Genomic DNA, 55741 nt, shown 5'->3' with positions numbered 1-55741 from the left:
CCAGCAGGCCGCGAAAGACGGCTACAGCAACGGCCAGGAGGGCAACATTCCGAAAGGCGAGAGCTACGAGGTCACGCTGGAGACGACGGGCACGTACGAGTACTACTGCATCCCCCACGAGATGAACGGGATGGTCGGCACAATCAAGGTGGTCTGATATGAGCAAAAACGAAACCCCACGGGACCCGAACGAGGTGCTCGACGAGTACGAAGAAACGCTCGACTCGGTGCTGGCAGAAGTCGAGTCCCCGGACGAAGCGACTGAGGACGACGACATCTCGCTTGGACTGCCCGGCCTCTCGCTGGGCCGCCGGGACTTCATGAAAGCCGGCGTGGCCGCCGGGGCGATGGGCTCCGTCGCCGGCTGTTCGGCGCTGACCGGCGGCGGCGACGGCGGTGCCGCCAACCAGACGACGGAATCCGGATCCAGTGTGAGCCACACGGTCGAACCGGGCGAACACGACGAGTATTACGGCTTCTGGTCCGGCGGCCACTCCGGCGAGCTGCGGGTCATCGGCATCCCGTCGATGCGCGAACTCACCCGCATTCCGGTGTTCAACACCGACTGTGCGACGGGCTATGGCTTCACCGACGATACAAAGGAACTGCTCGAAGAGGGCGGCGGCTACAGCTGGGGTGACAACCACCACCCGAACCTCTCGGAGACGGACGGTGACTACGACGGCGAGTACCTGTACGTCAACGACAAGGCCAACGGCCGCATCGCCCGCGTGAACCTCACGTACTTCGAAACGGACGCCATCACGGACGTGCCGAACATGCAGGCCATCCACGGCTGCTGTGTCCTCTCGCCGGACACGAAGTACGTGCTGGGCAACGGCGAGTTCCGCGCGCCGCTGCCCAACGACGGCACCGACGTGAAGAACCCGGACAACTACACGTCGCTGTTCGTCGCCGTCGACCCCGAATCGATGGAGACCCAGTGGCAGGTCAAGGTCGACGGCAACCTCGACATCGTCGACACCGGCAAGGAGGGCCGGTGGGCCATCTCCTCGGCGTACAACAGCGAGGAGGCCACCGACATCCAGGGGATGACCAGAGACGACCGGGACAACGTCAAGGCATTCGACATCCCGGCCATCGAGCAGGCCGTCGAGAACGGCAACTACGAGGAGGTCAACGGCATCCCGGTCGTGGACGGGACCCAGAGCAGTTCGCTCAATCAGGGCGACCGCCCGATAGTGAAGTACATTCCGACGCCGAAAAGCCCCCACTGCGTCGAGGTCGGTCCCAACGGCGACTACGCCTTCGTCGCCGGGAAGCTCTCACCGACGGTGACGATGATCGACCTGGATGCGCTGGCCGATTCCTCGGACCCGGAAGAGGTCGTTGCCGGGCGACCGCGCGTCGGCCTCGGCCCGCTGCACACGACCTTCGACGGCAACGGCCACGCCTACACGTCGCTGTTCATCGACTCCCAGGCCGTCAAGTGGGACATCGAGGCGGCTGTCGAGGCCGACGAGGGGTCCGAGGACCCCATCATCGAGAAGCAGGACGTGCACTACAACCCAGGACACATTCAGGCCCTGGAGGCGATGACGACCGATCCCGACGGGCAGTGGCTCGTCAGCCTCAACAAGCTCTCGAAAGACCGGTTCCTCCCGGTCGGGCCGATCATGCCCGACAACGACCAGCTCATCCACATCGGGCAGGGCGAGGCGTCGATGGAACTGGTCGCGGACCACCCGGCCTACCCCGAGCCACACGACTGCGTGTTCGCCCACAAGGACAAGATCGACGCCAAGAAGGTGTACGACAAGAGCGACTACGAGGAAACCTACATCACCGAGGAGGACTCCGGCGTCGAGCGCACGGGCGACAACAGCGTCCACGTCAAGATGACGACCAAGCGCTCGGAGTACGGCCTGCCGGACTTCACGGTCCAGGCGGGCGACGAGGTCAGGCTGTCGACGACCAACATCGAGGGCGTCCAGGACATCATCCACGGTGTCGCCATCCCCGAACACGACATCAACTACGCCGTGGCCCCACAGGACACCCGCGAGGTCACGTTCACGGCTGACGACCCCGGTGTGTACTGGATCTACTGTACGTACTTCTGTAGCGCCCTGCACCTGGAGATGCGCAGCCGGATGATCGTCGGACCGGCGGAGGGCTAGCGCTACAACCCATTTCGGAGGTGTCCAGCCATGCAACGACCCACCCTCGACGACTTCCGCGAAATACGACGGGGCCTTCCCGTGGTAGCGGCGCTGCTGTTCGTCGCCGCGCTCGCGTTCCCGATGTGGCAAATTAGCGTCGACGCGGTCCAGTACCCGAGCACGACGCTGCACGTCAACCTGTACGCCTACCCCCACCTGACCGGGGACTTCACCGAGATGGCGCGGTTGAACCACTACGTCGGGTTCTACTTCCCAGACCCGGTGCTGGTCGAGCCAAACTACCCAGTACAGGAGCGGGCTATCGACGTGCCCGAGTGGTCGCTGGGGCCGGTCGCGTTCATCGCCGTCTCGCTGCTGTCGGTGTTCGTCGCCATCGCGCCGACCACCGAGAAGCTCACGCGGGGCCTGCAATACCAGTTCGCCGGCACGGTGCTGGTGTTTACGGTGATGCTGGCCGACATCCAGTTCCGGCTCTGGCAGGCCGGCCACACGCTCGACCCCGGCGCACCGGTGATGGGCGTTGCGGGCTTCACGCCGCCGCTGTGGGGCCAGTACCAGGTCGCCAACATCACCAGTGTCTCCCGGTTCGGCCTCGGCGCGTACATGGCCGCCACCGCCGTCGGGCTGCTCGCGGTCGCGTACTACTACCGCGACCAGGCGGCGACTTTCGGTGAGCTTCCGGGCCGACTGCGCGGCCTGCCCAACGCCGTTCGGGAGCGCCTCGGCCGCGACGGCGACAGCGACGAGGACGACGCGCCGCACCGCCCGACGACTACCGCGGCAGACTCTGACCACTCATGAGCCCACTGTCCCATGATTCTGAGCGCGCGTTTGCCGTCGCCACCGCGGTCCTGCTCGTGCTGTCGGTCGTCGCTGTCGGGATGGCCAGCGCTGGCCCGGCCGATAGCGCCGGCAGCGACGACCTCGCCTTTGACCCCGACGTACCCGACACCGATTCGTTCAGCGCCCCGTCGGCCGACGGCACCGCGACGGTCGACGGCGAGACGTACGACAGCGCACAGGCGGCGGTCACCGCCGCCGACCCCGGCGACACCGTCACGCTCGACGGTCGGTTCGACGAAACTGTCGTCATCACGACGCCCAACGTCACGCTTGCCGGGAGCGGTCCCGGGTCGACGCTGCTGCACGGCGACGGCGAGGGTGACGTGCTCGCCATCGAAGCGCAGGGCGTCTCCGTGACGGACCTCTGGATCCGCAACAGCGGCTACGACACCGCCACGAACGACGCCGCGATAGTCATCAACGCCAGCGAGGTCACCGTCCGCGACAGCCGCGTGACCGACATGACCTTCGGCATCTGGCTCAACGGCGTCGACGACGCCGCGGTCCGCAACAACACCATCGTCGGCCGCGAGGAGATCACGCAGTTGACCCAGCGCGGCAACGGCATCCAGATCTGGAAGACCGAAGACAGTGTCATCCGGAACAACGACATCACCACCGTCCGGGACGGGCTGTACTTCAACTGGGCGAAAGACGTGAACGCCAGCGAGAACACGATGTGGGACCTCCGCTATGGCGTCCACTACATGTACTCCGACGACTCACACCTGCGGAACAACACCGCCTTCGACAACGATGTCGGGTACGCGCTGATGGTGTCGAAACACCTCGTCATCGCAGACAACGTCGCGGTCAACAACAGCGGCCAGTCCGGCCACGGCATCCTCGTCAAGAGCATCGACGACACGGACATCCGGGGCAACCACCTCGTCGACAACGAGAACGGGCTGTTCGTCTACAACTCCGTCAGCAACCGCATCGTCGGCAACCTCGTCGTCGGCAACGACGTGGGCGTCCACATCGCCGCCGGCAGCACCGACGGGACCGTGACGAAGAACAGTTTCATCCGCAACAACAGGCCGGTGCTGGCAGTGATGAGCGATCAGGTCCACTGGAACGAGAGCGTCGGGAACTACTGGTCCCTGGCGACCCCGACGGACGTTGACGACGACGGCGTCGGCGACACCCGCTACCAGCCTGCCGGGACCGTCCAGCAGGTGACCGCCGAAAAGCCCGCCGCGCGCGTGTTCGCCAGCAGCCCGGCCTTCGACGCCGTTCGGCTCGCCGAGTCGTCCGTTCCAGTCGTCCAGTCGCCCGGCGTCGTCGATGCTCGCCCGCTGACCGAACCACCCCACGAGAACTGGAGGAGCTACTATGAACGTGATTGATGTCGACGACGTATCGAAAGCCTACGGCGACGTGCAGGCCCTCGACGGACTGAGTCTGTCCGTCGAACGGGGGACCACCCTCGGCGTGTTCGGCACGAACGGGGCCGGCAAGACGACGCTGTTCAAACTGCTCACCGGGCTGAACACGCCCGATGCGGGCACCGTCTCCGTCGCCGACGCGGACCCGACCGATGGGACCACCGTCCGCGAGCGAGTGCGCTATCTCCCCGAGCACGCCGGCTTTCCGCCGAACCTGACCGGCCGCGAGATACTCCGCTTCCACGCCCGGATGCGTTCAGTGCCCCGCGAGGAGCGGAGCCATCACGTCAAGCGCATCCTGCACACCGTCGGACTGGCCGACGCCGCGGACCGTCGCGTCGGGGGCTACTCCAACGGGATGAACCGACGGCTCGGCCTCGGCACGGCGCTTGTCGGCGAGCCGGCCGTGCTGATACTCGACGAGCCGACCGCTGGGCTCGACCCCGACGGTATCCGGGCGTTCCACGAGGTCGTGGAGTCCCTGGCGGCCGAGACAGACGTGACTATCGTCTTCTCCTCGCACGCGCTGGGAGAGATTCAGCGGCTCTGCTCGGAGGCGGTCATCATCGCTGACGGACAGGTCGCGACTGCGGGACCGGTCGAGGAGCTTCGCCGCGCCGCCACAGACGAGGTGACGGTGTCGCTGTCGCTCGGTTCCGAGACGGCAGCAAGCGATGCGGCAGCCGACCTGCGGGACCGCGAGGGAGTGGCCAGCGTCAGCCGCTCCGGCGCGGACCTGCGGGCACAGACCGCACCGACCGAGGCCTACAACCTCGTTACCGCTGTCGGTGAGGGGTACGACATCGACCGCTTCGAGGTCCGCGAACCGGGCCTCGAAGCCGCGTTCAACGAGGCGGTCGGTGGGGACAGTCGAGCCACCGACGATATGCCGGCTCCAGCAACTGACGATTCTGGCGGTGAGCCGGCATGAGCAAAGACACATCCTCGACGGACCCGACTCCCGATGGCGGCGTCGCCGTCGACACCCCGGCCGCCCGGCTCAACGACGGTGGAACCGAGCAGCGGACGGCCACAGACGGGGCCGACAAATCTGCGCTCGGACGGCTTGCCGATAGCGGTCTGCTCACTATCGCTCGCCGGGAGTACCGGCTGGCGATCCGAAGCCGGTGGGCGCTCGGCGTGGCGCTGCTGTTTGGCTTCTTTACCGCCGCTGTCGTCCAGTTCGGCGCGAGTTCGGTCGGCCCCGGCCGCTTCGACGCGGTGATCGCGACTATCGCGGAACTGGGCGTCTACCTCGTGCCGCTGACAGCGCTGGCGGTCGGCTACGACGCCATCGTCGGGGCCGACGAACGCGGCTCGCTCGAACTCGTGCTCGCGCTCCCGGTCACGAAAGGCCGGGTCGTCGTCGGTACTGCCATCGGCCGGGCGGCGGTGCTGTCCGGCGCAATGTTGCTCGGCTTCGTCCCCGGCGGGCTGTTGACCGTCCGATATCTCGGCATTGCCAGCATCGCCCCGTACGCGGCCGTCGCCCTCGCCGCGGTGCTGACCGCCTGTGCGATGCTGGGCGTCGCGGTGCTGGTCTCGACAGTCGCGCGGACGAAGACCCACGCGCTCGGCGTCTCACTCGCCATCTGGCTGTGGGTCGCGCTGTTGCACGACCTGGTTGCACTGGGGGCCGTCGCTGGGTTCGACCTCGGCTCCGACGCTATCGCCGCGGCGATACTGCTCAATCCCGTGGACTGCTTCCGAGTGCTCGCGCTCTCGCAGGTGGACGTGGTCGCGGGCGGCTTCGGGAGTGTGCTGGCACAGGCCGGGCTGACGACGCCGATGGTCGCTGCGGCGCTGGTGGCCTGGGTCGTCGCGCCCGTCGGCGTCGCTGCGAAACTCATCCAGCGGCGACGGCTATAAGAAAGTCCGTTTTAGACCGACTGCAGCGCCGTTTCTTCGGGGTCCTCGAACAGACTGGCGACCTGTTTCGTCGTCTCGGTGCGTTCGTGGGCGTTTTCGAGCAGCACGGTCTCGCTGGGGAACAGCCGCTCGCCGAGTTCGAGGCCGTGGTCTCGCGCGGTCGACCCCGTAACGGTGAGATAGACGCCCAGTCCCGTCGCCGCGATGTCTTCCTCCTCCTCGTCGCCGTTTGTGGGATACGTAAAGGAGATGCCATCGAGCGCGCTCGTCCCCAGCACTGCCTCGACGAGTCGCTCGTAGCGCGGTGAGATACAGAGTTCGCCCTCGTAGTTGGTCACGAAGGCCCGGTCCAGCGGCCCGTCCTGGGAATCCGCGACCGCCGGCGTCGCAAGCAGCGTGTGATACACCGTATCGCCCAGCCCGGTTACGACGCGAACATCCGTGTCCAGCGGGTCGATGCGGTCGTTGATCTCGTCGATGGCGGTCAGCGGTTCGTCCCGGAGCTGGACCACCTCTTCGAGGACGAGGTCGGCGCTGTCGAACCCGAGCGCGAACTCGTGGGTCCGGAGCGCGCGGAACGGCTCCTCGCGGCCGACGAGTTGGACATCGCCGTACTCAGTTGGGACGGTGACGCTGTCGAAGACGATCCGGCGGGGCATCCCGTCGCGGTCGTCCCGCAGCAGCGTGTACTCCGGCTTGGACGGCTCTTCGAGCGAGGAGTAGTCGCTGATGCGATGGTACACGTCGGCCACCGCGTCCTGCTTATCCTTGGTGACGGCCTTCTCGTAGCGAAGCGTCGAGATGATCTCGTCGGCCAGGTCGGTGGTTCCCGTGCGCCCGGCGAGTCGCTCCAGCACCGCTTCGAGAGGCCGGCCCTTACGCGGAACGGCCACTCTCGTCGTCGTCATTATGCAGGGACAAACGGGGGACCGGTAAAACGAGTTCGGTTAGTCGCCGCCGCCGATGACCGACGACAGCTGTTCGCGCCACTCTTTCAGCTCTTCGATCTCGGATTCGGTCTCCTCGATCCGGTCGGCGAGTTCCCCCTCGCCGATTTCCTCCCGGACGGCCTCGATCTCGTCTTGCAGGTCATCGAGTTGGCCCTCCACGCTCTCGACTTCTTCGGAGAGGTCATCGACCTGTTCGGAGGCGTCGGTGGCCGTACTCGTCGCCGACTGGACCTCGTCCTCGAACCCGTCGAGCGTCTGTTCGAAGGACGCCAGGCGCTCGCTGAACTCTTCGATCATGTCCTCGCCGGTCCCGTTCTCTTCGAGGAACTCTTCGAGGGCATCGGTGTAGGCGCGGAGGTCCGCGATATCGCCCTGGATTCGTTGAATCCGGGCGTCGTTGACACCCCCGGCGTCGCCAGTGTCGCCGTCGTCTTCAGAAACGGCATCGAGTGCGCGCTTGAGCAGTTTCACGTCCTCCGGGGAGACGTTTTGCTCGCGGATTTCCTGGGCCATCGTCGCGACGACAGCACCGGACTGTACCTCCGAGTCCGCCGGTGCGGCGTTGCTCTCTTCCGGGGCTTCGACGCTCGACTCGGAATTGTTCGGGTCCGAAAGGTCAAGCGTCTCGATGTCCTCGTCGTCCTCTTCTTCGAGGCCAGGAACGCTGTCGGCGTCACCGGCGATAACGTCCCGAACGGCGTCGTCGTCGCCCCCGACGAGGTCCTCCTCGTCCTCGTCGAGTGGTGGATCGACACTCGCGATCTCGGGTTCGGTCAGGAACTTCTCGACATCGTCGGTGCCCGTCGCACGGATACCGTACACGGTCGTGTAGTCGGCTTCGGGCTCCAGTTCCTTCTCGAAGGCGATCCGGTCCTCGTTGATGTCCCAGTACTCGCTGCCGTACTCCGGGTGAAAGCCGAGGTCCTCGACAGCTACGTCCTCCGGGACGGTGTCGACCAGCCGGATCGTCACCGGAACGGAGCGACGCGACGTGAGATTGAACGCAATCGCGGGCACAGGGAACTCGTCCGCCTCGAACCGCTTGGTCACTGTCACACCGTCCGAAGTGACAGTGATTTCGTCATAGGTTTGCGAATTGCTCATGGTCTGTATGGTCTCAGCAATGGTATTAAAGGTACGTACCTGACCAACATTTACGCCTTTTTTCTATCCATCAGTAGTTAATATAAGATGGAAATATTCGTCTCATTTACACTATCAGGGCGTGAAGCCGGACAGTCGGCAGTTTCTCGCGCTCGGCACCGACGCGTCGGTTTCAGTCGAGATCGATCCGGTCGCCGATTTCAACGATTGAAAACGCCGACGGATACGTGAAGCTGTTGGCGTGGTTGTGGAGTACAGTCGGTTCTGTCGTCATCCCCTTCCACATGTCCCAATGGGACGGAACGAGCGTGTCCAGTTGGAGTTCGTTCGCGGCTTCGATAATCATGTTCTCATCGTTGTACCACCTCGTTCGCGTGGGTTCGCCGGTCTCCTTGTCGTCGATCATTCCAACCGTTCCAAAGGCGAGGACCCCGATATCGATGTCGTAGCGCTCGCCGACGGCTTCGAACTCGCCGGGGCGGGCATCGCCGCCGTGGAAGAACGTGCCGGACTCGTGTTCGAACACGTACGACACCGGATGCTCGGCGTCGGGGTCGTTGGCCGGTTCGACGTGTACCGTCAGGTCGCCGATTTCGAGCGTGTCTTCCTCCGTGACTTCGTGGAGCTGGTCGTCGGTGACGCTGTAGTTCTCCAGCCACGCCTCCTCGCGGATGACCTCGTGGCCGCTGTCGGTCGTGTAGTAGTCCGCGCCCGTGCCGGCGAGGATCGGGGCCTGAGACGGCCCGTGGACGTGGTCGACGTGTTCGTGGGTCCCCAGAACCGCGTCGCACTCGGTGATGTCCTCGGGGTTGAACGGCACCGGGATCATCCGCACGGTGCGTGGCGGGTCACCGATACCGAGATACGGGTCGATGAAGACGGTCGTACCGCCGCTTGATTTCACGATGAAGCCGTTACAGCCCAGATACCAGATCGCCAGTCCGTCAGGGGACGCCGACTCCACCGCGCGCGGGAGCCAGGCCGCCCAGTCGGATTCGACTGTCATGTCTGAACATGCCCCTCCCGGTCGCTAAGGTGTTTCGAAGACGACGGCCTGCGGTCGCTCCGTGGGTCCCGGTCGCCCCAGCGGGTCGGCCCACAGTCGGCCGGGCTCTCCGGGTATCTCCCGCTGGCTGAGAACGATGCCCCTGATTTATCCCTCAGCTCGTTGAAACGTCGCCTGTATGTACGACCGAATCCTCCTCGCTTCCGATGGGACAGCGGCTTCGACGAACGCCGAATCCCACGCGATTGCCCTCGCAGCGGCACACGACGCCACCCTCCATGTCCTGTACGTCGTCGACGAAGACGTGTATACCGCCTACAGCGGCGACGAGTACGTCGACGAATCGGAGGGGCCGGAACACGGCCTCGAAGAGGCGGGCCAAGAGACGCTGGCCCGGATACAGGCCGACGCAGAGGCGTCCGGCGTCAACGTGACGACGACCCTGAAACACGGACGGCCGGCCGAAGCCATCATCGAAACCGCCACGGAGGCGGACGTTGATGTACTCGTCCTCGGCACGAAACGGCGGCCGGCGGAGTACCGGAGCCTCCTCGGTAGCGTCACGGACAAGGTGCTCCGACTGACCGAACGGCCGACGGTCGTCGTGAAGACCGAAGTCGAGGAGTGAAACCGGCGGAGCGAGCGTCGTGGGGCGATGGATGTCAGCGGGGCCGTATCGCCGACGCCTGACGGCTGGTGGGCGCATCGCCCTACGCAGCGCTGCTCGATACGGCGACCGCAAAAACCGCTACTGTGACAAGCCCGTCAGTCCTCGCAGCAACCGCCGGCTTTCTGGCCGAAGTCGACGGCCAGTTCATCGGAGACGATCTCGTTGAGTTCCTGCAGGCGCAGTTCGAGTTCGTTCTGGGCCTCCAGATACTCGCTCATGACCGGAATGTCGTGGAGCTCCTCCTGCTTTTGCTGGACCTTCCGGAGGTCCTCCTGTGAGGCGTTGCCGGTCTGACGGGCGAGCATGAACTCCTCGCGGATCTGCTCGAACTCCTGGATGGCTTCCTGGGCCTCGTCGTGGTTCTCGACGGCGTCCTTGGTCTCCTTGAATCGCTGGTACACCGGCAGCTCGGCGATTGCCTCACCGAACTCTGTAGCGAGCGCCTCGACGTGGTCACCGTCGATATCAGCGGCGGTATCGGTCTCGATGCTCATCACTATGCGGTATGGACTCGGGCGGTATAGGCCTGCCGAAACAGGGTGTTCTCTGGGCAAGTCAGGACAGTGAGACCGGCAGACGACAGGCCCGGAGCTTCAAGGCATCTCGTTGAGTTGACAGCCCATGCAACTGCTGGAGGGGATCGCCGGCATCCTCGCTATCTTTCTCTACATCCTCATACTGGCGGCGCTGTCGTTTGGAATCTTGTTCGGGATCGCGGCAGTAATCGGCGTCGTCGGGTCGGTGCTCTCGATCCCGCTCCTGTATGTCCTGCCGGACGTGGGCCGATTCCTCCTGCTCGCGTCCGGTGGTGCGCCCGACGACCGGACGCCGCCGAGGTGTCCGCGTCTATCGACGAACTGGCAGACGCCAACGAGACACAGCACCAGATGGCCCGTGACTTAGAGGAGAACGTCGAGCGGGTCGAGCGACGGCTCGCGGAAATTATGGCGTAATCGCCGCTCAGCGAAACACGGGGGTTATGCCGCTCGAACGGATACAGGGTTGCAATGAGTCAAGAGCGGACTGACGGCGACCTCCGGAACACCGGACTGTCGCTCAAACACGACCGCGAGTGGGATTACGAACTCGACCGAATCATCGAAGCCGTCGAAGAACGGGACGCCGAAAAGGTGGGCCTGCAGTTCCCCGAGGGGCTGAAGCGCCGCGGCCCGGCCGTGGCCGACGACCTCCGCGAGAACCTCCCCGACGACGTGACGGTGTTGCTCTCGGGCCAGCCCTGTTACGGCGCGTGCGACCTCGATACGTACATGATGCGCCGGACGGACGTGTTCGTCCACTTCGGCCACTCGCCGATGAAAGAATCGGACAAGATCATCTACGTGCCGCTGTTCTCGAACGTCGACGTGTTCCCCATCATGGAGCAGGCCCGTGAGGAACAGCTCGCGGACCCCGAGGAAGACCCCGACGTTGGGCTGGTGACGACGGCCCAGCACATGAACAAGTTCGAGGAGATGCGCGAGTGGCTGGAAGACCGGGGCTACAACGTCCACACACGCCGTGGCGACGAGCGACTCACCCACGAGGGACAGGTGCTGGGCTGCAACTACGCCAGCGCAGACGTGGACGCCGACCAGATGCTGTACGTCGGCGGCGGGAAGTTCCACCCGCTGGGCCTGGCGATGGAACACCCCGAGAAGCACGTCGTCATCGCTGACCCGGTCAACAACGTCGTCACCGTCGCTGACACGGAGAAGTTCATGAAGCAGCGCTACGGTGCGGTCCATCGCGCGATGGACGCGGAGTCCTGGGGCGTCATCTTCTGTACCAAGATCGGCCAGGGCCGCTGGGACAAGGCCGAGGAGATTGTCGAAAACAACGAGAACGCCTACCTCATCACGATGGACGAGGTGACGCCGGACCGGCTGACGAACTTCGGGATGGACGCCTACGTCAACACGGGCTGTCCCCGCATCACCACCGATGACGGCCCGCAGTTTAAGAAGCCGATGCTCACGCCCGGCGAGTACGAGATCGCCATCGGCGAGAAGCCACTGGAATCGCTGGAGTTCGACACCTTCCACGGCACCTGGTAGCGCCAGTTCTCACCGCTGAGAACAGCGGGCGTACTGTCTTGTAGTGTGGGCGTCGATACGTCCTATGGCTTCTACAGAGGACGCCGGTCTCTATCACGACGTTTTTCAGGCGAATCCGGACCCGATCATGGTCCACGACGCCGACACCGGGACAGTCGTCCGGGCCAACCAGGCAGCGGGTGAGTTGCTGGGATGCAGCCCCGACGACATCGTCGGGATGCACGTCGGTGAGTTCAGTCCGTCGGAATACTCCACCGCGGACGCAAACGACCTGATAACAGAGGCAGCAACGGCGGGGTCGGCTCGAATCGAATGGGCGATTCAAGGCTCGGACGGACAGGACCGACTGGTCGATGTCACGCTCGAACGAGCGCTTATCGACGACACGACCCGCGTCGTGGCGTTCATCCACGACGTAACCGAGGTTCGCAGACAAAAACGCAAGCATACCGAACAGAGCGAACAGCTACGGACGCTGATGGGGAATCTCCCCGTCGTCGTGTTCACGCTCGATCCGGACGGCGTCTTCACGTACTCGGCCGGGAAGGGCCTCGAAGGGCTCGGTCTGGAACCCGGCGAACTCGAAGGATCGTCGGTGTTCGAGGCCTACAGCGAGTATCCGGACATCATCGACGCCGTGGAACTGGCCCTCGATGGCGAAGAGGTCCGCGTCACACAGGAGATCGACGACCTCGTCTTCGAGACGTGGTATCGACCGGTGGTCGACGACGACGGACAGCTCGCCCAGATCGTCAGTGTCGCTCGGGACATTACCGACCTCAAGCGCCGCGAGGAGCGCGTCGAGGCGCTCAGCGACGCGACGAACGAACTGCTGTACAGCCGTACCGAAGCGGCGGCCGCGGAGACAGTGACGCAAATCGCACAGCAGATCATCGACCGGCCACTCGCGGCGATGTGGTCCTACGACAGCGACGACGACACGCTGTATCCAATCGGTGCAACCGCCGCGGCGGCCGACCTGGCCGGGGTGGACACGCCGGCGGAACTCCCGCCGATGGGTCCCGAGAGCGAGGAGCACCGTCTCTTCCACGGTGGCGAGTCAGCAGTCATCGCGGACTCCCAGGCGCTATCGGATCCGTCAGCGCCGGAGATGCCGATGCGGACCCTTCTGTGTCTCCCCCTCGACGACCAGGGGATGCTATGTATCGGGTCAGAAGCGGTCTCGTCGTTCGACGGCGACGAGCGGTTCCTGCTGGAGATTCTCGCCAGTACGGCGGCCGCCGCACTGGAGCGGATCGAGCGCGAAACCAGGCTCAAATCGAAGCAGGCGGAGCTAGAGCGGTCGAACGAAGCCCTCCAGCAGTTCGCCTACATCGCCTCTCACGACCTGCAGGAACCGCTCCGGATGGTCTCAAGCTACGTGGATCTGCTAGATAGCGAGTACGGCGACGAGTTAGACGAGGAGGCCGCCGAGTACATGACCTTCGCCGTCGACGGGGCTCACCGGATGCAGGAGATGGTCGACGCCCTGCTGCGGTACTCCCGCGTCGAAACGAACGCGAGCGACTTCGAGGAGACGGATCCGGAGGCGGTGCTGGACCGGACGCTGGACGCCTTGCAGATGCGAATCGAAGAGGTCGACGCCACAGTTACGTCGGGGTCGCTCCCACACGTCGACGCCGACCCGAATCAGGTCGGCCAGGTGTTCCAGAACCTGCTCGAAAACGCCATCGAGTACGCGACGGAGGCCGGCATCGAACCCCACGTCGAGATCAGTGCGGCGGAAGACGACGGCGTGGTCACGTTCACCGTCTCGGACAACGGACCGGGGATTCCGGCGGCGGATCGCGAGGAGGTGTTCGACATCTTCCATCGAGCCGGCGCCCACAACACGGAAGGAACCGGTATCGGGCTGGCCGTCTGTCAGCGGATCGTCCTGCGTCACAACGGGCGCATCTGGGTCGAGCCGTCCGATGACGGGGCGACGTTCAAGTTCACGCTGCCTGCGGTAGCGGAGGTGAGCGGCGATGACTGACTCCAGCGAGGGGCGGCCGGTCGAAATCCTGCTGGCAGAGGACAACCCCGGCGACGTGAAACTGACCGAGAAGGCCTTAGAACGCGGGAAAGTCCTGAACAACCTCCACGTCGTCAACGACGGCGTCGAGGCGCTTGCGTTCCTCCGCCAGACCGGCGAGTACGCCGACGCACCGCGGCCCGACCTGTTGTTGCTTGACCTCAACATGCCCCGCAAGGGGGGCCAGGAGGTCCTCGAAGAGATGAAAGGCGACGAGTCGCTCCGGCGAATCCCGGTCGTCGTGCTGACCAGTTCCGAGGCCGAGGAGGACATCGTCGAATCGTACGACCTCCACGCGAACGCGTACCTGACGAAACCGGTCGATTTCGACGGCTTCGTCGACATCGTCAGTAGCGTCGAGGACTTCTTCCTCACCGTCGTCAAGCGCCCGCCGAAGTAACGATGACTGAGACAGTACATCTCGACGTACTCCTCGTCGAGGACAATCCCGGTGACGCCCGCCTCGTCGAGCACCATCTGAACTCGCCGGCCGTGGCCCATTTCGTCGACGACGTGACGCTCTCTCACGTCGATTCGCTGGCACCGGTCGCCGAGCATTCGGGTACCGCCTACGACGTGATCCTGCTTGATCTCGGACTGCCCGAGTCGACGGGGCTTGCGACGCTGGACCGGGCGACCGAGATAGTCGAGGCCGTGCCGATAATCGTCCTCACGGGGATGCAGGACCGGGAGATGGCTATCGAGGCTATCAACCGGGGCGCACAGGACTACCTGCCCAAAGAGGACTTAGACGGCGACCGACTCGTGAGAGCGCTCCGGTACGCAGTCGTCAGGAGCCGCCAGCAGCGTGCTATACAGCGCCAGACCGACCAGATGGACTTCTTCAACAGCATTCTCCAACACGACATCCTCAACGGGATGAACGTCATCCGGGCGCGTGGCGAACTGCTCGAAGACACGCTCGAAAGCGAGGAGCGCGAGTACGCGTCGACTGTCGTCCAGTGGAGCGACGACCTCATCGAACTCACCGAGAAGGTCCGGTCGGTACTGGAGACAGTCACCGAGGAGGGCGGGCGGGACCACGAGCACCGGGAGCTACAGGCTGTCCTCGCTGACGCGGCGGACCGTGCCCGGTCAGTCAGCGACGACTGTACCATCACCATCGAGTCACAGGCGCTCACTGTCGTTGCCGACGAATTGCTCGATGACGTGTTCGGGAACCTCTTTCTCAATGCGGTCGAACACGGCGGCGAAGACGTGACTATCGACGTGACGACGACGGTCGAAGAGGGCACAGTGACCGTCCGTCTAGCTGACGACGGGGACGGGATTCCAGGCAGCGACGCTCGCCGCATCTTCGAGCGTGGCGAGAAGGGCTCGGAGTCCGGCGGCACGGGCTTTGGCCTCTATTTCGTTGATACGATGGTCCGGAGCTACGGGGGCGATATCTGGGTCGAGGAGAGCGAATACGGCGGGGCCGCGTTTTATCTTGAACTTCCCAAGGCGACGCTGTAGGCGTGACTTGCTGTCACACAAGCGTCGAGCAACCGCATTTCAGCTGCTGAGAACCGGAGCCGAATGTTCAATTCCCAGGAGTTTGAGAGACGTACTATGGGTGATCCGCTGGATGGCGACGAGAGTAGCGATTCGACGGAGCAGGATCGCTATCTCGCGGCTATGCAGGACCTCACTGCGGCGATGGCCGCCGGCGGCACGTCGTTTCGGGAACGCGTCGAGCCAGTCCTGGCCGTCGGTCGGGAGCATCTGGGGTTTCCGAACGGACACATCGCAGTTGTCACCGGCGACGAACACGAAATCGTCGCCAGTAGCGGCCTGTCTTCGACGATTACGCCGGGGACCAAGACACCCCTTTCGGAGACGTACTGCAGAAACGCACTCGAGGAGTCCGGTATTCACATCGTCACCAACGCGAGCGAGTCAATGGCCACTGACCCAGCCTACGAGCGGTTCGGTCTGGAGGCGTACGTTGGCGCGCCGCTGCAGGCGGACGGAACGGAGTACGGCACGCTGTGTTTCGTCAACGACAGCGAGGCGATTGCGGAGTTCTCGGGCTGGCAGCAGACGCTGTTCGAACATCTCACGCAGTGGGTCGAAGCGGAGATCGAGCGCGAGCAGGCACTGGATACACGTGAGCGGAGCCAGCGGCTGTTGGAAGCGACGTTCAACTCACCGGAGACGTTTATCGGTATCCTCGACGCTGACGGGACGCTCACCAGAGCAAACGAAACGGCGCTTGAGTTCATCGATGCTGACGAGGCCGTCTTCGAGGAACCGATCTGGGAGACGCCCTGGTGGAACCACGATGAGGCGGTAGCGCGCCGTTGCCAGGATGCCGTCGAGCGGGCGAGAGAGGGTGAGACGGTTCGGTTCGAGGCCGAACACATCGGGGCAGACGGGCAGCGTATCTCAACCGCCGTCATGGCCAGACCGGTAGCGGCCGACGGCACTGTGCAGAAGATACTCGTCGAGGGGACAGACATCACGGATCTCAAGCGCCACGAAGAACAGATGGAGTTTTTCAACAGCATCCTCAGACACGACATTCTCAACGGGATGACCGTCATCGAGGCGCGTGCGGAAACGCTTGCAGACGACCTCGACGGGACACAGGCAACCTACGCCGAGACGATTCTGGACTGGAGTCGGGATATCGTCGACCTCACACAGAAGGTTCGGAGCGTCCTGAGCACGATGTCGGATGACGGGTTGACCGAGGCAGAGACGATACCACTGAGACCGGTCATCGAAGGGGCGGTGAACAAGGCCGCCTCGATGGACGAGGACTGCACAGTTGAAACAGACATCGACGACGGCCTCACGGTCGTGGCCGATGACCTCCTCGACGATGTTGTCGGAAACATCTTGACGAACGCCGTCGAACACGGTGGGCCCGGTAGCACAATCGAGGTGACGGCGAAACGTGTCGGCTCGGTGGCCCGCCTGCATATCGCGGATGACGGACCCGGGATATCGCCCGAAGAGCGCGACGCTATCTTCGAGAAGGGGGAGCGGGGAACCCAGTCGACGGGGACCGGGTTCGGCCTCTACTTCGTGTCGGTGATGGTCGAGAGCTACGGCGGCGATATCTGGGTCGAGGACAGCGATCTCGGCGGCAGCGAGTTCGTCGTCGAACTCCCTACCGATAACTACTGAGCATTTCCAAACGTTTTTGAATGAACTGGGCGTATCCCAGGTGATGCCGACAAAGAGCGCGCTCGCCCAGCAACTCGCCGTCGTCGCCGGGTTCGACAATCCGCGGGCCAGTCTCGAACAGTACCGGACGCCGCCGGACCTGGCGGCGCATCTGGTCCACACTGCGGACCTGCAGGGCGACATCCAGCGCCGCACTGTCGTCGATCTCGGCTGTGGCACCGGGATGCTGGCGCTGGGCGCGGCGCTGCGGTCGCCGGCCCGGGTCGTCGGGCTCGATATCGACCCCGCACCGCTGTCCACGGCGCGCGGGAACGAGCGGAAGGTCGGGTCGACGACACCAGTGTCGTGGGTCCGTGCCGACGCCACGGCTGCCCCGCTGTGTCCCCCCGTCGACGAGACCACGGTCGTGATGAACCCGCCCTTCGGCGCGCAATCGGACAACGAACACGCCGACCGTCGGTTTCTCGAAACGGCGGCGGCCATCGCGGGCGTTTCCTACTCGATTCACAACGAGGGGAGCCAGTCGTTCGTCGAGTCCTTCGCCGCCGACAACGGCGGCGAGGTGACCCACGCCTTCGAGACGGAGTTTGACCTCCCGCGCCAGTTCGACTTCCACGAGTCGGACCGACAGGCGATCACCGCCGAAGTGTACCGCATCGACTGGATTTAATTTCTCGCCGCTTGCTGGCGGAGTTCCGCAACCTTGACGCGAGTGCCGTCGGTTCGAGCGTACAGCCGCGAGCGGTTCCGCTCGAAAGTCAGGCCGCCGATCCGCGTCCGCGTCATGTTCGCCGGGAGCGGCGCTTGGCCGACCGTTTCGTTCCCTTGTGTGACGACCACATCGAACCCGTGTTGCCGGGCCGCCACCGTCACGTTCCGTCCGTCGAGTATCACGTCCGCCGTTGACGGGTCGGAGGTGTAGGCTGTCCGGGGCTGTCCGCCCGCCCGCCTGAGCTGGACCCGGTAGACGCTATCGTTGCCGAGGACCGCCCAGTCCGTTCGGTTCGCGTGCACCGACTCGCGCCAGGTCGGTCCGCCGACGGTGACCCGTTCCTCGCCGTTTATCGCGAGCCGGCCCGGCTGGACGGCGGCGATCCAGACCTCCCGCTTCGCGCTGGCGACGATGACGCCGCTGGCGTTGACGCTCGCGCCCCCTCGCTGTGTCGGGAGCCAGATGTTCTCGAAATAGGCGTTTGGCACGTCCTCGTCGTAGGTCACCACGTAATCCCGGACCTCGATTCCCTCGTCTGGGAGCTGGTCTTCCTGAAGGTCGACGAGGTTCGTCGGCACGGCAGCAAGGCTCAATGCCCCGAGGACGACGAGCAGGAGCATCACTGCGACCGAGGCCGGTCGACGGTCGAATCCCGGGCGAAACCCGCGGTCGGATTCGAGCGTCGCCGCGGCGACGACGAGTGCGAGGACGAACACGAGCGCCGTCCCGACCCAGCGGAACAGTCGGAACCGGCCGCCGCCGAGCGGAATGTACACCGCCCAGAGACCCTGGGCGACGGCAAACACGAGCGTCGCAAAGAACACCCGGAGCGTGTCGGGCCGCTCGTCTCGGTACCACAGCAGTGCCAAAGCCACGACCACGCCGGCCAGGATCCCGATGGCGTGGCCCTGGATGGCGATGTTGGACCACCACGGCGTCACGAAGCGGGTCTGGCCCGAGGCCGTCGACACCGGGTATCGCAGCGCCGAGTACAGGAGGTCCAGCACGCGGTTCCCGAGAAACGCGCCGAGAAACAGCGTCGGCCGCGTCACGAGCGCGAACCCGGCCATGGCGAACACGACGCCGGAGAATCCCACGACCGGCCCGATGGCGAACACCGCGGAGAACACGCCGACGACGAACATGACGACGGGAACGACGAGAATCCGGGCAAACGGGTTCGTTCGTAGCGACGTGAAGGTCTGTACGCCACGCTTTCGAGGGTAGTGTCCCCAGACGTACTCCGCGACCGTCCCGTACACCAGTGTCCCCATGAGGTTCCCCGTGATGTGGCCCTGGCTGCCGTGGGTGAACGCCCCGGTGAGCATCCCGAACGGGTAGAAGTACGACCACGTCCGGAACGGGGTGACCAGCGGATTTCTCGGGTGCCACCACGCCCCCTGCAGGAACAGATACACCGCCAGCACGCCGGCCATCGTCAGCAGCGTCCCCCAGGGGACACCCAGAATGAGTCGGGCTCGTATCCCGTCCCCGAGTCGCGCCTCCGAGAAACGGCGGACACCAGCGAGGACAGCAAGCACGACGGCGAGGACGACCAGTTCCTGCCACGGGAGCCATCCGGGCACGGCCGGCGTCGGCAGCGACTGCATCATTCACGCACAGTTCAGGTACGGGACGGCTTAGGGATGACGGCAGGTGTCACTCTCGAACAGTGACAGACGGGAACGGGTCGGTGTCAGGCAACCCGGTATCGGTAGATTCGCCGTCTCAGAACAGCGACATGCCGACGCTGTAGGGCCACGACGTGCCGGCCACCGCCAGCAGCGACAGCGCGCCGCCCGCCAGCGCGACGTTCTTGAGGAACTGCGTCATCTCGTCCTGGACCTGGTCGTCCGGGACCGCCCAGAAGTTGTGCATCAGGACGGCGGAACCGACGAGGAACGTCGCCAGCGCCCCGGCCGCGATGACGGGGTACGCGCCGAGGATGAGCAGAACGCCGCTCACGAGGAGCAGGCCGCCGCTCCCGTAGACCGACGCTGCGGGTGCGGGAAGCCCCTTCGCCTCCGCGTAGGGGGTCATCTGTCCGGCGTTCTGGAAGTGGTTCAGGCCCATGAAGGCGAGGACGCCGCCGAACAGGAGCCGACCCAGCAGGAACAGTTCGCCCGCACCGGCGGACTCGAACGCCATTAGGCGCTCACCGCCGGAATCCGAGTGGTTTCGCACCGATACTGTCGGACTGCGAGTTGTGGTTTCATTACGTTACTTGGTTCGTATCCGAACCTATTTGTACGTTCCCGGACAAAGAGGATACCAGGTAGCACCGATGTCATCTGAAGTATTCACTGCCGCGGACGAGGCAGAAGAAAGCGGGCCGTGTGCCGTCATCGAGTCGTTGGAACAGATCGGATCGCGCTGGCGACTAGTTGTCCTGCATGAGCTCCAGAACGGCGAACAGCGATTCAACGAACTCAAACGCGCCACTGACGCCAGTTCCCGCACCCTCTCGCGGGTCCTCGACGACCTCCAGGAGATGGGCTTCGTCGACCGCCGGCTCGAAGAGGACGCCCCCGTCGCGACCTACTACCAGCTCACGCCAAAGGGCGAATCGCTCTGCCCGGTGTTCGACGAGATCGAGGCGTGGGCCGAGGAGTGGCTGGCTGGCTGCGAGAACTGACCCGACAACACAGACTTTTCTATCCCCCGGCCCCATCGCTCTACCAATGGGAGTACGGCCACCAGCCGATAACAGCGACGAGCCAGATGTCATCGAGTTCGGTATCGCGGCTCTCGATGCCCGCCTGTCGGACGTGGACATCGAGTACCCCGCGACCGCGAGGGAGGTCCGGGACGCGGCCGGACACATCACGGTTCCCTTCGACGCGTCGGGCCACTCGATGACCGTCGCCGAGGCGCTCGACGAGACCAACGCCACGGAGTTCGACAACGAGCAGGAGCTGCTCAACGACCTTCATCCGATTTTCGAGCGGAAACGCGAAGCCACCAGAAACAGTATTCTCTCCCAGCTACGCGCGCTGGTCCCGTTCTGAGCTACTCGTCGGGCTGGTGTGTGGACACCGCCGGTTCCCCCTCCGCGTCGCCGTCTTCGACGTGGTCTGTTGCACCCGTCTCGGCGTGGTCCGTGTCGTCCTCGTGACCGTCCGTATCACCGACCTGCTGGTCGTCGAATACGTCTGCCGGACGGGTCCGGTTCTCCCGAGTGAGCTGGACGGCGATATCCTCTAATCGGCGCGTCTGTTCGCGGTTCACAGCCACGAGCATATCCGACAGAACGCCGAACATGAGCAGCTGAATCCCCAGTAGAATGGCGAACGAGCCGACGACGGCGATCACTTCGTGTGAAATGCCGTTGACGACCCAGTCGTAGGCGACGAACGCGCCCAGTCCGAACCCGACGACAGTGCTCCCGAGGCCAACGCTGCCGAAGTAAAACAGCGGATTGTTCGTCTTTGCCATCTGGTACAGCGTCAGGATGATCGTCGCGCCGTCCCGGAACGGCCGAAGGTTCGTATCGGACTCGTCGGGTCGAGGCTGGTACGTGATCGGCACTACCGCCGTCGATATGTTGTGCTTGACACACTCGACGGCCATCTCCGTCTCGATGCCGAAGCCCGACGCCGTCAGCGAACTCCGCTGGAACGACTGCCGGGTGAAGGCGCGATAGCCCGAGAGAATGTCAGTGAGGTCCCGTCCGTGAATCGTTTCGAAGGCCCTGTTGATGACTCGGTTGCCGATCTGGTTCAGTTTCGTCATCGCACCGGGCTGCATGTCCGCAAAACGGTTCCCGATGATGTGGGCCGCTTGCCCCGACAGCAGTGGTTCGAGGAGTCTGTCCGCCTCGTCGGGTCGGTAAGTCGCATCGCCGTCGGCCATCAGCACGTACGGCTGCTCGATGTGACGCGTTACCGCTTCTCTGACAGCCTGCCCTTTCCCCGAGCCGGACTGTTTGACGACCTGCGCGCCGGCCGATTCGGCGAGGTCCGGTGTCCCGTCGGTCGATCCGCCATCGATGACCAGAACGTTGTCGAACCCCTGCTCGCGGAACCCGGACACGACCGATTCGATAGTCTCGGCCTCGTTGTATGTCGGCAACAGTATACAAACGTCGTCTCGGTCGGCCATTGCCCCAACGTCAGCCACGCGGAGGCAAATAAATGCGGGTCTGCCCTCCTACGGATTGTTGTAGATTATTTCCGGAAAGTGCCGACATCGGGGTCGGCACATCCCGGTAAATCGCTCCAACAATCCGTATCAGTCGTCGCGCTGCTCGCTCATGTGCTCCCAGACCTCCGCACAGCCACAGCCGTCTTCGATGTCCGCCAGGTGCTCCTCGTCCTCGGTCCGGGACGGGCTAGTTTGGTTACTCACTTTGCGAGTAACTACTGGTAGCCAGCCACTAATAGATTCCGGCGGCGGGCGACGCGTTTTACATCCCCTGCCACACATGAGCGTGTATGAGCGAGCCTGCGGACGTGTTCGACCTGGTTGGGCTAACCGAGTACGAGGCGACAGCGCTGGAACAGTTGCTCTCGCTCGGACGAACGACGGCCCCCAATCTCGCGGAAGCCAGCGGCATCCCGAAGGCCCGAGTCTACGGCGTACTGGAATCGCTGTCCGACCGCGGCTTCATCAAGGTGATTCCCGGCCGCCCCAAGGAGTACCAGCCCAAAGCCCCCGATGAAATCCTCGACCGGGCCGTCGAGAACCACCGGCAATCGTACGAATCCTTCGCTGCCGAGATCGACTCCGCCCGCGAGGCCTTCCTCGCCGAATACGAGCCGCGGTTCGAACGCGCCAGCGAGGACATCTCGCCGACAGCCGAACTGTTCCACGTCGTCGATGTTGGCGAACCCAGCGAACGCGAGACCAGGCGGCTGTACGACGATGCCGAGGACACGCTCCGGGTCATCACCAACAGCTTCGCTTATCTCGATAACGTCGGGCGCGCTCTCGAAGCGGCCCTCGAACGTGGCGTCAATGTCAGCATCCTGTTCCTCCATCCTGACAACCTCCCAGCCGAGAAGGCCGCTGTCCAGGCCGAGATCGTCGACCGGCTGGCGGCGGAGTATCCCGCCGTCGATCTGCGGTTCAGCACGGAGAAGCTCCCCTGGCGCGGCACCCTCGTCGACCCGAGCATGGACTACGACAGCGGCGAGGCGATTCTGCTGGTCGAGGAACCGGACGTGCCAAACCACATGCGACAGGCCGCGATTACGGACAACGGGTCGTTCGTCGCCGGGATGAAGCGATACTTCGATCTAATCTGGGAGTACGAGAGTGTCCAGCGTCCGAACTGAGACTACGCCACGATGTCGTCGTATAGTGCGCCGTACTGCTTTGCAACGGCCGTGATAGTGTACTTTTCTTCGACCAGATCGCGACCCGCCCGGGCCAGCGACTCGCGGCGTGATTCGTCCGTTAACAGCCGCTCCAGACAGTCCGTGAGACCGCCGACGTTGTCGACCGCATGATACAGCGCCGCACCGTCGTACAGTTCTCTGAACGTGTCGATATCCGAGAGCACCGTCGCGGTTTCCGCGGCCAGGGCCTCAGCGACGGCCGAACAAAACCCTTCCCAGCGGGACGGCATTGCGAAGGCGTCGACGGCCTTCGCCATAGCGTAGACAGCCCGGCGTTCGACCAGACCAGCGAAGGAGACCTGTGATCGGATACCGAGTGTCTCGGCAAGCGATTCCAGGCGTGCCCGTTCGGGGCCGTCGCCACAGATGACGAGTTCGACCGGTCGGTCGGCCTGCTCGTTCAGCTCGGCGACGGCCCGAATCAGCGTGTCCTGTGCCTTCTGTTCGTAAAGCATGGCCGCGTTACCGACGAGGAAGGCGTCGTCCGCTGGGGTGACGCCGTCCGGGAGCGCAGGCGCGGTCTCGTCGATGCGGTCTATGTGGACGCCGTTCGGGATTCGCCGAACCTTTCGTTCGGGCAGTATTGCCCGCTCCCAAGAGGTAAACGACTGATAGACGCTCTCGGAGATACAGACGACACGTCTGGCAAGTGGATTGGTGACACCGTTTGCTATCCGCCCCTTCCGGGTGAACCCGTCCCGGGTATTGCCCTCACGGGAGACGGCCGGGACGCCGACCCGTCGCGCAATGACCTTTGCGAAGGCCGCTGAGTGGTTGTGGTGGGCCTGGACGAGGTCGTACTCTGAGAGGATTCGGGCAGCGCGGTGATACGTGGCCGAGTCGATACCAAGCGCCGTATCCGGCGCGTCGAGGGACCGAACGTCCAGTAGCTCTTCGCCGGCGAACTGCCCCGAGTCGAACCACGTCAAGATATCGACAGTGTGGTCGGTGTGCCGTGTCACCGCCGTCGCGATCTCCGCCGGGATGCTCCCTTCGCCGACCGCGTTCACCACGAAACAGATATCCAACGAACCCACGGTGGTGGGCCTTCGCTGAGGCCAGGCAAAACGGTTGCGACCTCAGGCGTACCCCAGGTCTTCGAGACGCTCCATCATCGAGTCTGAGACAGCAATGTCGTCGTCGCCCGCCGAATAATCGAGGTCATCGATCAATTCGTCCATCCGGTCACGGGGGGCTTCGAGGGTGCTCGTCCCTGATTCGACGAACTCATCGTCGAAGTCCTCGTACCCGTAGTAGTCCTCGGCTGTGGCGATGCCGTACAGCTCCCGGTCGTACGTCGAGAATTCGTCGGTTTGACCGGCCGCCTCCAGTTTCCGTTCGCGCCACATGTTCAGGCCGAGATACTCCGCCAACTGCGGTGCATGCGCTACTGGCGACCGAAGGTCCCGCCCGCGGCCCTCGTACTCGGTGTCCCCGACACCGGCCATCTCCAGTATCGTCCGGTGAACGTCGATGAGGCTGACAACCTCTTCGCGCGTCTCCCCGCTGTCCATCCCCCATATCGACAGCGGGACGTGAGTCAGCTCCGGATAGAGGCCCAGTCCGTGGCCCCAGATCCCCTTCTCGCCGAGGTTTTCCCCGTGGTCGGAGAGCGTGATCACGTAGTCGAATTCATCGCTGAGTTCCGCGAATATCGCCTCGTATTTGTCGGAGAGATACCGCACCGAGTCGTCGTAGGCCTGCCGGATGGTCTCGGCGTAGGCCTCGTCGACCGGTTCTTCTTGGACGGACTCGGCGAACCCTGGCATCTCCTCGAACTCCACTGTCCGGTACTCCTCTGGCGGTCTGTACGGCCCGTGGGCCTCCATCAGGTTCATAAAGAGGAAGGCGTCGTCCGCGAAATCGGTGCCACGGACGTGTGAGAGTGCCTCCTGTGCCCCGGAGTCGGACACGGTATGGGTCCGATATTTGATCTCCAGTCCGTGTTTGAGACTCGGGACCGTGTCGCAGTCGCCGGAGAGACACGCCCACAGAGCCTTGAGATAGCGCTGTGGTCCTTCGTCGCGGTGTTCCCGGATGAACGCGTTCCACTCGAAGATGTCGTCGGTCGCGTTGGCGTGTTTGGAGTTCCAGGAGCCGTTGTAGCTGTCGAATCCCCGGTCCCAGCCGAACTGTCTGGAAATCTGAACGTTCGCGCTGAAGGCGTGGGTTTCCAGTCCCTCGTCCTGTAGTCGGCGGGGAAGCGGGGGATTGGGCGGGGTGAACTGGTGGGAATTCGCGTTCGTGCCTGTCTCGCTCGGATAGAGCCCAGTGAACAGCGAGGCGTGTGACGGGACAGTGTAGTGACTCGGCGCGTATGCGTGCTCGAACGTGGTCCCCGGGAGCCACTCGAAGTGTTCATCGAAGGCGTCCTTACGGAGGGTATCCAGCACGACCAGGGCAATACTAGTCACACGTAACGGGAATCACGTCGCCAGTATAAATCTCACTACGTCAAGCTACATGTAGCCGAGGTCTTCGAGCTGGGATGTCACCGCGTCGTTGTCCTCGATAGAGAGCGATTCGCCGCCCGGGCCGCTGTGGTCGTGGTTGCGCAGTTCCGTCTCGATTGCGCCTCGCACGTCGAGGACGCTATCGATCTCCTCGACAAGACGCGACGACGTGCCCGCCACCATCGCCTCGTGGGTGTGGACGCCGTCCTGGAGGCCATGGTCGCTCACGAGGAGGAGTTCGTCGTCCTCGCGGAGGTCGCCCACAACCTCACCGACGAACTCGTCGAGTTCGCCGTAGGCCTGCATCTGGAGTGTCGGGTGGTCGTAGGAGACGTGGCCGATAAGATCGAGCCCACTCGTGTACGCGAAAACGAGCTCTTTTTGCCCACCTCGGAGCGCTCTTCGTGCCCGAGCGAGGCGGATCATCGACATCTCCAGACACTGCTCGTAGAACGCCGCCGGGTCGGCCGAAGTGTGGCCACCCGGGGCGCTCCCGTCACGTTCGAATAGGTCTCCGAGGTTCCGCCGGAGGCTGTGCTCTCGGTCCTCGTTTTCGGGGTCGACGACGTAGTTCGGGATACCGATGGTCGCCGCCTCGCGGCCGTCAAACACCGTCGATAGCCCGTTTTCCTGGTAGTAGGTCGCCGGAACGCGGAACGCGTCTTCGCCGGTGTTGTTGAGCAGCCACGCGCCGATTCTGGTCTGGAGTCCGTCGGGCAGCAGGTAGTTCGCGGCCGCACTCCCGTACCGTAGCAGGGGGTTCTCCCAGGCCACGCCGTCATCGAGTTTGAGCCCGTGCTCTTCGGGCGTGAGCCCGGTGATAATCGTCGGCCACAGTTCGTGGGTACTTGGCTCCCCCTCGACGCTGTTTATCGTCTCGATGGACCGATGGCTGTCAAGGGTGAGGTTTGGGTGGTCCGTGGAGTCCACCAACTCCGGGTCCAGCGCGTCGATACCGAGGACGACCAGCACCATGATTGTCTCAATTCTGCGACGTGTCCATTTAATACTTATCTACTTCGGCTACTCGGCGTAGCCCAGTGCCTCCAGGCGGTCCTGAACAGTCCCGTCATCGACCGTCTCCGGTTGGGACGAATCGAATTCGACCCACGGGACAGCCGTCAGCGGTCGGATGCCCACCTTGCAGGGGTGTTCGTACATCGTGGCGTCAGTGAGGCGGCCAAACACCTCGCCATGGTCGGCGGTGACGACGACAGTGTGACCGTCGGCGACCCACGACTCGATGGCCGGAAGGAGCGTTCGCCAGATGCTCCGCACCGAGGCCCGATAGGCACTGTAGGCCCGTTCAACGTCGATCTTCCCGCGGGCCATCGCCACCTGCATTCCAGCTATCTCCTCGCCATCGTCCGTCCACGGACCGAGGTCCGGGTAGGCGAGTTCCCATTCGTCGTCGATTCGCGCGACGTAGGGCCAGTGGGGCTGCTGGAGGTGTGCGATAACGGGTGACGAGTCCTCGTTGATATGCTCGGTGACTCTATCGAGGACCGGACCGGGCAGCACGGTCTGGCGGCGCTCGTCCCAGTGGCTCTGCCAGAAGTGTTCTATCGAGTCGGCCTCGAACTCGAACTTTTGATACTGCGGATTTGCGGTCAGGACCGTTTTCCCGGCGAACAGGCCCCGGTCTGCGGCAGCCGTGAGCCAGTCCGGGGTACAACTGGCCGGCGTGGTCACTTCCTGAACAGGCCAGTCGACAGCGTCCCGACAGGTGTCGAGCCGACAGGCGTCGAGAACGAGCAGCACGTCCCAGTCGCCCGCCGCGATTCGCTGATGCTGGTCAGCGCCGGCCATCGAAGTGGCCCGCTGGAGCAGCCACTTCCGAAGCCGGTATGAGAGCTGCTCGCTGGCGCTGGTGTCAGCCGTCGGGCTCTCGGGCATGCGTCCGGATATCCCACCATCTGTCATAAATCATCCGTCTCCATCCGGAACCGGAATATAAATTACCGGAGGACAAATCATCAGAAACTACACTGTATGTCGACGCCGAATATCGTCTGGATTACTCTCGACAGCCTCCGGTCAGATCACACGACCATCGGGGGCTACGAGCGCGACACGACCCCGGAGATGGCCGACCTAGCCGCCTCGGGCCACGGGTTCGATACGTGCATCGCCCACGGTAAATCTACGCTGCCCTCCAGCGGTGCGATCTTGACGGGCTACGCGCCGACCCACACGAACATCGGCATCGAGGGGAACGCGGTTCCGGACGGTATGACGACGGTCGCAGAGCGGTTCCGCAGCGCCGGCTACCGGACGGCCTGCCTGTCCCGCAACTCGTATGTTAGCTCTGCAACCAACCTCGACCGCGGCTTCGACCGGTTTCAGTGGCTCGCCTCATCAACGATTCACCGGGCCGGCGCAAAGACCCTCGCCTCGTACCTCTGGAACATCCGGAGCCACTCGGCCGGGCTGACGACGGACACGTCGAAACACGCGTCGCCACTGCTGATGAACGGTGTCGCGAAGCGATGGCTGGGTGACTTCGAATCCGAGTCTGACCCGTTCTTTTTCTATCTGCATTACAACGAACCCCATCGGCCCTACTACCCGCCGGGGAAATACCTCGATGCCTTCACCGACGACCTAGCGATGTCCGGGCACGAGGCCGCCGAACGTGCGCTCGAGATCCACTACAACCTCGATGAAATCGTCGCAAACGGCTGCGACCTGACCGATGAAGAGTGGGCCGCGCTGCGTGCGATGTATGACGCGGAGATCGCATACACGGACGAGATGGTGGGGCGGCTCGTCTCACATGTGCGCTCGCTCGATCTCGGCGATACTGTCGTCGTGGTGACGGGGGACCACGGCGAACTGTTCGGTGAATGGGGCTTACTCTCGCATAGCTACGTCCTGAACGACGCCGTTACACGCGTCCCGCTCGTCATCAACGGACTCGACGAGCCGCTGACCGTTGAGGATGACGACATCATCCAGCACAGCGACGTGATGCGGACGCTGCTCGAAGTCGCCGGCGTGGACGGCTCGGATACCATCGGAGTCGACCTCCGCGAGGAGGGCCGTGAATTCGCCGTCTCCCAACGAGGTCCGAACACGTACGAGGAACTGCTCACACACAACCCTGACTTCGACTACTCGGCGTTGCACACCGGGACGCTGAACGCGCTCCGAACAGAGGAGTGGCGCTACCAGGAGAGCCCAGATGGAGCGGAACTGTTCGACCTGGCCGACGAAGAAACCGACGTGCGCGAGGCGCATCCTGCGGTTGCCGAGTCGCTACAGTCCGACCTGACCGACTGGGTTGAAGCGAACGGCCAGCCGGTGTCCGAGGGCCAGCACGAAGAGTTCTCCGACACGGTCCAGCGCCAGCTCCGAGATCTCGGCTACATGGAATGAGGCTCGGCAAGACTGCGCTCTCGCATTTCGTCTCGCAGGTGATCGTTTCGCTGGCCGGGTTCGCAGCGACGTGGCTCATCGCCGTCGTACTCGGCGCGAGCGGGCTGGGTCGGTACTCAGTTATCGTCTCGCTTGGCTTCTTCTGGCTCGTTGTTCCCGGAAACGCCGTCGCGAATGCGATGAAAAAGCGCATCAGCGAAGGCGACAGTCCGGCGGAATTCATCGGCGGCGGCATCCTGCTCAACGTGGCTATGGCTGGCGTGCTCGGCGTCCTGGTTCTAGCGGCCGGTGAGCTTCTTGGCGGGATCGTCTCCCGCAACCGCGAACTGATGCAGGTCCTCATCGGATATGACGTGGAGATCGTGGTCATGCTGATCGCGACGGTCGCATACCGCACGGCACAGGGGAGCCTGCAGGGGCAGAAACGAGTCGCCACGACAGGCTGGCTCAAGGCCGGCGAGCGCGTGACGCGAACCGCCCTGCAGGTCGGTGCGCTGCTGGCGGCGATGGGTGTGGCTGGTATCGCGCTGGGCCACGCCTTGTCGCTGGCTGTCGCCGCCGTGGCCGCCTTCCTGCTTAGCGAGCGGCGGCCGGCGCTGCCCACTGTCGACCAGCTCCGGAGTCTCGTCGACTACGCCAAGTACGCGTGGATGGGGGCGCTCCGAGGCCGGGTCTTCGGCTGGCTCGACACCATCTTTCTCTCGTTTTTTGTCGGTGCAGCTCTCATCGGCATCTATGAGGCGGCGTGGGGTATCGCATCGATGCTTGCCATCGCGAGTTCTTCGATCAGCCAGACGCTTTTTCCCGAGGTCAGCGACCTGAGTACGACAGACGGCTACGACCGTATCGTCCACTACCTCGACGAGGCGTTGGCGTTCAGCGGTATCCTCGTCATCCCGGGGTTCGTCGGCGCGGCCGTCATCGGCGAGCGGGTCCTCCGGTTCTATCGTCCGGAGTTCGAACAAGGCGCAACGGTGTTGCTCATCCTCATCGCGGCGTATCTCGCAGATGTGTTCGCTTCCCAGTTCACAAATGTCATCAATGGGGTTGACAGGCCCGATGCAGCCTTCCGTGTTAACATGGTTTTCATCGTCTCTAACGCGATCCTGAACGCAGTTCTCATCTGGCAACTCGGCTGGACGGGTGCGGCCATCGCCACCGCGCTGTCGTCGGTGATTCGGGCGCTGGTCGGTTACTGGGTGCTTGGGAACATCGTCGGCTCCATCCGGATTCCCTACCGGACGCTCGGCACCCAGGTCGCCGCCGCCGCGCTGATGGCCGCCGCAGTCTCCCCCGTCGCCATGCTGATGCCTCCGGGTCGGCCCGGGACGCTGTTCCTCGCCGGCTTCGGTGGGGTCGTCTACGCTGTCGTCCTCGTCGTCATCTCGGCGCGGGTCCGCGCGAAAGCCCTGCTGCTCATGCCGGAAACGATACTATAGCAATCCTTAATTGTGCCACTGGCGGACGCAGTATCATGACCAATATCCTCCTCGTTACTATCGATTCGCTCCGAGCGGACCACGTGGGGTACCACGGGTACGAGCGAGATACGACGCCGAATATTGACGCGTATGCCGAAGAGAGCAGCACGTTCATGAACGCCTTTTCTCATGTCGGTGGCACCCGGTTTTCGTTTCCCAGTATCCTCTCCGGCGTGACGCCGATGATGTACGGCGGCCACGAACGCATCTCTGCGGACCAGACGCTTATTTCGGAAGTACTCGACGACGCCGGCTACCGCACCGGCGGGTTTCACTCGAATCTCTACGTCTCCGGGCAGTTCGGCTACGACCGGGGCTGGGACGAGTTCTACGACTCGGCACCGGATGAATCGACCACCTCGAAGTTCCGCAAGTGGGCCAAGACGAACCTCGACGGCCGACTCCTAAATCTCCTGAAGCGGGGCTACGATTTCATCGAGTCGTCGCAGGGTATCAACGTCGGGTCCTATCACGTCCCGGCCGACGAAATCACGGACCGAGCGATCCAGTTCATCGAGGACAGCGACGATGAAACGCCGACGTTCGTCTGGGCGCACTACATGGATGTCCACCATCCGTTCCTCCCGCCCGAGGAGTACCAGCGCGAGTTCCGGGACGAGCCGGTGTCCGACAGCGACTCGATCCAGCTTCGCAGAAAGTTCATCGAGGAGCCCGAGGCGGTGACGGAGGAGGAGCACCAGACGTTCATCGACCTCTACGACGCGGAGATACAGTTCAACGACGCGGAGGTAGGCCGCCTTATGGACGCCGTCGAGGCGAACTGGGGCGACGACTACGTGATGGCCCTGACGGCAGACCACGGCGACCACTTCCTCGAGCATGGCTACTTCGGCGGGGCCAGGTTGCTCGACGTAAAGAACCATGTCCCGCTCTTGATCAACGGCTGGGACGACACGGGCAGCTACGATGAGCTGGTCGGATTGACTGATCTTCCCTGTACGCTCGTTGATACTGCCGGCATCGACGTTCCAGACAACTGGTTCGGACAGAGCCTCCGGCGGCTTGTCTTCGATGGGGAGTGGGACCGCACCGAGATTCTTGGCGGCTACCGTGATAGCGATGGCTACGAGCATATCCGCGTTCGGGAGCCCGAGTGGAAGCTCATCGCCCACGAGGATGACGAAGCCGACGAGTTGTATGCCCTGACAGACGACCCTGAAGAGCAAGTGAACGTCATCGAGGATCACCCATCCGAAGAGCGGCGGCTCCGCAAACGGCTCGATGACCACCGGCAGCTCGTCCGGGCCACACAGGCAGACGATGTCCAGCGCCCGGACATGGACGAAGAGGTCAAGGAACGACTCCGGCGACTGGGTTACGACGAGTAGCCGGCAGCGGATTCGAGAATCCCACGGTACCGCTCACAGGCCGCCTCGAAGCTGTATTCTGCTTCGATCAGATCACGGCCGGCGGCGCTGATGCTGTTTCGGTCCTCGCTGGCAAGGCTGTCGAGTATCGTTTCCCGGAGAGCTTCTGGGTCCCGCGAATCGATGAGATAGCCGGTGTCGCCCTCGCGAACAACGTCGGGAACACCCGAAACCGGGGAAGCGAGGACCGGCGTCCCACAGGCCAGCGACTCCAGGATTGTCGTTGGGAGCCCCTCCGTCGGCTGTGACGGCAGCACGAGCAGGGAGAGGTCATTCAGTTGGGCGGGAACGTCGTCGTGCTCTACCCAGCCAGTGAGTTCCACCGTGCCGTCGTCGATTTCCGACGCGAGTTCGGCTTCCAGCCACTCTCGGAGGTCGCCGTCACCGATGAACCTGAACGTAACGTCGTCGGGCAGTCCGGCGGCGACGGAAGCGAGCTCTCGAATTCCTTTCTCTTCGTCGAGTCGCCCGAGGAACCCGACGACGCGGTCGCGGTCCGCATAGGGCCGTTGCACGCGAAACTCGTCTGTCCGGACGTAGCGTGCACCCGTCGGGTATACCGTCGGGGCTTCCGGATGCAGATCTAGTTGGCGAGCCATCTCCGGCGTGTAGGTGACGACGCCGTGGGCCGCGGCGAAACCGGCCCGTTCGAGTGCGCGTACCGTGCCGGCGAGTCCGGCCGCCACTTTGTCGGGCAACTGCTGTTCCCAGTTCAGGCGGAGCGTCAGCGGTACGTCGCCGCGTGGTTCGACGAGGACCGTCTTCCCGAGTAGCCGAGCTACGACAATCGGCAGCAGGTACGACGTTGCGCCGAAAAAGAGCACCACCTCCTCGTCCCGGTCGGCGATGACGCGACACATCCGGAGCTGGTTCAGGAGAAACCGGAAGGCGGCGACTAGCACCGAGTTACCCGCCCCCTTCTGCGTGAGTTCGACCAGTTCGTGGCGCTCGCGGATCTCGGAGTCGGCGGGCAGGTCCGCAGTCACAAGTGCGACAGACGTGATCGCAGAGAGGATATCGAGCAGGCTTCGCGTGGCGTTCTCGCCGGCGGCAGCAAGCGGATGTGTAACCACGCAGACGCTCGGGAGGTCCGTTTCCTGTGTCCCCGCCTCGCCCGCTTTGTTCCGGTGTGTTGTCCCCGTCATCTGTTACCCCCAGACAGTCATCCCGTACAGGTAGCCAAAGCCGACGAAAGCGGTGAGGGCAAACAGGAACACGAGCTGCAACACGCCGGCTACCGAAGGCGAGCGGATGAGATTCCAAATCCGGGCAGGGGCAAACCGAAACAGGAGATCACCCAGGAAGTCGGACTCCTCGCCGGTCGACTCCGGTACGAACACTTCCATCCCGCGTTTCGAATACCCTTGCCAGAACGCCCGGTCTAACAGCCAGCCTGGGTCGGTTCGGTAGTCGAATATCTTGTGAGCGACGAGCGCGTCCGGAGTGTAGTACACCCCCTCGTCGTACTCGGTGCGCAGGCGCGCACAGAGTTCTGTCTCACCGCCCTGAAGGTTCTTCTCGCCCTGACGCCCGCCGATATCGTCGTCAAAGCCGCCCAATTCGAGAAATACATCTCGTTCAAAGGAGATGTTCGAGCCGAAGGTGTTGCGCACCACCCCGGCTTCGTCGGGGTCGCCGTTCGGGCCGAACCCGCGGTGGGTCACGCCGATGAGCCAGTAGAACTCCGCGGGCAGAAAGCTGGGTTTGCCGGCGACCCACGCCGGCGTCATTCGGCCGCCCACCGCGAGCGCGTCGTGGCGTTCGTAGGCAGCAACTAACGCCTCGACCCACTCCTCGTCGGCGATAGCGTCGTCGTCGAAGAACGCGACCACGTCGCCGGTGGCGACTTCGGCCCCGTTGTTCCGGCTCTCCAGCAAGCCGACGTTCTCGTCGTTACAGTAGGTGAGAACGTCGTCCCGGTCGCCGAAGTCCGACTCGTACTGTTCGTACACCGTCCGGTCGCCGTCGGAAACCAAGACGAGTTCCACGTCGTCGTAGGTCTGGGCTAAGACGCTCTCGGCCGCCGCTCGGCAGTCGTCGTAGCGCTCCATCGTGTGCGTACAGAGCACGACCGAGACTCGCATAGTCGGTGGTGTGCCAGCGGTGCTGTTAGGCGTTTCCATCCTGGGTTCGTACGGAGGTCAAAAGGCTTATGCGCGCCTTGGCAGTTTTTCCGTGCAATGAGTCAATCACGGGGCTATCTTGACGACAACCCCGAACTCGAGTCCGCCCTGGAGTGGGTCGAGCGCTGGTACCACGTTCCGGTCCTCCTGGTACTGCTCGGGTTCATGCTGTGGAATCGCGTCAAGAGTTGGCAGAACTTCATCGTTGACGGCGAGGTGCTTTTCAGCGGAAACGACGCCTGGTATCACTACCGTTCGACGAAGTACGTCGTCGAGAACTGGCCTGCGACAATGCCGTTTGACCCCTGGACGTATTTCCCGTACGGGACTACTAACGGACAGTTCGGAACGCTGTTCGACCAGATCGTCGCGACAGTCGCCCTGATTGTCGGTCTCGGTTCCCCCAGCGACCAGACGATCGCCATGACGCTGCTGTTTGCACCGGCTGTGTTCGGTACCCTCGTGGCAATTCCGACGTACTTCCTCGGGCGGCGACTCGGCGGCCGTATCGGCGGTGTGACCGCGGTCACCGTGCTCGCGTTCTCGACGGGGTCGCTCCTCCAGCGGAGTCTCGTCGGGTTCTCGGACCACCACGTCGCTGAAGCGCTCTTTCAGGTCCTCGGGGTCCTCGGGGTCATGGTCGCTGTCAGCGTTGCCGCGCGGGACAAGCCGATCTACGAGCAGTTCGTAGAGCGGGACATCGACGCGTTGCGGGATACTATCTGCTGGTCCGTGCTGGCGGGCGTGGCGATTACGCTGTATCTCTGGACCTGGGCTCCCGGTGTGCTCCTCCTCGGCATCCTCGGCGTCTTCTTCCTGGTCCGATTGTGTCTGGAGTACATCCACGACAGCAGCCCTGAACACACGGCCATCGCTGGTGCGATTACGATGACGACGACCGCCGTGTTGAGTGCATCCAGAATCAACGTCCTAGAGATCACAGCAACAGAGCAATCGCTGCTACAGCCGGGCTTGGCGCTGGCTGTTGGTCTCGGCTGTGTGTTCATGGCGTGGCTGGCCCGAGTTATGGAGCAGCGCGAGTACAGTCCGTACACGTATCCTGCGACCGTGTTCGGGATCCTCGCTCTCGGGGCCGTTCTGATGGCGGTGTTGACCCCGGACCTGTGGGGATATTTCACGCAAAACATAATGAGAGTGATCGGGTTCTCGATCAGCGAATCGGCTGATACCGTCGGCGAAGCCTCACCGCTTCGGGACACTGGTGTCCTGTTCAACCGACACGGATTTGCCGCCGTCGTCGCTGGGATCGCCGGCCTCATCCTGCTCGGAAAGCAGTTCCTCTCCGACGACGCTCCCGCGGAAGAGCTACTTGTGGTCGTCTGGGCCCTGTTCATTCTGTCCGCGACGTTCACTCAGCGGCGGTTCGCGTACTACCTCGTCGCGCCGATCGCAGTGCTGTCGGGGATGCTCGTCAGTCGCTTCATCGTCTGGTTCGATTTCAGCGCTGACGACGGCATCGAGTACTATCAGGTCCTGACGATTCTCGCGGTGATTATCGTCATCGTCGTCCCGCTGTTTGCCCTCGGCACGGCACCGGTCGAAGCAGGCTCTACCGGTCCCGGACCGGGGATTCAGAACTGGGACGAGAGCCTCCAGTGGATGGAGGCGAACACGCCCGCAGAAGGGGCGTACGGCTCCGGCGGTTCGGCGACACTCGACTACTACGGCACCTATCAGCAACAGGAGGACTTCGACTACCAGGAGGGTCAGTACGGCGTCCTGTCATGGTGGGACTACGGACACTGGATCACGACTAGGGCCGAACGGGTCCCGAACGCGAACCCGTTCCAGCAGGGAACGGACACGGCCGCGCCGTTCCTGATCGCACAGAACGAAACGGAGGCAAACAATATCCTCGACAGTACGGACGAGGATGACGCGAAGACCCGGTACGTCGCTGTCGACTGGCTAATGGCCGAAACGAACGGGAACATCGGCGGGAAGTTCTTCGCGCCACCGGCCTTCGTCGACGGAGTCCAGACCAGTGATTTCTACACTCGGATGTACGTCCCCCAGGGCAATGGCCTCCGGTCGATAACGTTCCAACGGCAGGCCTACTACGAAACGATGGTCACGCGGCTGTACCGGTTCCACGGGAGCGCAGCCGAACCCCAGCCGATCGTCGTCGACTGGGAGGTAAAGGAGACGAGTCAAGGCGCACAGTACCGCGGCGCGCCGACAAACGAAGAGGAACCGGAAGGGCAACAGCAGGGCCGGGTCTACCGCCAGTTCCAGAGCATGGACCAGGCTCGCCAGTACGTCCAGAGCGATACGACATCCCAGATCGGCGGGTACGGCGACAACCCCAGCGAACGGGTGCCCGCAATGGAGCACTACCGCTTAGTCGGCTCCAGTGACACCGAAGCGTTCCCGGACAGTCCGCGGTATCAGCACTCCGCCTGGACGAAAATCTTCGAGCGCGTGCCCGGTGCGACGGTCGAAGGCTCCGGGCCGGCGAACGCGACAGTGCGGGCCGCCGTGCAAATGCGCAACCCGGCTACGAACAAGACGTTCGTCTACCGCCAGCAGGCTCAGACCGACCAGAACGGGAACTTCGAGATGACGGTTCCCTACTCAACCACCGGGTACGAGGAATGGGGCACGGACGAAGGGTACACGAACGTGAGTGTGCGTGCCGAGAGCCAGTACCAGTTCTCGGCGGTCGGGACCAACAACGGAACACGGACGAGTTTCATCGGGACGACCGATGTCACCGAGGGACAGGTCATCGGCGAGGACGACTCCGCCGCAACCGTCGAGCTGGAGCCGATAACGATCCAGCAGGGCGGCAACGTGACCAGCGGCGAATCGCGGGCTCCGGTGACCGCGGACGCGGCTCAGGCTGGAACGTAGCGAATAGCGACCACTCGTCGCTGTCCGACCGGCTATCCGACGCAACTGATTTTCCGCGTTTCCTGTGTGAGACCCGATCTACCGGGGACCTATCTGCTCAGAAGAAACAACAGCAGAAGACCGAGCGATCACTCGGCTAGCGGATTGAACGTCCCGTTGATGTCCCACTCGTGGAGACAGTGGGGGTCGCCCGACTGCTTGGTGTCGTCCTCGGTGACGATACGCCAACTGTGTCGCTCTGGGTCCCACTCGTCGACCCGCCCACATCGCTCACACTCCCGCTTGCGTGGGGTGACGATTTCAGCCATACCTGGTGCAAGCGCGTGGGTCGTTATCAGGCTGCCGGTCCCTGACCGTTTTGCCCGTCGGCCCCGAACCGATGGTCGATGGGCTTTCACACGTTCGACGTTGACCGGGCGGCGCAACTGGAGGACGCGAGCCGGTACGAGTACCTCTCGGTCGACGAATTGCTGGCGCTGTTCGACCCCGATACATCGACGGTCGTGGCAGACCTCGGGAGCGGCACGGGGTTCTACACCGACCACGTCGCGGCCGCTGCTGGGCGCGTGTACGCCCTCGACGTGCAGCCGGGGATGCACGAGCGCTATCGTGAAAAGGGGCTACCGAGCAACGTCGTGCCGGTCACGGCCGACATCGGGAGCCTACCGTTTTCGGACTCGCTCGATGCCGTCGTATCGACGATGACGTTCCACGAATTCGCATCGCCAGCCGCGATGGAAGCCGTGGCGGACGCACTTGTCCCGGGTGGACGGGTCGCTATTGCCGATTGGACGCAGGCGGGCGCTGGCAACGAGGGGGCGCCCCGTTCGGAGCGGTACGCGGCCGACGACGCCGTCGAGTTCTGTACCGACGCCGGCATCGAGGTGCGTCGAGCGGAGGACAGACGGGAGACGTTCGTGCTAGAGGGCGTGCTGTCGGAGTGAGATTTCAGAAGTCCGGGAGGTCGTCCGCGCCGACCTCCTCGGCCTCCCAGTCGATGTACTCGTCGGCCAGCACCTCACAGACGACCTGGCCGAACTCGGTCAGGCCGGCGTTGATACCCGAGACGGTACCCCAGGAATCGATGTCCGGATGGATCTCCCGCTCGCGCCAGTCCTCGGGCAGGCCCGGGGCGTGGTAGCCGACGCGGCCCGCGAAGGAGTCCCAGAAGAAGTCGAACTCCGCGATGAGGTCCAGGTCGGTGACGATTTTCCACTGGTCGGCATCGAGTGACGCGTTCGCGGCCCACTGCTCGAAGGCGTCCGCCCACGCGCCGTCATCGAGGGCCTCGGCGAGTTCCTCGCGCCGGTATTCGTCGCCCTGCACCTCCGCGTCGTCGTACTCGTCGGCAGCGACGCCGGTGGAAAGTTCGGGTCGCGTCGGCGTCTCGACATCGAGTGTCATAGTCGTTGTAGGTGGGGGAGCGGAATAAAGGTCATACTGTTGGCTGTGATTGCCTGAAGAGATTCGCCACTCCGAGTTGCAGTGTTCTCCCTGATGGAGCCGCCAGTGTCAGCGCTTCGCTTCCCCGTCGAGGGCGCGCTGGCGCAGTCGTTCGCCGCGGTCGGTTTCTACGGTCACGTCCGGAACGGAAACCGGATTCCGGTCCTCGTCGACGGCGACGTACACCGAATACGACTCCGTCGTCGATTCGGACTCGCCGGTTTTCGGGTTCTCTCTGGCGGCCCGGAGACGGACCTTGACGCTCGTGTCGCCGGTGTCGTAGACGAACGCCTCGATGAGTGCCGTGTCACCGACAGGTATCGGCCGCTTGAAGTTCACTTGATCCATTCGGGCGGTGACACACGTTTCGCCGGCAAAGCGCATCGCCGACATCGCCCCCAGTTCGTCCATCCACTTCAGGACGTTTCCCCCGTGTGTTGCCCCCAGATGGTTCGAGTGGTTGGGCTGGACCATCCAGCGGTTCTCGATATAGGTTTCCAGTACCGTCGGCATGGCCCGAGGTTAGCCAGGGCCTGGGTTGAGTCTATCGAACGGACCGCAAAAACCGGTTATGCGGAAACGTACTGCGCTTCCCACTCCTTCCGGGCGTCGAGTTCGCGCTGGCCGCGCTTGGTCAGCGTGTAAAAGTTCGTCCGGCGGTCGCGTTCGCCCTTCTCGATAAGCGCCTTCTCGACGAGCGTGTCAAGGTTCGGATACAATCGGCCGTGGTTGACCTCGCTCTCGTAGTAGTCTTCGAGTTCTTCCTTGATCGCTAACCCGTGGGGCTCGTCCAGCCCTGCGATGACGTACAGCAGGTCCCGCTGGAATCCGGTCAGGTCATACATCGTATATCCGAGACAGTTTGACCCCATACATATCAGTCTTTTGAATCGGGGGGATAATCAGGGTTCACCGAATCCCGGCACCGTCCTGTAGTTACCACAAAATCTGTGCCTGTATTAACAGGACAGTCGGTAATAGCTTCGGTGTTTGACGAAGACATACAATGCTGCGAACATGATTTTCCCCGCCGTTTCCCGGTAGCAAACTGGACCCGACAAGGGTAAAGGAAACGAATGTGTAACGCGGGTGATGACCGAACACGCGGAGTCGGCGGCAGACGAGTTCCCGGAGCCGTCAGGGTCCGGGCGCGTCGATGTCGTCGGAACCGCTCACGTCTCCGAGCACAGCGTGCAGGAAGTGGAATCAGCGATCGAAGAGGCCGAGCCCGACATCGTCGCCGTCGAACTCGACGAGGGCCGGTATCGCCAGATCAAGGGCGAGACGCCCGACGACCTCGACGCGAGCGACCTCCTTCGCGGGAACACCGTCTTCCAGTTCCTCGCCTACTGGATGCTGTCGTACATCCAGACCCGCCTCGGCGAGCGGTTCGATATCGAGCCGGGCGCGGATATGAAGGCGGGGATCGAAACCGCTGAACGGCTGGGCCTCGGGGTCGCGCTCGTCGACCGGGACATCCAGACGACCGTCCAGCGGTTCTGGGCGCGATTGACGGCCGTCGAGAAACTGAAGCTTATCGGCAGTCTCGCAGCCGAGATGGGACCGCCGTTGACGGTCGGAGTGACCGTCGGTGCCGTCCTGGGCGGGATGTTCGCCGTCGTCGCCGGGGCCTTCGGTGGCCCGTTTATCGTTCCGGGCGGCTCCCTTTCGGGCATCCTGCCCGGCGGTCTCGCCGGGGCGGTCGAGGGCTTGCTCGATACACTGTTGCTCATCTGTGTTGTGGCGGCTGGCATCGGAATTCCAATCGCCGCACTGTTGACCCGGTTCCGCAGCGAGGCCGATGTCGAGGAGTTCGACATGGAACAACTGACCGACACCGACGTGGTCAGCGCGATGATGGAGGAGTTCCGCCAGTTCTCCCCCGGCGGCGCGGAGGCGTTGATCGACGAACGCGACGCGTTTATCGCGCACCGTCTCGTTGCGCTCCGCGAGGCCGGCTATCACGTGCTGGCCGTCGTCGGGGCCGGCCACCGCGAGGGCATCGAAGGCTATCTCGACAACCCGGAGACGCTCCCACCGATGGAGTCGCTCACTGGGACCGAGAGCGGCCGTCGCGTGTCGCTGTACAAACTCATCGGCTACGGCTTCGGCGTCGTCTTCCTCGTCTTCTTCGGGCTGCTCATTCTCGGCGGTGCGAGCCAGGCCGTCCTGCTGCGGCTGTTCGTCGCGCTGGTCGTCGTCAACGCCGTGCTGGCCGGCGGGCTGGCAAAGGTGGCCGGCGCACACTGGTCGAGTGCCATCGCAGCCGGGGCCTTCGGCTGGCTGACGAGCCTGTTTCCGCTGCTCGCGGCTGGCTGGTTCGCCGGCTACGTCGAACTCCGGTATATCTCTGTGAACATCAGCGATATCGGAACGCTCAACGAGATCCTCAACGACCAGGAGTCGCCGATACTGGACCTCGTCAACCGCATGCGGCAGGTTCCGCTGTTCCGGCTGATCCTCGTCGTCGCCCTGACGAACGTCGGGAGCGCAATCGCCTCCTACGTCGTCTTCCCGCTGTTGCTGCCGTACATCTCCTCGGACATCGGCGGGATGGAGGGGGTCTCGCGGCTCCTCTGGCAGGGCGTCCGGGAAGGGACGCAGATACTTGTGGGGGTGCTCTGATGGCTGGACGATCACAGCGGACCGCCACCGGGGGCCAGACAGTCGGCGGTCTCACCTTCAGCCAGCGCGAACTCCGGGACCTCCTCATCGCCTGGCTCGCGCTCGGACTGGCGTTTACCTTCTTCCTCGAACGGGAGTTCCGACGCATCGTCTTCCTCCAGTTCGGCGGGCTGTCCACGGCCGAAATCATCAGTACGTTCGCGGTCAGCCTGCTGACCGTCGGCATCGGCTTCCTGCTGCATGAACTGGCCCACAAGGTCGTCGCCGTCCGCTTCGGCCAGATCGCCGCGTTCAAGGCCGACTACAAGATGCTCGGGTTCGCCGTTCTGGGCGGCCTCGTCGGCTTCCTGTTCGCCGCACCGGGCGCGGTCGTCCACCGCGGCCGCCTCACGGCCAAACAACACGGCCTCATCGCCGTCGCGGGGCCGGTGACGAACCTCGCGCTCGCCGTCGTCTTTCTCGTCCCATTCGTCTCGGCGCTACTGTCGGGCACGGGCGGGTTCCTCTGGGAAGTCGCGCAGATGGGCCTGCAGATCAATCTCCTGCTGGCCGGCTTCAACATGCTGCCCTTCGGCCCGCTCGACGGCCGGACGGTCCGCGAGTGGAGCACGCCGGTGTTCCTCCTCGTGGCGGTTCCGTCGATTCTGCTCGGAATAGTTGGACTGCTGTTCCTCCCACAGATGCCCTGAGCTAAGGCGGTACTTGAACAGGCTACCGTCATCACGGTCATGTTTGGCTTAACAGAAACAGACACAAAGAGCCAGAAAGCCCCGACTGGCTGAACTCGGGGACCTCGCTGCGGTCCTCACTCCGTTGCGGTCCTTGCTTCGTCCGCTGTCGTTCAGCCAGTCGCCCCTTTCAGCCCCACCCGTAGCCGGTTGGTCATCCAGTATGGGTGGGGCTGAAAGGGGCCGTTCTCTTGGCGAACCTCGGCGACGTAAGCACCTACTGGAGCGCAGCGAGCCGCGGGAGCCAAGAGAACGGGGGCTTTCTGGCTATTCGCACACTAGTTCTCTTAATCACACACCGTCACTTACGCCGGAACGACGCTCTTTTGCCCGCGCCACGCGCGCTCTCGGGTATGACCGACGAATCCGAATCTGCTGACGACGCCGAGGGCGAGGAGGGACTGACCTACGCGGAAACTGGCGTGGACATCGACGCCAGCGAGGCGGCAACGAAGGCGCTCATCGGCGCGGCCGGTGAGTTCGAGGGCGACTACGCCGGGCTGGTCGACATCGGCGACCAGTACCTCGCGCTCGCGACGGACGGCGTTGGCACGAAACTCCTCGTCGCCGAGGCCATCAACGACTACTCGACTATCGGCATCGACTGCATCGCGATGAACGCCAACGACCTCATCGCGGCCGGCGTCGAACCGGTGGCGTTCGTCGACTACCTCGCCGTCGAGACGCCGGACGAGGAGACGAGCGAGGACATCGGCGCTGGCCTCCAGACGGGTGCCGAACGGGCCGGCGTGGCGCTCGTCGGCGGCGAAACCGCAGTGATGCCGGATGTCATCAAGGGACTCGATATCGCCGGTACCTGCGCAGGGCTGGCCCCGAAAGACGCCGTCTTCCCCGGCGAGGCCGAGCCAGGCGACGCCATCGTCGGCTGGCCATCCTCGGGTATCCACTCCAATGGTCTCACGCTCGCACGCGAGGCGGTCACGCGCGACCACGAGTACACCGATCCGTTCCCGCCGAGCCCCGACAGGACCATCGCAGAAGAGCTGTTGACGCCGACGCGGATCTACAGCGAGGTACTGGAACCGCTCCGGGCCAGCGAGACGCACGCCGCGGCCCACGTCACCGGCGGCGGCTGGACGAACCTCACACGGATGGGGGGCTACCGGTACGAGATCACGGACCCCTTCGAAGCCCAGCCCGTCTTCGAGTTCGTTCAGGACGAAGGAGAGGTAACCGACGAGGAGATGCACCGGACGTTCAACATGGGTACCGGGTTCGTGGCTGCAGTCCCCGAGGTCGACGCCGAGAAGATCGTCGCCGACAGCGAAGACGCTCGCGTCATCGGCACGGTTGCCGAGGGTGACGAGGCAGTCGTGATTCGGGGTCTCGAGCTGACCGAGTGAGCGACAGGAGAGATAGAAAACAGTCGGGCGGACTCAGGCAGAGAGGATGTCTTTGCCCGCGGTCTCCTCCGCGATCCGAATCTGGAGCGCCTGGCGGATGTGGTATCTGGCCGCCTCGGACTCAGCGTTCTCGAGGGCCTTTTCGAGTTCGGCATACAGTGGGTCGCTGGGGTTTGGCATGTCGCTATATCTTTCGTTAGTGAGAATAGACATATACCCCTGACACTGTTTTCGGTATTAAGCCCCTCCTACGGGGAGTACGCAGCCACTATCGCTGTTTCCGTTTCCGAGAATTGGAGTTAGCTGACCGTACGCGCGATGTCCGCTTCCGTTATGACACCGATAGTTTCCCCGTCCTCGACGACCATCACGGCAGCATTGTGGTTCAGGTAGGCGTCGACTTCGTCGATAGGAGCATCGGGTTCGACGGTCGCAATCGATTCGTTCATCACCTCGGCGACGGGGAGTTCGCCGACGTTCTCCTCGGGGCGCTGGCGGATGTCGGAGTTCCCGATGAGCCCCTGTGGGGCCCCGTCCCGAATGACGGGGACCTGCGAGTAGCCTTTCTCGTCCATCAGCTCTTTGGCCTGGTGGACGGAGTCGTCCGGAGCGACGCCGACGACGGGGGCGTTCATCAGGTCACGGGCCTTGATGATGCCGCCCTCGGCTTCTTCGAGCGCGGTTACAATCCGTCGGAGCGTCGACAGCCGCGGGTCCACGTCGCCCCCCTCGATGCGGGCGATGAGCGGTTGCGAGACATCAGCCCGCTCTGCGAGTTCGCTCTGGGTCAGCCCGAGTTCGTTCCGGCGCTCCCGCAGGTCCTGCGGCGTCGGTAAATCCATATCCAGCAATTACCGCAGGTAATATAAAAAGCCAACGGCTACCGAAGTGAGCAAATCGGGTGGAGAACGGTCTACGCCTCGGCTTCGGCCTCGTCTTCGTCGGCTTCGGTCTCGAATACCTCGATGACTTTCAGCGGCACATCCCGGAGCGCACCGCCGATTTCGCTCTTGGCGATCCGCTGGGCGTGTTCGGGGGATTCGGCGTTGAACACGTCCATCTCAAGCACCAGTCCGACAAGCGCCGTGTCGGCCGCGATGAACGCGGAGTCGAACGGTTCGCCACAGGCCGGACAGCCGGTCGCGCCGACCTCGACCTCTACGTAGTCCATCTCGGCCTCGTTGAGGCGCTTCCCCGCTTCGCTCACTGCTACACCGATAGCGTCGTCGATGTCGTCTACGTCACGAACCAGCCAGGCTGCTTCCATCGCCACGAGGTAGTTCATACACTAGCTCTCGTGGTCCGACTATTCGATAGTTTTGATTCGCCCCCGGTGCGCACGTCACCCCGACTATCTCTATAACTTATGCGAACCAGCCGCCTGCCTCACGCCCCCATTATGTCAGTTCGGGGTTGCGTTCCGGTAGCGGTTGGGTATCTCAGAGTTTTACGCTAATCGCAAGACTGCGGCCCGATTTTTTCTTCATAATCGATAATAAATAACTGAAATTCGGCGACAAGATTTATATACCAGACTCACTCTGGATGGACCGAGGAAGATGGTAGCTCGACTGTATACCGCAACGCTGTTCGCACTGTACCAACTCACCCTGCTGCTGGGCATCATGCTGCTGCCGGTGGCGATGGTCACGGAGCAGTTCGGCCTCCGACTGCCGATAGACCGGGCCGTGTCGGGACTCAACGAGGCATACGACCAGGCGAGCGCGTAAGGCGGGACAGCCGACAGACACCTGGCCGAACGGTGGCGGTCAGGCTCACCACAAAAAGAGGTTTTATCAGCGCCGGACTGGTATCGGACGGTAATGCGAGATATGACTCCGGGGCCGGAGCTTTCTGGACCCCAGGCTGCTGACGAGTTCCAGAGCGACCCGTACGCGCCCGAAGTCGGCGAGCTCCCCGAACAGTCCGGACAGGATTCGGAGAAGGTGAACAAGACCGGGACGACCACCATCGGCATCAGCACGTCCGAGGGCGTCGTCATCGCGACGGACATGCGCGCCTCGCTGGGCGGTCGCTTCGTCTCGAACAAGAACGTCCAGAAGGTCGAACAGATCCACCCGACGGCGGCGCTGACCCTCGTCGGCAGCGTCGGCGGCGCACAGTCGTTCATCCGGACGCTTCGCGCCGAGGTCAACCTCTACGAGGCCCGACGCGGCGAGGACATCAGCATGAAGGCCCTCTCGACGCTGGCCGGTAACTTCGCTCGCGGTGGCCCCTTCTTCGCTATCAACCCCATCCTCGGCGGCGTCGACGACGACGGCCACCACGTCTACTCCATCGACCCGGCCGGCGGCGTCATGAAAGACGACTACACCGTCACCGGCTCCGGGCTCACCGTCGCCTACGGGACCCTCGAAGACCGCTACGAGGAAGATATGACCAACGAGGAGGCCAAGGAGGTCGCCGCTGCCTCGATCAACGCCGCCGCCGAGCGCGACACCGGCTCCGGCAACGGTATCTACCTCGCTGATGTCACGAGCGAGGGCGTCGACATCAACGGCTACGACTTCGAGGAACTGCTGTAATCGGGCTCTTCGCAGTTTTTCCGACGTTTGTCTCCGACGACAGCCACGGTGCTCGACCGAGCGTCCACACGCCGACCCTGAACTGACGTGCGAACGAGAGAATTATACGGTCGGCTTCCGCATCGCCGGTATGGAACTGTTCGGGACCGCGGGGATCCGCGGTGATGTCGTATCGAAGGTGACGCCGGACCTCGCGTTACGTGTCGGGCAGGCCACCGGCCAGGACGGCGAGACGTTCGTACTGGGGTACGACGGTCGTGTGACCTCGCCAGCGCTCGCCAATGCGATGGCCGCGGGGCTGCAAAGCGCCGGCGCTCGCGTCGTCAGAATCGGCCGCGTGCCGACGCCGACGCTGGCGTACGCCTCACAGGGACGACATGGCGTGATGATCACCGCGAGCCACAACCCGCCGACGGACAACGGTATCAAGGTGTTCACCGACGGCACCGAGTACGGTGACGACGACGAGACCCGCATCGAAGGGCGAATCGAGGCCGGCTCCACACCGGCGGCCTGGCGCGACTGGGGCGATACCGAATCTGTCGACTACCTCGACGAGTACCGAGGCGCTGTCGCCGACTACGCCGAATCGCTCGGCGGCGACCCGTCGGGGCTGACAGTCGCCGTCGACTGCGGTAACGGGATGGCCAGCGTCGCAACGCCGCAGGTCATCCGGGAGTTGGGTGCCGACGTATTGGCGACAGAGGCAAACGTCGACGGGACCTTCCCCGGCCGCGAGAGCAAGCCGACGCCGGAGACGCTGGCCGACTTCCGGCGGTTCGTGGCCGACACCGACGCCGACTTCGGGTTCGGCCACGACGGCGACGCCGACCGCATCGTCGTGGTCGATTCCGACGGCGATGTCATCCACGAGGACACGATACTGGCGATGCTCGCCGAACACTACACGCGTGCGGCCGACGTTTCGGACCCGGTCGTCGTGACGACGCCCAACGCCTCCGGTCGGATCGACGAGCGGGTCGAGGCCGCCGGCGGCCGCGTCGAGCGCATCCACCTCGGCTCGCTCCACGTCGGCATCGCCGACGTTCGCGCGGACGCGACCGACGACACCGAGGTCGTCTTCGCCGCCGAACCCTGGAAGCATGTCCACACCGCATTCGGCGGCTGGATCGACGGCGTCGCCAGCGCGGCCGTGCTGACGCGCCTGTTCGCCGCGGAGAGCGTCGCCGACCGGCGGGCCGTCATCTCCGAGCGGCCCTACGAGAAGGTGAGCGTCGAGTGCCCGGACGACGCCAAAGCCGAGACGATGGCCCGGCTCGAATCTAGTCTCCCCGAGGCTTTCCCCGAGGCCGACGTTTCGACCGAGTACGGTATCCGCCTCTCCTTCGACGACGGATCGTGGACGCTCGTCCGCCCGAGTGGCACCGAGCCGTACGTCCGGGTCTACGCCGAGAGCGACGACATCGACGCACTGGTAGCTGAAACGACCCAAGCAGTCCGCGACGCCGTCGGGGCTGTCAGCGCTGCCGACGCCTGACCCCGAGACCGACAGAATTTCTACCGGCCCCCGCGACGCCCAGAGCATGGAAGACCTCCTTGACGCAGCGAGAGACGCAATCGACGAGGCGTACGCGCCCTACTCGGAGTACACCGTCGGCGCGGCGCTGGAGACGAGCGACGGCAGCGTCTACACCGGCTGTAACATCGAGAACGCCAACTACAGCAACAGCTTACACGCCGAAGAAGTCGCTATCGGCGCGGCAGTAAGCGACGGCCATCAGTCCTTCGAGCGCGTCGCCGTCACTTCGGGCAAGCGCGACGGCGTCACCCCGTGTGGGATGTGCCGCCAGACGTTCAGCGAGTTCTGTGACGAGTCGTTCGAAATCATCACTGACGGCGACGAACCGACCGTGTACGAGCTCGGCGAGCTCCTGCCCTCGACAATCACCAGCGATCACCTCGACAAATGACCGGCGACAGCGAAGACCCGAACGACGACGTACAGTACCATCTTGAAGTGGGCGAGGACGATGTGGCCGACAGCGTCCTCCTGCCGGGGAATCCCGAGCGCGTCGAAAAGGTCGTCGACTACTGGGATGACCACGACATCGTTGCCGAGCACCGCGAGTACCGCACGGCGACGGGTACCCACGACGGGACACCGATCTCCGTGACCTCGACGGGTATCGGCGGCCCGTCGGCCGCTATCGCACTCGAAGAACTGGCCCGCGTCGGCGCGAATTCGTTCATCCGGGTCGGCTCCTGTGGAGCCATCCAGGAGGAAGCCAGCATCGGCGACCTCGTCATCACGACCGGTGCAGTGCGACAGGAAGGGACCAGCAAGGAGTACGTCCGCGAGGACTACCCCGCCAGCGCTGACCACCGGGTCGTCTCGGCGCTCGTGGCCGCCGCCGAGGAACTCGATTATGACTACCACCTCGGCGTCACCTGCTCGACGGACAGTTTCTACGCCGGCCAGTCCCGTCCCGGATTCGAGGGCTTTGAGGCCAGCGGCAGCGACGAACGCATCGCGGCGCTCAAAGAGGCTGGCGTCCTCAACTTCGAGATGGAGGCGGCGACGATTCTCACGCTCGCAAACCTCTACGGCCTGCGGGCTGGCGCTGTCTGTACGGTGTACGCCAACCGCGTCACCGGCGAGTTCCGCACCGAAGGTGAGCGGAAGGCCGCGAAGTGCGCCAGCCTCGCCGTTTCGTATCTGGCGGAGATGGATGCGGCTGTCGAGGAGGCCGACGCCGACGGGTGGCACGCCGGTCTGTCTATCGAACGCTAGAGCTCTCGACGCCCGCTAGCTGCGAGTGGCCGCTGTTGCGGTCGGCGGTGCAGTACAGCGGCAGGAGCAGTCGCGGTGCGGTGGCGGCGCGGTAGAAACAGCGTACCGCGCGAGCACAGCGAGCGCGGTTTCACGTCTCGCGACCAGCGGGAGCGAGACGGTCGTTTTTAGCGTAGATTTTTGCGAACCCGCTCCCCACAGCGGCGCGAAGCGCCGCGAGGAGAGGGGGTGACGTAAAAAGGTCCTATCTACATGTCGGGCCAGGCCTTGGCGGCCCGACCGACGCCGGTCACGTCGTTGATCCAGCGGGCGGCAATCGCTTTCTTCAGCAGTTTCGCTGGCAGCCCGCCAAACGTCTCGATGGGCATGTTCATCACGTCGTGGGCGACCGCTTTCTCGCCGACCGAGACGACCGTCCCCTTGTCCTTGTGGGTCCAGGTCTTCAGCGGCTGACCGCGAACGGCGCGAGCGAGATTCTCACCGGCAACTTCGGCGGCTTGCCAGGCGGCCTGAGCGGTCGGCGGCGCGGGCTGGTCGCCCGGCTGGTCGATCAACGCCGAGTCGCCGATGGCAAACACGCGCTCGTCGTCGGTCTGGAAGTTCCCCTCAGCGTGGACCCGATGGTTGCGCTCGTCCTTATCCAGATCAACGTCCTGCATGCAATCGCGGCCGGTGATGCCGCCCGTCCAGACCAGCACGTCATAATCCAGTTCGTCCTCGTCGCCGATGTAGACCGTCTCCTCGTCGACCTCGCCGATGAACTCCCCGCACTTGATGTTCACGTCAGCGGCTTCCAGGCGCTTGCGCAGGGCACCCTGGAGTTCCGGGTCGCTGTTTGGCAGCACCTGGTCGAGACCTTCGACGAGATGGATGTCAATCGGCGCGTTGTGTTCGTCGCGGAACTCGGCGACCTCCCCGGCGGTCTGAATTCCGGAGAGACCAGCGCCGCCGATAACGACCTGTGCGGGGTCGTTCGTCGAGGCTTCACGAGCGGCCTGCTGAATGTTGTCGTGAATCTCCAGGGCGTCGTCGAGGCTTTTCAGCGTCAGGGCGTGCTCTTTGAGCCCGTCAATTCCGAAGAAGGCCGTCTGTGAGCCTAAGCCAACGAGCAGGTAATCGTACTCGACCGCGTCGGAGTCGGCGAGGTCGATTTCCCGGGCTTCGGTGTCGATGTTGACGACCTCGTCCTGAAGGAAGGAAGTCGAGGGCTGTTTGATCTCGTGAACGGGAATCGCGATGTTCTCCTGGACGCTCGGATCCCGAATGCATCGGTGGGACTCGTGCAGTACCAAGTGGTAGTCCACGTCAGAAATCCAGGTGATGTCGGCTTCCCCCTCCAGTTCGTCTTCCAGACTTTTGATCGTCCCAGCACCCGCATACCCTGCACCGAGCACGACCACGTTCTCCGTCATAGGCCACTCTCCGGAGTCATCCGATACAAACCCTTTGGAATCGCTCTCAGCACCGGAAATTATACAGTCAAAACCGTGAGGATTACCGCACGTCTCTCCAGACGACTGCAGGGAAAGTGTAGAAGACCCTGAATTAGTGTTCCGGCTCGCCCGCCGGAGCCCGCATATCGTCGATAGCAAGGATCAGTTTGTTGTTGGTATCGTCTTTCCCTTCGAGCGTGCCGATGATCTGGAGCTTCGAGAGCGGTGTCGGGCCGACTGTCACCGAGTCACCCTCGTGGAACTCGGACATGGTGCCCTGGAGCTGGATCTCCGCGCGACACTCCTCGGGGTGGTGGACGCTGGTCAGGTCGATCTCCTCGACGTTGGAGTGTTCAACGAGTTCGCCGTTGTGGCGCAGGGGGACCTCTGCAGCCTGGTCCATGTCCTGAATCTGAAGCGCGTCGTAGGCGTTTGCGGTGGGCTTGTACCCACCTTTGGGACCGGGGACCCCTTCGACCAGCTGCAGGGCTTTGAGGCTCTGCATCTGGTTGCGAATCGTGCCGGGGTTACGGTCGACCTTCTCGGCGATGTCCTCGCCTTTGACGGCACTTTCGCTTTCCCGATAGAGATTTACCAGTTCCTGCAGAATGTTCTTTTGACTGGGTGTCAGTTCGATAGATGACATAATCTGTTGTTCGGTATAGCCGTCCTTAAATGCGACGGTAAAACGTCTGGAACTGCCATAGAATCGCCGAAAACGACACTATTTTATTCCGGCAATGACCTGACATCTATATGGAAAGTCAGCGCATTTTGGTGACCGGCGGCGGGGGGTTCATCGGCGCGAATCTCGCGAACACTCTGGCAGAGACCAACGATGTCATCGCCCTCGATGACGGCTATCTCGGCACGCCAGAGAACGTGTCAGAAGACGTAGAATACGTCGAACAGAGCGTCCTCGACGACGACCTACCGACCGACGTTGATGTCGTATTCCACCTCGCAGCGCTGTCCTCGTACGCGATGCACGAGGACAACCCCACCCACGGCGCTCGCGTGAACGTCGAAGGGTTCGTCAACACGGTCGAACAGGCCCGTGACGACGGCTGTGATACCATCGTCTACGCCTCGACCTCTTCTATCTACGGCAGCCGAACCAATCCCTCGCCGGAGGATATGGACGTGACGGTCAACACCGGCTACGAGGCCTCGAAAATGGCCCGAGAAACGTACGCCGAGTACTTCCAGAACCACTACGACCTCACGCTGGCCGGCATGCGCTTTTTCTCGGTGTATCAGGGCTACGGCGGCGCGGAGGGACACAAAGGCGAGTACGCCAACGTCATCGCCCAATTCGCCGACGACCTGGCAAACGGCGACGCGCCGAAACTGTACGGCGACGGCGAGCAGACCCGCGACTTCACGCACGTCGACGACATCGTCCGCGGCCTCGTCCAGGCCGCCGAACACGAACTGAACGACGTGTTCAACCTCGGCACCGGTGAGGCCTACGATTTCAACACCGTCGTCGAGATGCTGAACGACGAACTCGGGACCGATATCGAACCGGAGTACGTCGAGAACCCGATTCCAGAGGACGTGTACGTCCACGACACCTGTGCCGACTTCTCGAAGATGCACGACGCGACGGGCTGGGAGCCACAGATCAGCTTCGAAGAGGGTATCGAACTGGTCTGTGCGCCCTACACGTAACTCGTCATACGAGCCGGCAAACACTGATATTTAGGGCCGGCCCGTGGAAGCGACGGTATGGACAAACAGGTGCGGGTCCTCGGCGTGCCGATGGACCTGGGCGCGGACCGGCGTGGCGTCGACATGGGGCCGTCGGCGATCCGGTACGGCGGACTGGCCGACCAGTTGACGAGCACCGGTATCGACTGCATCGACGGCGGCGACATCGCCGTACCGCGTCCGGAAGAGTCGGACCCGGACGCGGGTGGACTTCCGTCCGGTCGAGCCAAGTTCTTCAGAGAGACGAAAGAGGTGTGTGAGGACGTGGCGACGGCCGTCAATGCCACGCTCATGGAGGGCCAGTTCCCGCTTGTACTGGGCGGCGACCACTCCATCGGCATCGGAACGTTGGCCGGCGCGGCTCGCGACGACGAGGAGCTGGGCGTCATCTGGTTCGACGCCCACGGCGACTTCAACACGCCGGAGACCACGCCGAGTGGCAACATCCACGGGATGTCGTTGGCGGCCGTCCTCGGTCTGGGCGCGTTCTCCGATCACGAGTGGGCGCACACGCCGGCAGTCAGCGAGGAAAACGTCGTCATCGTCGGCTTGCGGGACGTGGACGATGGGGAGCGCCGGCTGATCGAAGAGAGCGAAATCACCGCCTATACGATGTCGGACATCGACACCCGCGGCGCGCCGGAAGTCGTGGCGGAAGCACTGGAAATCGCCACCGACGGCACGGACGGAATGCACGTCTCGCTGGACCTCGACTGGCTGGACCCGACGGAAGCCCCCGGCGTCGGGACGCCGGTTCGGGGCGGGGTCTCCTACCGCGAGGCCCACATTGCCATGGAGTACGTCGCCGAACACCACGACCAGCTGCGCTCGATGGAGATGGTCGAAGTGAATCCGATTCTCGACGAGCACAACCGTACCGCGGAACTGGGCTGTGAACTCGTCGCCAGCGCCTTCGGCAAGCGCGTCCTGTAGTGTTACCCGAACCCCTCGTACTGCATCTCTGACTCGGGGATCCCGACACTGTGAGCGGCCCGGACCAGCGTCGACACCATCGCGCTGATGCCACACGCGTACAGCTCGACGTTCGTCGGGTCGATGCGGGCGTCGAGGCCGGACTGGGGGTGCTGGTCCCGTACGGCGTCGAACCGTTCCAGCAGGTCTGCGCTGTCCAGCGCGTCGTTTGCGACGTGGTTGACGAACACCGACTGCACGTAGTCGGTCGCGCCGTCCCAGTCGGTCAGCAGCGGTTCGCGCGTGAGCGTCGGGACGAAATGGAAGTGGTCGTACTGGGCGTCGAGCTGTCGGAAGTGTTCACGGTGGGGCAGGTCGTCCTCCCAGCCACAGCCCAGAAACAGCCAGACATCGCGGGGTTCGCCGTCGACTACGTCCCGTCCCTGCTCGAACGTGTAGTCGATCATGCTCTTGAACGGCGCGACGCCGGTCCCGGTCGCCAGAAAGACCATGTCCCGACTCGATGGCGGGTCCAGTACCATGTCGCCGTTCGGCCCGCGAACGACGACTGCCTCACCGACGCGGACGCGTTCGAACAGCCGGCTGGTGAGCTTCCCGTCCGGGACCAGTCGGATGCAGAACTCCAGTTCGTCCTCGCTCGGGGAGTTCGCCAGCGAGTACGCTCGCGGCGTGTTCCGGAGCCTGAGCGTGACGTACTGCCCGGGCGCGAAATCGAGGTCCACGTCGGGTTTGACACGGAGTCGCAGCAACGAGGGATAGGGGCGGTCGAAGCGCTCGGCCAGCGTTTCAATTCGTGCGAGCCGTCGTTTCGAGGCCCCGGCATCACGCAGGCGGTCGAGTAGCGCCGACCACTGGATTGTCGACCCGTTCCTGGCGGCTGCCAACCACGACCGGTCCCCGACGGGTGTGATCTGGTCACGGACCGCCGACAACACCTCGTTGTTGCGGTTGCGGTCCATCGGTTCCACGAGCGTCACCCGCGCGTCCTCGGTGACCAGCGGCAACTGCGCCGCCCGGTCGTGCTGTGAGAGGTGCCGGGGCAGGTCCATAGGCGGGGTACGACGCCGACACGGGTATGTCTAGCCCACCACCTTTTTCCCGCTCGGGTGGCCTACGGCCACCACTCGCGGCAAAAACGTGGTCTTGCTGAGCAGCGCGAAGCAAGGCTCGAAAGGCGAGTGAAACGAGTCTTTCGGTGGCGAAAAAGGCCGCTCGCTTCGCTCGCGGTTACTTGTCGGTTTCCGCTGAACGGCTGTTACACTCGCCACGCAGTCGTGGTCCTCTATGTCCATAATGACACTGCGATTTTATTTGTTCCCGCTCGGATGGCTTTCGGCCACACTCGCGACAAAAACGTGGTCTTGCTGAACGAAGTGAAGCGAGTCTTTCGGTGGCGAAAAAAGCCGGTCGCAAACCGCGCGACCGGTAAATTAGCCTTGTTCTTCCGTCACAGCAGGCACAACGGTCACGCTCGCCACACGGTCGTCGTCTTCGAGGCCCATAATCGTCACACCCTTCGTGTTCCGACCAACCTGGGACACGTCACCGGCGCGGATCCGCATGATCTGGCCCTGTTCGGACATGATGACCAGGTGGTCCTCGGCAGTGACAGCCTTGGCAGTCGACACCCGGCCGTTCCGGTCGTCGGTCTTGATGTCGATGAGTCCCTTGCCGTAGCGGGACTGCGTGCGGTACTCGTCCAGTTTGGTGCGCTTTCCGAAGCCATGTTCGGTGACGGTCAACAGCGACCGCGGGTCGTCGTCGTCTGTGGCGACCATAGCCGCGACCTTGTCATCTCCCTGCAGTTTGATGCCGTTGACGCCGCGGGCCGAGCGACCCATCTCGCTGACTTCGCTCTCGCTGAAGCGGATGGTCATCCCCGCCTCCGTGGCGATGACGAGGTCGCCCGTGCCGTCGGTGACCTCCACGTCGATGAGTTCGTCGCCGTCTTCGAGTTTGGCGGCGATGATCCCGGTCGTGAGGATGTTCTCGAACTCCGAACAGCAGGTCCGCTTGACGTAGCCGTTCCGGGTCACCATCGTGATACACTCGTCGTCCTCGAACTCGTCGGTGGAGACGACGGCGGTCAGTTCCTCGCCGTCGTCGAGGTCGATGAGGTTGATGGCGGACTTGCCCCGCGCTGTCCGAGACATCTCCGGGATCTCGTAGGTCTTGAGCCGGTAGACCTGTCCCTGGTTAGTGAAACAGAGCAGGTAGTCGTGGCTGTTGGCCCGGAACACCTTCGAGACGCGGTCGTTCTCCTTGGGGTCTGCGCCGATGATGCCCTTGCCGCCGCGGTTCTGGGGATCGAAGTTCCCGACCGGCATCCGCTTGATGTAGTCGTCCTCGGTGATGACGACGACGCAGTCCTCCTCGGGGATGAGGTCCTCGTGGGTGACCTGGCCCTCGTCCTCGATGATGCTCGTCCGGCGGTCGTCGTCGTACTCGTCTTTGACTTCCTGCAGCTCGTCGGCGATGACGCTATCGAGCTTCTCGCGGCTGTTCAGGACGGATTCGAGGTAGTCGATGGTGTCCTGTACGTCCTCGTACTCGTCTTCGATTTCGGCCGCTTCCATGGAGGTGAGCGAGCCGAGCTGCATCCGGACGATGTGGGCGGCCTGCTCCTCGGAGAACTCGAAGGACTCCTGCAGTCCGGAGCGAGCGGCATCGCGGTCCTCGCTGTTGCGGATGAGTTCGACTACGTCCTCGACGTTCTCTAGGGCCTTCAGCCGGCCTTCGAGGATGTGGGCGCGGTCCTCTGCCTCTGCGAGGTCGTACTCGGATCGACGGCGGACGACTTCGCGGCGGTGGTCGATGTAGTGCTGGAGGCTCTCTTTCAGCGAGAGGACCTCCGGCTGGCCGTCGACCAGCGAGAGGTTGATGACGCCGAAGGTGGATTCGAGGTGATGGTCGAGCAAGCGGTTCTCGACCACGTCGACGTTCGCCCCGCGCTTGAGTTCGATGACAATGCGGACGCCGTTGCGGTCGGACTCGTCGCGGAGGTCCGAGATGCCCTCGATTTTCCCCTCGTTCACGTCGTCGGCGATGCGCTCGACGACGCGGGCCTTGTTCTCCTGATAGGGGAGTTCGCTGATGACGATGCGGCCCTCCTCCGGGTTGACCTCGTACTCGGCGCGGACCCGTAGGCGGCCGCGACCGGTCGCGTACGCCGAGTAGATGGCGTCGCGGCCGACGATGTTGCCGCCGGTCGGGAAGTCCGGCCCCTTGACGTGGTTCATCAGGTCCTCGACGGTAGCG

General features: G+C 63.6%; 56 protein-coding genes (2 of these 56 cut by a window edge). 32 read left to right on the top strand and 24 right to left on the bottom strand.

Annotated features, from left to right (window positions below; all coding sequences use genetic code 11):
- The 6 genes in view from NDI54_RS07925 to NDI54_RS07900 are tightly spaced (at most 30 nt apart) and all read left to right on the top strand, a layout consistent with a single transcriptional unit that may run on beyond the window.
- On the top strand, positions 1-157 hold the 3' portion of the coding sequence (locus tag NDI54_RS07925; RefSeq protein WP_310895918.1) for a plastocyanin/azurin family copper-binding protein. 353 nt of this gene lie to the left of the window's left edge; only the last 157 of its 510 coding nucleotides appear in the window; its start codon lies off the left edge, out of view; its stop codon occupies positions 155-157.
- 1 nt (position 158) lies between these two features.
- Positions 159-2141 carry a TAT-dependent nitrous-oxide reductase gene (gene nosZ / locus NDI54_RS07920; RefSeq protein ID WP_310895917.1) on the top strand — a complete coding sequence of 661 codons (1983 nt, stop codon included), beginning with the start codon at positions 159-161 and terminating at the stop codon, positions 2139-2141.
- A 30-nt stretch (positions 2142-2171) separates the two neighbouring features.
- A complete protein-coding gene (locus tag NDI54_RS07915) occupies positions 2172-2945 on the top strand; it encodes a hypothetical protein (protein WP_310895916.1) in 774 nt (257 codons plus the stop codon).
- Positions 2942-4336 carry a right-handed parallel beta-helix repeat-containing protein gene (locus NDI54_RS07910; RefSeq protein ID WP_310895915.1) on the top strand — a complete coding sequence of 465 codons (1395 nt, stop codon included), beginning with the start codon at positions 2942-2944 and terminating at the stop codon, positions 4334-4336. The genes NDI54_RS07915 and NDI54_RS07910 overlap by 4 nt, the downstream gene beginning before the upstream one ends.
- Entirely contained in the window at positions 4323-5306 is a 984-nt protein-coding gene (locus NDI54_RS07905) for an ABC transporter ATP-binding protein (RefSeq protein ID WP_310895914.1), read from the top strand. The genes NDI54_RS07910 and NDI54_RS07905 overlap by 14 nt, the downstream gene beginning before the upstream one ends.
- Positions 5303-6244 carry an ABC transporter permease gene (locus NDI54_RS07900; protein ID WP_310895913.1) on the top strand — a complete coding sequence of 314 codons (942 nt, stop codon included), beginning with the start codon at positions 5303-5305 and terminating at the stop codon, positions 6242-6244. Before NDI54_RS07905 ends, NDI54_RS07900 begins: the two co-directional genes overlap by 4 nt.
- Before the next feature lie 11 nt (positions 6245-6255).
- Here the strand turns inward: NDI54_RS07900 and NDI54_RS07895 are convergent, their stop codons facing one another.
- The 3 genes from NDI54_RS07895 to NDI54_RS07885 all read right to left on the bottom strand — a co-directional run bounded on the left by NDI54_RS07895 (position 6256) and on the right by NDI54_RS07885 (position 9304).
- Positions 6256-7152: a hypothetical protein gene (locus tag NDI54_RS07895; protein WP_310895912.1), complete on the bottom strand. Its 897-nt coding sequence runs from the start codon at positions 7150-7152 to the stop codon at positions 6256-6258.
- 39 nt (positions 7153-7191) lie between these two features.
- Positions 7192-8298: a hypothetical protein gene (locus tag NDI54_RS07890; protein ID WP_310895911.1), complete on the bottom strand. Its 1107-nt coding sequence runs from the start codon at positions 8296-8298 to the stop codon at positions 7192-7194.
- 172 nt (positions 8299-8470) lie between these two features.
- Positions 8471-9304, bottom strand: a complete 834-nt coding sequence (locus NDI54_RS07885; RefSeq protein WP_310895910.1) for an MBL fold metallo-hydrolase — start codon at positions 9302-9304, stop codon at positions 8471-8473.
- Between the two features lie 178 nt (positions 9305-9482).
- On the opposite strand from NDI54_RS07885, the gene NDI54_RS07880 reads away from it, so the two are divergent.
- Complete coding sequence (locus tag NDI54_RS07880; protein WP_310895909.1) at positions 9483-9932, top strand: universal stress protein; 450 nt, start codon at positions 9483-9485, stop codon at positions 9930-9932.
- Between the two features lie 137 nt (positions 9933-10069).
- Here the strand turns inward: NDI54_RS07880 and NDI54_RS07875 are convergent, their stop codons facing one another.
- Positions 10070-10468 carry a YlbF family regulator gene (locus NDI54_RS07875; RefSeq protein WP_310895908.1) on the bottom strand — a complete coding sequence of 133 codons (399 nt, stop codon included), beginning with the start codon at positions 10466-10468 and terminating at the stop codon, positions 10070-10072.
- Positions 10469-10595: 127 nt separating this feature from the next.
- Here NDI54_RS07875 and NDI54_RS07870 point away from each other — a divergent pair, with 127 nt between their 5' ends.
- The 7 genes from NDI54_RS07870 to NDI54_RS07840 all read left to right on the top strand — a co-directional run bounded on the left by NDI54_RS07870 (position 10596) and on the right by NDI54_RS07840 (position 17868).
- Positions 10596-10877 (top strand): hypothetical protein, encoded by a 282-nt coding sequence (locus NDI54_RS07870; RefSeq protein WP_310895907.1) that lies wholly within the window; start codon positions 10596-10598, stop codon positions 10875-10877.
- Positions 10878-10981: 104 nt separating this feature from the next.
- A complete protein-coding gene (gene dph2, locus NDI54_RS07865) occupies positions 10982-12028 on the top strand; it encodes a diphthamide biosynthesis enzyme Dph2 (protein ID WP_310895906.1) in 1047 nt (348 codons plus the stop codon).
- Between the two features lie 64 nt (positions 12029-12092).
- Positions 12093-14024: a PAS domain-containing sensor histidine kinase gene (locus NDI54_RS07860; RefSeq protein ID WP_310895905.1), complete on the top strand. Its 1932-nt coding sequence runs from the start codon at positions 12093-12095 to the stop codon at positions 14022-14024.
- Positions 14017-14463, top strand: coding sequence for a response regulator (locus NDI54_RS07855; RefSeq protein ID WP_310895904.1), 447 nt, complete (start codon positions 14017-14019; stop codon positions 14461-14463). The genes NDI54_RS07860 and NDI54_RS07855 overlap by 8 nt, the downstream gene beginning before the upstream one ends.
- Positions 14464-14465: 2 nt before the next feature.
- The gene (locus NDI54_RS07850) at positions 14466-15539 is read left to right on the top strand and encodes a hybrid sensor histidine kinase/response regulator (protein ID WP_310895903.1); all 1074 of its coding nucleotides are present in this window, start codon (positions 14466-14468) and stop codon (positions 15537-15539) included.
- Between the two features lie 96 nt (positions 15540-15635).
- Positions 15636-17198, top strand: coding sequence for a sensor histidine kinase (locus NDI54_RS07845; RefSeq protein ID WP_310895902.1), 1563 nt, complete (start codon positions 15636-15638; stop codon positions 17196-17198).
- Between the two features lie 43 nt (positions 17199-17241).
- Positions 17242-17868 (top strand): METTL5 family protein, encoded by a 627-nt coding sequence (locus tag NDI54_RS07840; protein ID WP_310895901.1) that lies wholly within the window; start codon positions 17242-17244, stop codon positions 17866-17868.
- On the opposite strand, the gene NDI54_RS07835 is transcribed toward NDI54_RS07840, so the two are convergent.
- Together NDI54_RS07835 and NDI54_RS07830 are read right to left on the bottom strand one after the other, a co-directional pair.
- Positions 17865-19523, bottom strand: coding sequence for a rhomboid family intramembrane serine protease (locus NDI54_RS07835; RefSeq protein ID WP_310895900.1), 1659 nt, complete (start codon positions 19521-19523; stop codon positions 17865-17867). The genes NDI54_RS07840 and NDI54_RS07835 overlap by 4 nt on opposite strands.
- A 115-nt stretch (positions 19524-19638) precedes the next feature.
- Positions 19639-20058 (bottom strand): DoxX family membrane protein, encoded by a 420-nt coding sequence (locus tag NDI54_RS07830; protein ID WP_310895899.1) that lies wholly within the window; start codon positions 20056-20058, stop codon positions 19639-19641.
- Positions 20059-20194: 136 nt separating this feature from the next.
- Here NDI54_RS07830 and NDI54_RS07825 point away from each other — a divergent pair, with 136 nt between their 5' ends.
- The gene (locus NDI54_RS07825) at positions 20195-20545 is read left to right on the top strand and encodes a winged helix-turn-helix transcriptional regulator (protein ID WP_310895898.1); all 351 of its coding nucleotides are present in this window, start codon (positions 20195-20197) and stop codon (positions 20543-20545) included.
- A 46-nt stretch (positions 20546-20591) separates the two neighbouring features.
- Positions 20592-20918, top strand: a complete 327-nt coding sequence (locus NDI54_RS07820) for a DUF5789 family protein (RefSeq protein WP_004515179.1) — start codon at positions 20592-20594, stop codon at positions 20916-20918.
- 1 nt (position 20919) lies between these two features.
- Here NDI54_RS07820 and aglJ read toward each other — a convergent pair whose 3' ends face one another.
- Complete coding sequence (aglJ, locus tag NDI54_RS07815; protein WP_310895897.1) at positions 20920-22011, bottom strand: S-layer glycoprotein N-glycosyltransferase AglJ; 1092 nt, start codon at positions 22009-22011, stop codon at positions 20920-20922.
- A gap of 332 nt (positions 22012-22343) precedes the next feature.
- On the opposite strand from aglJ, the gene NDI54_RS07810 reads away from it, so the two are divergent.
- A complete protein-coding gene (locus tag NDI54_RS07810) occupies positions 22344-23186 on the top strand; it encodes a TrmB family transcriptional regulator (protein WP_310895896.1) in 843 nt (280 codons plus the stop codon).
- A 2-nt stretch (positions 23187-23188) separates the two neighbouring features.
- Here NDI54_RS07810 and NDI54_RS07805 read toward each other — a convergent pair whose 3' ends face one another.
- The 4 genes from NDI54_RS07805 to NDI54_RS07790 are packed head-to-tail and all read right to left on the bottom strand — an operon-like array spanning position 23189 to position 27598.
- On the bottom strand, positions 23189-24286 hold the full coding sequence (locus NDI54_RS07805; protein ID WP_310895895.1) for a glycosyltransferase family 4 protein: 1098 nt from the start codon (positions 24284-24286) through the stop codon (positions 23189-23191).
- Positions 24287-24328: 42 nt separating this feature from the next.
- On the bottom strand, positions 24329-25663 hold the full coding sequence (locus tag NDI54_RS07800) for a sulfatase-like hydrolase/transferase (RefSeq protein ID WP_310895894.1): 1335 nt from the start codon (positions 25661-25663) through the stop codon (positions 24329-24331).
- Positions 25664-25708: 45 nt separating this feature from the next.
- Entirely contained in the window at positions 25709-26677 is a 969-nt protein-coding gene (locus NDI54_RS07795; RefSeq protein WP_310895893.1) for an alkaline phosphatase family protein, read from the bottom strand.
- A gap of 48 nt (positions 26678-26725) precedes the next feature.
- Complete coding sequence (locus NDI54_RS07790; RefSeq protein WP_310895892.1) at positions 26726-27598, bottom strand: hypothetical protein; 873 nt, start codon at positions 27596-27598, stop codon at positions 26726-26728.
- Between the two features lie 96 nt (positions 27599-27694).
- On the opposite strand from NDI54_RS07790, the gene NDI54_RS07785 reads away from it, so the two are divergent.
- Genes NDI54_RS07785 through NDI54_RS07775 form a run of 3 tightly spaced genes read left to right on the top strand, consistent with a single transcriptional unit; the run spans position 27695 to position 31910 of the window.
- On the top strand, positions 27695-29080 hold the full coding sequence (locus NDI54_RS07785) for a sulfatase (RefSeq protein WP_310895891.1): 1386 nt from the start codon (positions 27695-27697) through the stop codon (positions 29078-29080).
- Complete coding sequence (locus NDI54_RS07780; RefSeq protein WP_310895890.1) at positions 29077-30519, top strand: lipopolysaccharide biosynthesis protein; 1443 nt, start codon at positions 29077-29079, stop codon at positions 30517-30519. Before NDI54_RS07785 ends, NDI54_RS07780 begins: the two co-directional genes overlap by 4 nt.
- A 35-nt stretch (positions 30520-30554) precedes the next feature.
- Positions 30555-31910: a sulfatase gene (locus NDI54_RS07775; protein WP_310895889.1), complete on the top strand. Its 1356-nt coding sequence runs from the start codon at positions 30555-30557 to the stop codon at positions 31908-31910.
- On the opposite strand, the gene NDI54_RS07770 is transcribed toward NDI54_RS07775, so the two are convergent.
- Both NDI54_RS07770 and aglG read right to left on the bottom strand, forming a co-directional pair.
- Positions 31898-33094 carry a glycosyltransferase family 4 protein gene (locus tag NDI54_RS07770; RefSeq protein ID WP_310895888.1) on the bottom strand — a complete coding sequence of 399 codons (1197 nt, stop codon included), beginning with the start codon at positions 33092-33094 and terminating at the stop codon, positions 31898-31900. The two genes, NDI54_RS07775 and NDI54_RS07770, sit on opposite strands and share 13 nt — an antisense overlap.
- 3 nt (positions 33095-33097) lie before the next feature.
- On the bottom strand, positions 33098-34033 hold the full coding sequence (gene aglG, locus NDI54_RS07765; RefSeq protein WP_310895887.1) for a glucosyl-dolichyl phosphate glucuronosyltransferase: 936 nt from the start codon (positions 34031-34033) through the stop codon (positions 33098-33100).
- A gap of 96 nt (positions 34034-34129) precedes the next feature.
- Between aglG and NDI54_RS07760 the strand changes: the two genes are divergently transcribed.
- Positions 34130-36946, top strand: a complete 2817-nt coding sequence (locus NDI54_RS07760; RefSeq protein ID WP_310895886.1) for an oligosaccharyl transferase, archaeosortase A system-associated — start codon at positions 34130-34132, stop codon at positions 36944-36946.
- A 128-nt stretch (positions 36947-37074) separates the two neighbouring features.
- On the opposite strand, the gene NDI54_RS07755 is transcribed toward NDI54_RS07760, so the two are convergent.
- Entirely contained in the window at positions 37075-37254 is a 180-nt protein-coding gene (locus tag NDI54_RS07755) for an HEWD family protein (protein WP_310895885.1), read from the bottom strand.
- Between the two features lie 78 nt (positions 37255-37332).
- Between NDI54_RS07755 and NDI54_RS07750 the strand changes: the two genes are divergently transcribed.
- Positions 37333-37890 carry a class I SAM-dependent methyltransferase gene (locus NDI54_RS07750; RefSeq protein WP_310895884.1) on the top strand — a complete coding sequence of 186 codons (558 nt, stop codon included), beginning with the start codon at positions 37333-37335 and terminating at the stop codon, positions 37888-37890.
- Positions 37891-37894: 4 nt separating this feature from the next.
- Here NDI54_RS07750 and NDI54_RS07745 read toward each other — a convergent pair whose 3' ends face one another.
- The 3 genes from NDI54_RS07745 to NDI54_RS07735 form a co-directional block, all read right to left on the bottom strand.
- Positions 37895-38350, bottom strand: a complete 456-nt coding sequence (locus NDI54_RS07745) for a hypothetical protein (protein WP_310895883.1) — start codon at positions 38348-38350, stop codon at positions 37895-37897.
- A gap of 108 nt (positions 38351-38458) precedes the next feature.
- On the bottom strand, positions 38459-38902 hold the full coding sequence (locus NDI54_RS07740; protein ID WP_310895882.1) for an acyl-CoA thioesterase: 444 nt from the start codon (positions 38900-38902) through the stop codon (positions 38459-38461).
- Positions 38903-38958: 56 nt separating this feature from the next.
- Positions 38959-39234, bottom strand: coding sequence for a PadR family transcriptional regulator (locus NDI54_RS07735; protein WP_137682230.1), 276 nt, complete (start codon positions 39232-39234; stop codon positions 38959-38961).
- A gap of 247 nt (positions 39235-39481) precedes the next feature.
- Here NDI54_RS07735 and NDI54_RS07730 point away from each other — a divergent pair, with 247 nt between their 5' ends.
- The 3 genes from NDI54_RS07730 (at position 39482) to purM (ending at position 43106) form a co-directional block, all read left to right on the top strand.
- A complete protein-coding gene (locus tag NDI54_RS07730) occupies positions 39482-41014 on the top strand; it encodes a TraB/GumN family protein (RefSeq protein WP_310895881.1) in 1533 nt (510 codons plus the stop codon).
- Positions 41014-41703: a site-2 protease family protein gene (locus NDI54_RS07725; RefSeq protein ID WP_310895880.1), complete on the top strand. Its 690-nt coding sequence runs from the start codon at positions 41014-41016 to the stop codon at positions 41701-41703. The genes NDI54_RS07730 and NDI54_RS07725 overlap by 1 nt, the downstream gene beginning before the upstream one ends.
- A 392-nt stretch (positions 41704-42095) precedes the next feature.
- Positions 42096-43106 carry a phosphoribosylformylglycinamidine cyclo-ligase gene (purM, locus tag NDI54_RS07720; protein ID WP_310895879.1) on the top strand — a complete coding sequence of 337 codons (1011 nt, stop codon included), beginning with the start codon at positions 42096-42098 and terminating at the stop codon, positions 43104-43106.
- 33 nt (positions 43107-43139) lie between these two features.
- Here purM and NDI54_RS07715 read toward each other — a convergent pair whose 3' ends face one another.
- The 3 genes from NDI54_RS07715 to NDI54_RS07705 form a co-directional block, all read right to left on the bottom strand.
- Complete coding sequence (locus tag NDI54_RS07715) at positions 43140-43319, bottom strand: hypothetical protein (RefSeq protein ID WP_310895878.1); 180 nt, start codon at positions 43317-43319, stop codon at positions 43140-43142.
- 86 nt (positions 43320-43405) lie between these two features.
- On the bottom strand, positions 43406-43948 hold the full coding sequence (locus NDI54_RS07710) for a CBS domain-containing protein (protein ID WP_310895877.1): 543 nt from the start codon (positions 43946-43948) through the stop codon (positions 43406-43408).
- A 71-nt stretch (positions 43949-44019) separates the two neighbouring features.
- Entirely contained in the window at positions 44020-44391 is a 372-nt protein-coding gene (locus NDI54_RS07705) for a DUF555 domain-containing protein (RefSeq protein ID WP_137682236.1), read from the bottom strand.
- A 274-nt stretch (positions 44392-44665) separates the two neighbouring features.
- Between NDI54_RS07705 and NDI54_RS07700 the strand changes: the two genes are divergently transcribed.
- The 5 genes from NDI54_RS07700 to NDI54_RS07680 all read left to right on the top strand — a co-directional run bounded on the left by NDI54_RS07700 (position 44666) and on the right by NDI54_RS07680 (position 48404).
- A complete protein-coding gene (locus NDI54_RS07700; protein WP_310895876.1) occupies positions 44666-44836 on the top strand; it encodes a hypothetical protein in 171 nt (56 codons plus the stop codon).
- Positions 44837-44929: 93 nt separating this feature from the next.
- The gene (psmB, locus tag NDI54_RS07695; protein WP_310895875.1) at positions 44930-45652 is read left to right on the top strand and encodes an archaeal proteasome endopeptidase complex subunit beta; all 723 of its coding nucleotides are present in this window, start codon (positions 44930-44932) and stop codon (positions 45650-45652) included.
- Between the two features lie 130 nt (positions 45653-45782).
- On the top strand, positions 45783-47150 hold the full coding sequence (locus tag NDI54_RS07690) for a phosphopentomutase/phosphoglucosamine mutase (RefSeq protein WP_310895874.1): 1368 nt from the start codon (positions 45783-45785) through the stop codon (positions 47148-47150).
- A gap of 46 nt (positions 47151-47196) precedes the next feature.
- Positions 47197-47583, top strand: coding sequence for a cytidine deaminase (gene cdd / locus NDI54_RS07685; protein WP_310895873.1), 387 nt, complete (start codon positions 47197-47199; stop codon positions 47581-47583).
- A complete protein-coding gene (locus tag NDI54_RS07680; RefSeq protein ID WP_310895872.1) occupies positions 47580-48404 on the top strand; it encodes a nucleoside phosphorylase in 825 nt (274 codons plus the stop codon). The genes cdd and NDI54_RS07680 overlap by 4 nt, the downstream gene beginning before the upstream one ends.
- A 248-nt stretch (positions 48405-48652) precedes the next feature.
- Here NDI54_RS07680 and NDI54_RS07675 read toward each other — a convergent pair whose 3' ends face one another.
- Positions 48653-49816, bottom strand: coding sequence for an NAD(P)/FAD-dependent oxidoreductase (locus NDI54_RS07675; protein WP_310895871.1), 1164 nt, complete (start codon positions 49814-49816; stop codon positions 48653-48655).
- 133 nt (positions 49817-49949) lie between these two features.
- Positions 49950-50483 (bottom strand): Rrf2 family transcriptional regulator, encoded by a 534-nt coding sequence (locus NDI54_RS07670; protein WP_004515710.1) that lies wholly within the window; start codon positions 50481-50483, stop codon positions 49950-49952.
- Positions 50484-50593: 110 nt separating this feature from the next.
- Here NDI54_RS07670 and NDI54_RS07665 point away from each other — a divergent pair, with 110 nt between their 5' ends.
- Together NDI54_RS07665 and rocF are read left to right on the top strand one after the other, a co-directional pair.
- The gene (locus tag NDI54_RS07665) at positions 50594-51511 is read left to right on the top strand and encodes an NAD-dependent epimerase/dehydratase family protein (protein WP_310895870.1); all 918 of its coding nucleotides are present in this window, start codon (positions 50594-50596) and stop codon (positions 51509-51511) included.
- Between the two features lie 57 nt (positions 51512-51568).
- The gene (gene rocF / locus NDI54_RS07660; RefSeq protein ID WP_310895869.1) at positions 51569-52483 is read left to right on the top strand and encodes an arginase; all 915 of its coding nucleotides are present in this window, start codon (positions 51569-51571) and stop codon (positions 52481-52483) included.
- Between the two features lie 2 nt (positions 52484-52485).
- On the opposite strand, the gene NDI54_RS07655 is transcribed toward rocF, so the two are convergent.
- Together NDI54_RS07655 and gyrA are read right to left on the bottom strand one after the other, a co-directional pair.
- Positions 52486-53532, bottom strand: coding sequence for an FAD-binding oxidoreductase (locus tag NDI54_RS07655; protein ID WP_310895868.1), 1047 nt, complete (start codon positions 53530-53532; stop codon positions 52486-52488).
- Between the two features lie 381 nt (positions 53533-53913).
- Positions 53914-55741, bottom strand: partial view of a DNA gyrase subunit A gene (gene gyrA, locus NDI54_RS07650; protein ID WP_310895867.1) — the 3' portion only. Its footprint extends 626 nt past the window's final position; 1828 of the gene's 2454 nt are visible here — the last part of the coding sequence; its start codon lies beyond the right edge, outside the window; it ends in the stop codon at positions 53914-53916.

This window comes from Haloarcula terrestris (assembly GCF_031624315.1).
GTDB lineage: Archaea > Halobacteriota > Halobacteria > Halobacteriales > Haloarculaceae > Haloarcula > Haloarcula terrestris.
The sequence above is the reverse complement of the archived record's forward strand: the minus strand, read 5'-3'. Positions and strand labels throughout refer to the sequence as shown.

Excerpts from the sequence above, each read along its gene's own strand:
- nosZ (WP_310895917.1), top strand. The coding sequence starts at position 159 with ATGAGCAAAAACGAAACCCCACGGGACCCGAACGAGGTGCTCGACGAG.
- NDI54_RS07915 (WP_310895916.1), top strand. The coding sequence starts at position 2,172 with ATGCAACGACCCACCCTCGACGACTTCCGCGAAATACGACGGGGCCTT.
- NDI54_RS07910 (WP_310895915.1), top strand. The coding sequence starts at position 2,942 with ATGAGCCCACTGTCCCATGATTCTGAGCGCGCGTTTGCCGTCGCCACC.
- NDI54_RS07905 (WP_310895914.1), top strand. The coding sequence starts at position 4,323 with ATGAACGTGATTGATGTCGACGACGTATCGAAAGCCTACGGCGACGTG.
- NDI54_RS07900 (WP_310895913.1), top strand. The coding sequence starts at position 5,303 with ATGAGCAAAGACACATCCTCGACGGACCCGACTCCCGATGGCGGCGTC.
- NDI54_RS07895 (WP_310895912.1), bottom strand. The coding sequence starts at position 7,152 with ATGACGACGACGAGAGTGGCCGTTCCGCGTAAGGGCCGGCCTCTCGAA.
- NDI54_RS07890 (WP_310895911.1), bottom strand. The coding sequence starts at position 8,298 with ATGAGCAATTCGCAAACCTATGACGAAATCACTGTCACTTCGGACGGT.
- NDI54_RS07885 (WP_310895910.1), bottom strand. The coding sequence starts at position 9,304 with ATGACAGTCGAATCCGACTGGGCGGCCTGGCTCCCGCGCGCGGTGGAG.
- NDI54_RS07880 (WP_310895909.1), top strand. The coding sequence starts at position 9,483 with ATGTACGACCGAATCCTCCTCGCTTCCGATGGGACAGCGGCTTCGACG.
- NDI54_RS07875 (WP_310895908.1), bottom strand. The coding sequence starts at position 10,468 with ATGAGCATCGAGACCGATACCGCCGCTGATATCGACGGTGACCACGTC.
- NDI54_RS07870 (WP_310895907.1), top strand. The coding sequence starts at position 10,596 with ATGCAACTGCTGGAGGGGATCGCCGGCATCCTCGCTATCTTTCTCTAC.
- dph2 (WP_310895906.1), top strand. The coding sequence starts at position 10,982 with ATGAGTCAAGAGCGGACTGACGGCGACCTCCGGAACACCGGACTGTCG.
- NDI54_RS07860 (WP_310895905.1), top strand. The coding sequence starts at position 12,093 with ATGGCTTCTACAGAGGACGCCGGTCTCTATCACGACGTTTTTCAGGCG.
- NDI54_RS07855 (WP_310895904.1), top strand. The coding sequence starts at position 14,017 with ATGACTGACTCCAGCGAGGGGCGGCCGGTCGAAATCCTGCTGGCAGAG.
- NDI54_RS07850 (WP_310895903.1), top strand. The coding sequence starts at position 14,466 with ATGACTGAGACAGTACATCTCGACGTACTCCTCGTCGAGGACAATCCC.
- NDI54_RS07845 (WP_310895902.1), top strand. The coding sequence starts at position 15,636 with ATGGGTGATCCGCTGGATGGCGACGAGAGTAGCGATTCGACGGAGCAG.
- NDI54_RS07840 (WP_310895901.1), top strand. The coding sequence starts at position 17,242 with ATGCCGACAAAGAGCGCGCTCGCCCAGCAACTCGCCGTCGTCGCCGGG.
- NDI54_RS07835 (WP_310895900.1), bottom strand. The coding sequence starts at position 19,523 with ATGATGCAGTCGCTGCCGACGCCGGCCGTGCCCGGATGGCTCCCGTGG.
- NDI54_RS07830 (WP_310895899.1), bottom strand. The coding sequence starts at position 20,058 with ATGGCGTTCGAGTCCGCCGGTGCGGGCGAACTGTTCCTGCTGGGTCGG.
- NDI54_RS07825 (WP_310895898.1), top strand. The coding sequence starts at position 20,195 with ATGTCATCTGAAGTATTCACTGCCGCGGACGAGGCAGAAGAAAGCGGG.
- NDI54_RS07820 (WP_004515179.1), top strand. The coding sequence starts at position 20,592 with ATGGGAGTACGGCCACCAGCCGATAACAGCGACGAGCCAGATGTCATC.
- aglJ (WP_310895897.1), bottom strand. The coding sequence starts at position 22,011 with ATGGCCGACCGAGACGACGTTTGTATACTGTTGCCGACATACAACGAG.
- NDI54_RS07810 (WP_310895896.1), top strand. The coding sequence starts at position 22,344 with ATGAGCGAGCCTGCGGACGTGTTCGACCTGGTTGGGCTAACCGAGTAC.
- NDI54_RS07795 (WP_310895893.1), bottom strand. The coding sequence starts at position 26,677 with ATGGTGCTGGTCGTCCTCGGTATCGACGCGCTGGACCCGGAGTTGGTG.
- NDI54_RS07790 (WP_310895892.1), bottom strand. The coding sequence starts at position 27,598 with ATGCCCGAGAGCCCGACGGCTGACACCAGCGCCAGCGAGCAGCTCTCA.
- NDI54_RS07785 (WP_310895891.1), top strand. The coding sequence starts at position 27,695 with ATGTCGACGCCGAATATCGTCTGGATTACTCTCGACAGCCTCCGGTCA.
- NDI54_RS07780 (WP_310895890.1), top strand. The coding sequence starts at position 29,077 with ATGAGGCTCGGCAAGACTGCGCTCTCGCATTTCGTCTCGCAGGTGATC.
- NDI54_RS07775 (WP_310895889.1), top strand. The coding sequence starts at position 30,555 with ATGACCAATATCCTCCTCGTTACTATCGATTCGCTCCGAGCGGACCAC.
- NDI54_RS07770 (WP_310895888.1), bottom strand. The coding sequence starts at position 33,094 with ATGACGGGGACAACACACCGGAACAAAGCGGGCGAGGCGGGGACACAG.
- aglG (WP_310895887.1), bottom strand. The coding sequence starts at position 34,033 with ATGCGAGTCTCGGTCGTGCTCTGTACGCACACGATGGAGCGCTACGAC.
- NDI54_RS07760 (WP_310895886.1), top strand. The coding sequence starts at position 34,130 with ATGAGTCAATCACGGGGCTATCTTGACGACAACCCCGAACTCGAGTCC.
- NDI54_RS07755 (WP_310895885.1), bottom strand. The coding sequence starts at position 37,254 with ATGGCTGAAATCGTCACCCCACGCAAGCGGGAGTGTGAGCGATGTGGG.
- NDI54_RS07750 (WP_310895884.1), top strand. The coding sequence starts at position 37,333 with ATGGGCTTTCACACGTTCGACGTTGACCGGGCGGCGCAACTGGAGGAC.
- NDI54_RS07745 (WP_310895883.1), bottom strand. The coding sequence starts at position 38,350 with ATGACACTCGATGTCGAGACGCCGACGCGACCCGAACTTTCCACCGGC.
- NDI54_RS07740 (WP_310895882.1), bottom strand. The coding sequence starts at position 38,902 with ATGCCGACGGTACTGGAAACCTATATCGAGAACCGCTGGATGGTCCAG.
- NDI54_RS07735 (WP_137682230.1), bottom strand. The coding sequence starts at position 39,234 with ATGTATGACCTGACCGGATTCCAGCGGGACCTGCTGTACGTCATCGCA.
- NDI54_RS07730 (WP_310895881.1), top strand. The coding sequence starts at position 39,482 with ATGACCGAACACGCGGAGTCGGCGGCAGACGAGTTCCCGGAGCCGTCA.
- NDI54_RS07725 (WP_310895880.1), top strand. The coding sequence starts at position 41,014 with ATGGCTGGACGATCACAGCGGACCGCCACCGGGGGCCAGACAGTCGGC.
- purM (WP_310895879.1), top strand. The coding sequence starts at position 42,096 with ATGACCGACGAATCCGAATCTGCTGACGACGCCGAGGGCGAGGAGGGA.
- NDI54_RS07715 (WP_310895878.1), bottom strand. The coding sequence starts at position 43,319 with ATGTCTATTCTCACTAACGAAAGATATAGCGACATGCCAAACCCCAGC.
- NDI54_RS07710 (WP_310895877.1), bottom strand. The coding sequence starts at position 43,948 with ATGGATTTACCGACGCCGCAGGACCTGCGGGAGCGCCGGAACGAACTC.
- NDI54_RS07705 (WP_137682236.1), bottom strand. The coding sequence starts at position 44,391 with ATGAACTACCTCGTGGCGATGGAAGCAGCCTGGCTGGTTCGTGACGTA.
- NDI54_RS07700 (WP_310895876.1), top strand. The coding sequence starts at position 44,666 with ATGGTAGCTCGACTGTATACCGCAACGCTGTTCGCACTGTACCAACTC.
- psmB (WP_310895875.1), top strand. The coding sequence starts at position 44,930 with ATGCGAGATATGACTCCGGGGCCGGAGCTTTCTGGACCCCAGGCTGCT.
- NDI54_RS07690 (WP_310895874.1), top strand. The coding sequence starts at position 45,783 with ATGGAACTGTTCGGGACCGCGGGGATCCGCGGTGATGTCGTATCGAAG.
- cdd (WP_310895873.1), top strand. The coding sequence starts at position 47,197 with ATGGAAGACCTCCTTGACGCAGCGAGAGACGCAATCGACGAGGCGTAC.
- NDI54_RS07680 (WP_310895872.1), top strand. The coding sequence starts at position 47,580 with ATGACCGGCGACAGCGAAGACCCGAACGACGACGTACAGTACCATCTT.
- NDI54_RS07675 (WP_310895871.1), bottom strand. The coding sequence starts at position 49,816 with ATGACGGAGAACGTGGTCGTGCTCGGTGCAGGGTATGCGGGTGCTGGG.
- NDI54_RS07670 (WP_004515710.1), bottom strand. The coding sequence starts at position 50,483 with ATGTCATCTATCGAACTGACACCCAGTCAAAAGAACATTCTGCAGGAA.
- NDI54_RS07665 (WP_310895870.1), top strand. The coding sequence starts at position 50,594 with ATGGAAAGTCAGCGCATTTTGGTGACCGGCGGCGGGGGGTTCATCGGC.
- rocF (WP_310895869.1), top strand. The coding sequence starts at position 51,569 with ATGGACAAACAGGTGCGGGTCCTCGGCGTGCCGATGGACCTGGGCGCG.
- NDI54_RS07655 (WP_310895868.1), bottom strand. The coding sequence starts at position 53,532 with ATGGACCTGCCCCGGCACCTCTCACAGCACGACCGGGCGGCGCAGTTG.